Below are 57,671 nucleotides of genomic sequence, written 5' to 3'. Positions count from 1 at the left end.
TCAAATGTGTATTTTACTTTAGCATCATAATTACAAAATAAGCTTTCCTAATTAAATTAAAAAAATGGTTAAACCGCACAAAAAGGTAGGCCATGGCGAGAACGCAAGTTCAAACTCAAACCCAACGTAAAGTTATCAACTGTTATGGGGGACACCTGTGTGTCTCCCATTTACAGTAACAGTGAATCTAAAAATGGACTTACGTGCTTTTAGAAATATTGTTTACTTGAATTTACTACTGGGTTGTTGGCTAAACAGTAATTCTTTTGCAGGAGATATAGACTCATACAACCCAGTAGTTCCAAACGAGGTTAAATTTGCGAATGTTACCTTTCAGTTGAATGATGTTACGAAGTATCTCATTCTAAATGAAATGAAAGACATTCAGTCTAATCGGCAGGTGCTTTTAAATAAACTTGAAAAAGCAACTTTGTTCTTTCCCATCGTTGAGCCAATTCTAAGAGAGCAGGGTGTCCCTGATGATTTCAAGTTCTTAGTAAATTATGATAAGTATCAGTCATCAGTTGAGAAAAATGGAATACCTGAAGCAGGTGTGTTCTGGTGTTTAGATAGACAAAAGGCAGAAGAAGTTGATTTGTTAATGAACGAGCAGGTGGATGAACGCAAACATCTGATTGCAGCCACCAGAGGAGCCGCTCTTTGTTTAAGAAGAAATAATGTATTATATAGTAATTGGGGCGCAACCCTATATTCATTAATTGCTCACAAGAGAATCATTAACCAATTAGAGGTAAATCGTAAATGGGCAAATGTTTCAGATAACGAAAATCAGTATATCGCCTTAGATAGCCCGGCTTATATTTCTTTAGTACAGTTTCTTGCCTATAAGTTGGTAATCGAACAGGAATTTCCGGCTTTTAAGCCACAAGTTTCTAAAATCGTATATGAATACCCGTATAGCAAAGGTAAAAGCCTGAATCGCATTTCAGCTGAGCTAAAAGTTGACCTTGCTATACTAAATGAATATAACCCTTGGCTATTAGCCAAAAATGTACCTGATACGGATTGCCAGGTTTTAGTAATCATACCATCAAGCCGATTTAGTGAGATAAGGGTATTAACTGAATTATCAAAAAAATCTGGTTTGCCGACAAAGGATCTTGGTTTCCCTTTATTGAAAAAGGAGACAAAAAGTAAGGGCAAAGGAGGAGTTTTCTATCAGATTAATAATCTGGAAGGATTACAGGCTGAAATGTGTGACAATCCGGTTACAATGGCTTATAAAGCTGATATTCCGCTAAAGAGGTTTGTAGAATATAACGATATTAAAGAAAATGACCTGCTACAAATCGGGCAGGTATATTATCTTGAAGATAAGAGTGCCAAAGCGAGTGTCCCGTTTCATGTAGTCAGAGAAGGAGAAACATTATGGAGTATATCTCAGACTTATGGTGTAAAACTCGAAAATTTGTTAAAATATAACAGATTTGAGACGGTTCAACGTTTACAGAGAGGGAGGATAATCTGGTTGCAAACAACCAGACCCAAAAATAAACCTGTTGAGTATATTAATATGCCTGATGAACTGGAAGCAATAGACGCGATGGTCAGAGCCGAAAGCAATCAGGAAATGAACGAAGAAGTACTCAATAAAGAACCAATGAAGATTGATACTGTGGTATTAGTTGAAAAAGGCAAAGTAGAAGTAAAAGAAAATATAGGTATTAAAGGCAATACTAACGAGGTTAGCCTGGCAATAAAAGAAAAGGAATTAAATTCTTCACCTTTAACGCAAGAAATTAGGAAAGAAGAAACAATGAACTTAAATTTGCCGAAAACTGTTGATAAAACTAATATTACTCCACCCGTTCAGACTAGGAACGAAACGGAGAGTAAAGCCACACCTCCGATTGCGCCTCAAAGCACAAATACCTTAAAAGATAAAACCACAGAACAACAAGATAATTTTTTGTACCATAAGGTCAGGAAAGATGACACCTTGTTCAGAATTTCAGTAAACTATAATGTGACGTTGGACGATTTATGGAAATTAAATAAGCTGTCCAGTAATATTGTGAAGGTTGGGGTAGTGCTGAAAATTAGAAGTTTGTAAATAGTATAGATTCACTCAATAGCTCAGATTAGCCTCTGTCACTGACGGGGGCTAATTTTTTTTATTGAATATCCGTAACACATCTAAAACCCACGTGCATCAAGCTTGTTTCTGGTGTAGTAAATGATCTGCCTGAAACTCTATATCCATGACACCACGATGGCTCACATAGAAATGAACCTCCTCTCTGTACTTTTTCTTTCTTTTCACCGGATTTTCTTTCTATACCTGTTAATAAATCTGCATAGTTAGTTTTCCAGTCTTCGCACCATTCCCATACATTACCGCACATATCATAAATACCTAAAGGAGATTTATTGTAAGAGCTTACAGGAGCGGCAAAATGAAATCCATCAAGGGTTTTATCAAAATTCGGGAAAGTGCCATTCCATGTATTGGCCAGATACTTACCATTAGCTACTAACTCATTACCAAAGGGGTAGATTAACTTTGAGTTGATACCATTTTTTGCAGCGTGTTCCCATTCAATTTCGTAGGGAAGTCTTTTACCCGCCCATTTTGCATAGGCTTTGGCATCATTCCATGATACCTGAGTTACCGGAAAATTGTCAGGAGCTTTATTTGCTTTCTTCCCATAAGGATACTCCCAGTTGGCACCTTTTTCTAATACCCATTGCTTGGTTGCTTCATTTAATATGCCACCATCTCCAAATTTTTCTGCCTCTGTCTGATAGTTAGTTGCTAAAACAAATTTTCTGAAATCACCTATTGTTACCTCATGTGCATCTATCAGAAAGGGTTTTACCTGAGCCCAGAAAGTGGGTTTTTCCCAATCTACGCCGCCTTCTGCACCAATTTGGGTAAAACCTCCGGGCACATAAACCATATCGACAGGAAAAGCCTTTGGAGGATTATTAACAGCAGACTTGTCTTCTGGTTCTGATTGGTAAATAGTAATATTCTCAGAAAATTGATAAGAATCAACACTTTTATTGCATGAAAAGAGCAACAACGAGAATAATACAATAAGATACTTCATAGCAGCTAGGGTAAAGTAGGGGTCAGGGTTTTATAATTCAGGTTGCTAAAGTAGCTTTTGGTCTCTCAACCAAAGGAACCTGCTTATAATTTAAGGCAAAACGGGCCACAAAAATAATGGCAGTCCAGCGCTGGTAATCATAAGGCATCCCCATTGTAAAATTCTGTATCACCGTTGCCAGAAATACATAAGCTGTAAAAAGCGTAAAATTGGTGGTGGGATTGAGTATTTCTTTGAAAACCCAGATCAGCAATATGATATGAAGTGTTGTAAAGACAAAGAAGCCTATTATTCCTAAATCATTAAGTGTCTGAAAAATAGGAGAGTCAAGATATTTATGATGATAGCCATTACCGAAAATTACAGTCAGCCAGTCACCATCATCTATTCTTTCATCAATGCTCTTAAATAGATTCGTAATATTGGTTACACGTGTAGACGCTGAATCATCACCGGCTAATTTGACCGAAGAAGCAGTTTTGGTATCCGTCAAAGAGGTTACAATACGCTCAATCCTTTCTGTAATGATATTTGAGACGTTTATAAAATACTCATCAAATCTTGTATGCTCCCATAGATAATAAATACCACCACAAGCTATAAAGAACAATAGAATACCTTGCCAACCAAAAGTCCATTTCAATACTTTATAGATATTATGGGCGTTGATACTGGTGATATAATAAAAGAAGAAGAATATACCAGTCACAAGAATGATAGCCATAGCCTGACAAAGCGCTAATACTAATAATAGTATTACCACACTACCAATATACCCCAGACGCCAGAAAAGTCGTTTTTCATTACGTAGCAAAAGAATTCCGGCTACCACACCACAATAAGCGCTTTTTGCATAGATATGTGGATTTCCCATGGAAGAGACCTCATCATCTCCACTAAAGCTGATTGAAGCACGCATACCAATGACATATAATGGATTCCTGAAAACGTAGTACAATAGACTTAACCCACCAACTACACAAATCACGAGGGAAAAGAAGAGAAATGTATCTTTGAGTGAATTAATAGAAGTACCTGCAAAGATAAACATCGATAATAATATCAATGCCTGATATACAGCCTCGACAGATGTATTGGTAAACCAGCCCCTGTTTGGTGCGTAAACTGCCAGATAAAATATAGCAATAATAGAGTATGCAATACAAAGAAGATAGCCTAAGGTATTGGTTTGATATACCTTTTTTATGGTAAACGGAAATGCTAATAATATACTCCCAAAAGTTAATGCAGCCGTAAACGCAGTACTATTAGGAGCTAATTTAAGCCCATCTCTCAGGAAATAAATGATTGGTGCTCCGAAAAAGAAAAAGCTTAAACCCAGACTCTGCCGATATTTTAATAATTTATTGAGTAATAAGTCTATGTAGATTATCATCTTTATTTTTTTTACAAATATACTTTACCTAAGGCTAATTGTCATTTATTATCGGTTAATTTTCTATTTTAAGGACGAAAATTTCGTAATTTTGAGCCTTTGTTATTTAAAGATAAAAACGGCAGCGAATGCGGATACTTATCATTCATCAGTACCTTTGGTCTCATTATAAAGGCAAAATTTATTCAGAACTCCAGAAAATAGTTAACGCTCATAAAAACGATGAATTATTAGTTCTTCAAACCTCACTGAACGAAATAACGCGTGCTAATTTAGGCCCTGTCGACAGAAGTATTCATCAATATAATTATCAGGTATTGGTTGATGATTATTATGAGAACATTCCTAATACGATAAGAGCTAAGAAAATGTTGTATTGGGTCCGTAAATTCAAACCTGATGTGGTGAACGTGTCAGGATATTATGAACCTGCTATGAATACAGTAATTTTTTACTGTCGTCTGGTGGGTATCAAAGTTATCATTTCTGTCGATTCTACAGAAGAGGACAAACCAAACATCTGGTGGAAAGAAGCCATTAAACGTTTTGTTGTAAATAGAGCCCAAGGATTTTTCTGTTATGGATCAAAAGCTGCCGAATATATGCTTAAATTCGGAGCTAAACCTAATCAGATTCTTCTGGAGAATAATGCGGTTGATAATCAGACGATTGCTTCTATTTATCAGGAAACTTATCCTAATAGAGAGGTAGAAAAGAAAAAAAATAATTTGAGGCCCTACAATTTTATATATACCGGGCGATTAATGGCTATTAAAAATGTTGAAAATTTATTGATTGCCTTTTCAAAATTAAAAGCAAAAGATTGGGGATTAGTGATATTAGGCGATGGAGCAGAAGGGGAAAAATTAACAAAATACGTGGCTGATAATAATCTTGAAGGGGTGAGATTCATTGAAGGGCAAGCCTGGTATAATGTACCCAAATTTATGGCTTTAGGAGATGTTTTTGTATTGCCGAGTTATTCCGAACCCTGGGGATTAGTAGTAAATGAAGCCATGGTATGTGGAATGCCAGTGATAGTATCTAATAAATGTGGGTCATCGCACGATTTAGTGAAAAATGGAGAAAATGGTTATACCTTTAACCCCTATGATACTGATGAATTGGCTGATATTATGCGGAAATTTGTTGACGAATCAGATCTAATTAAAGATTTTGGAAAAGCATCTAAAGAAATAATTAAAAAATACTCTCCTGAGCAGGTTGCTCAAGAGATGTATAATGGTTTTAAAAAAGTATTATAATGAACATCAATAGAACTAATAATTTTGATTTGATACGTTTAATGGCTGCTTTTCAGGTTTTAATCTGGCATGGAGCTGTTCATTTCAAAATTTTCGATGGTATGTACGATTTCCTTGCCGTACTTTTTCATTTTCCGGGAGTACCTATTTTCTTTACTATTAGCGGGTTTTTAATAAGCTATTCTTTAGAGAGAAATAAGTTTGATTTAAAGAAGTATTTCAGAAACCGGGCCTTAAGGATTTATCCAGCCTTATGGGTATGTACTGTTCTTACAGCTTTGTTGTTAATTTATTTTATCCGGCCAATTATTATTAAGGATTTATTGATATGGTTCGTAGCACAGATTTCTTTTTTGCAATTCTATGTTACGCCTTCTCTAAAAGCCTGGGGAGCGGGACATCCAAATGGAAGTTTATGGAGTGTAGCCGTTGAATTACAGTTCTATCTTATCCTCCCCATACTTTTATATATTATCAACTTGCCTAAAAGGCTTCTTTATACCAATATTGTAATAGCAATACTATTTGTATTGTCGATTTTTACAAAGTATCTGATTAATACGAATACCTGGATTTTAAGTCATGAATTAATCGCCAAATTTTTAGGAAATACAGTCTTCTATTACCTCAATTTCTTTTTAACAGGTATTGCTATCTATAAAAACTTTGATTGGCTGGAGAAATATTTAAGAGGAAAAGTATTTATCTGGTTAGGTATATACACAGTCTTTATATTAACATTTCATACCTGGCTTAAATTCTATATTGACCCTTATGACCTTTCTATCTGGGGAATTGTTGCTAATACTCTGCTATCATTATCGAGCCTTTCATTTGCATTTTCTTTTGTTCATTTAAGCAAGAATCTTCTACACGAGAATGACATTTCTTATGGTATTTATATTTACCATTTGCCAGTTATCAATACAATGTTAAGCTATGGTTTTTTTGGAAGTATCTGGGATTTAATAGTCATGGCAATGATAGTGGTTCTTATCGCTTATGCATCATGGAAACTGATTGAACAAAGAGCATTGAAAGCAAAGTTTTGATCCTTTTAAGGGATTATATTTTCTTGTTTTAAAGTCTTGTATAAATAGTTTCCAGCTAATGCATGGCCTTTCTGATTCCAGTGAAAATCAACTGGTAGATAATAAGTTTCTATTGGATTCTTTACTTTCATTATTTCATTTCTAAACGAGAAGAACTTAATGTGATTTTGTTCACAATAGTTATTTAATGCATTTTCAACACCAATGGCACCCGATTTCTGAAATTCTTCCAATGAATTATGAGATGGAATATAAAAAACCAGGAAATTAACTCCTTGCTCCTTTGTCTCTTTCGCCAATGCTGAAAGATATTTATAAGTATGATAAAGTGGCTCTTGCGATGAAATTTGACTAGAAGCCTTGTGTGGAGTTAATACAGGTTGTTCTTTGGTTTTTAATGCCTTCCCTGTATCTTTTTGAGGTGTCTCTTTAGATTGGGTTGTAGTGGTTGTCGTAGCTTCGCTGGCTTTATTAGCATCACTTACCTTCTTATTCCACATCAAGCCAATATTGTAGCGAATCAAGCCAAATAGCTGAGAATTAGAAGATAACCAATTATAAAGTTTATTTTCTACTAATCTATTCTTTTTAAGCGCGTTGACTGTTGCATAAGAATTTTGCTCATTTACAATAATTGAGTCATTCTCAATATGAAAATAGGCATTGGCTTTATTATCATTAATGTCGTTATCAAAGTAAAAGTAAATAACTGTATTAGGGGCTAATTCTTGCCCTCTTACCTGAAGAAACTTCAGAGCATAATCAGTACCTACGCCAGAAACCCCTGCATTCAGTACAGCAATTGTATCTTTATTTATCTTTTTTTCTAAAATCTTTGCAAAAGTTTCATTGTCATTTACTCCCCAACCATAAGTAAACGAATCGCCTAGACAAAGAATTTTATTGGGATATTTCTTATAATCAGCTACATGACGAGTATCGCGCATGCCAATGTCATTATTCTTATATTCGTAATAATAGACTTTCGGGTGTTCTTTGAAACCTTTTTGGTTAGGTACAGGAACCATGCCTCCTAATTTTTCATCATAAAAGAATTGAACAGGAGAGGTAACTTGTGGAAAAAATATTCTGATGACGAATTCTCCAATAAGCAAGCCTATCGAGAGACTAATAATAAATGTAATGAGTAATGGAAAAACTTTTTTAATCAACTTCGACATTGAAATAATTTTTGCAATTTTGTGTACTTTTCGCAAAGATAAAAATTTTGCTGAGGTGAAACTAATGAAATAGCATTATAAAGTATGAATTGGATAAAACCTCTGACAATTGTTGAATACGTTTTTATAGGCATATTTTTATTAGTATATATCGTATATTTTATACGTACCTACATAATAGCTAAACGTTTAGGAACTACATCACGCTCGGTAGTTATAAAGTTTTTTATCAGAATAGCCTATCTGGGGCTATGTATCATAGGTTTATTGGGGCCAAGTTTTGGTGTAAGTGAAATAGAGGCTCAAGCAAGTGGGAAAGACGTATATTTTGCCTTTGATGTGTCAAAATCAATGGATGCAGTAGACATTGAACCAACAAGGTTAGAAAAAGTAAAGTTTGAGCTAATCAAAAACCTAAATACTTTAAAGTCTGATAGGATAGGTATTGTGGTTTTTTCTTCAAATGCTTACGTACACATACCACTGACTTATGACAAAGATGCTTTAAATCTATTTATTCAGAAATTAGGTAGCGATTTATTTATAGAGTCAGGTACAGACATAAATACTGCACTTAAACTTATACAAACCAAATATAATTCATCTAGTGCCTCAAACCGTAGAGCAAAGGTGATAATTATGGCAAGCGATGGTGAAGATTTTGGACAGTTGGAGTCAGAGGTTATTCAGGATTTACGGAAAAATCGGGTGAACTTTTTAGTTCTGGGCGTTGGTACGTCGCAGGGTGGAAAAATAAAAGAAGGGGCAAATTTTAAGAAGGATAAAAACGGCGTTGAAATCATTTCGAAATTAGATGCAGATTATCTGAAGCAATTAGCCAAAGTCTTGGGAGGTAAATATTTTCAGTTATCTAATCAGGTAAATGATGTGCAGGCAGTTTTAAAAGAAGTAGGACAATTGGAAAACAACTGGGTGGATACACGAAAAATGACAGTAGCTAATAATAAATACTTTTATTTTGTATTTCTGGCACTTGCATTAATGATAATTGATATTTTGATTACTATACGTACAATTAAACTTTAATTCAGACTATTTTATTAATGAATACCTGGTTCTTTTATATTGTCTTGTTATTTCTGAATATTCGTTCCTTAACGAATGTTTCAGAGAGAAACAGGCTGAAAATAGAAGCCGGAACGGCTTTTATGAAAAAGAACTATATACTGGCAAGAGATAAATATCAAAATTTAGCTAATATTTCTTTCAATTTAGAGCCTGATGCGCGCTTAAATATGGCTCATTCCTATTTCCATACGCACGACACTGCCAGAGCACTTTTAGAATATAAAAGACTATTGAGGGTGAGTGATGAAAAGATTTTTACAGTAGCACTTATCCAGATAGGGGTAATTAATGTTATGCAAAAAGATAGCTTGACAGCCATGCAATTATTCAAAGAAGCACTGCAAAAAAATCCCGAAAATCTTACAGCGAGATATAACTATGAACTGCTGAGAAAAAGAATACCGGATAACAAGCCTCCGCCTCCATCTCCGCAAAATCAGGAAGATAATCATGATAGTTCTGAAACCAGGCAATCGGATGAGAAAAAAGATGATTTGCAGTCTACCAATCCTGAAAAGATGAGTAGAGAAAAGGCATTGCAAATTCTTGAATCCATGAAGAACAATGAATTGCAATTTGCACCTAAAAGGGAAGGGGTTAACAAGAAAAATAGCAAGAATGAAAAGGACTGGTAAGGTCTCTTAAAATTTAAATAATTATTTCAATACATATGACAAAAATTTCTGTAGTAAAAGAAACGCATTTTAATTTTAAAGGTCAAACGGGATTTTATCGTGGAAAGGTGCGTGATGTATATGATTTTGATGATAAAGTGGTAATGATAGCTTCTGATAGAATCTCAGCTTTCGATGTAATTTTACCAAGACCAATTCCGGCAAAAGGACAGGTATTGAATCAAATTGCTTCAAAATTTCTTAACGCCACTAAAGATATCGTACCTAACTGGTTGGTAGCCACTCCTGATCCGAATGTTTCAATAGGTGTTAAATGTGAGACTTTTCCTGTTGAAATGGTTGTGAGAGGATATTTGGTAGGACATGGATGGCGTACTTATAAAAGTGGTTTAAGAACATTATGTGGAGTAGCGCTACCCGATGGTATGGTAGAGAACCAGAAGTTTCCTACACCGATTATTACCCCAACTACAAAAGCACACGAAGGGCATGATGAAGATATTTCTCGTGAAGAGATCATCAGCAGAGGATTAGTGTCAGAAGAAAAATATGTACAGCTGGAAAAATATGCGCTGTCACTTTTTGCAAAAGGTACAGAAATGGCCGCAGAGAAAGGGTTGATCTTAGCTGATACTAAGTATGAATTTGGCGAAAAAGATGGCGTGATTTACCTGATTGATGAAATTCATACACCTGATTCTTCTAGATATTTCTATGCTGATGGTTATGAAGAAAACCTCGCGCAAGGCTTACCTCAAAAACAATTGTCTAAAGAGTTTGTAAGAGAGTGGTTGATAGCTAATAATTTCCAGGGCAAAGATGGACAAGTAGTACCGGAAATGACAGACGAAAAAGTAGAAGAAATTTCAAAACGCTATATTGAACTTTACGAAAAAGTAACAGGAGAAACATTTGAACCTTCTACAAGTGAAGATATTATTCAAAGAATTGAAGATAATATTAAAAGCTACCTGAGCAAATGATTTCTGGTATTCCTTTAAACAAATTGAGCCGCTCCCATAGGTGCGGCTCAATCTATTAAGAAGATAAAATCAAATACCAATATAAGCCGGAGAAATCATAGATACAGATTTGGCCTCTAATAATGACTCTCCCATCAAATATTCGTCTACTATTCTGGCACACTCACGGCCTTCTGAAATCGCCCACACTACCAGAGACTGCCCACGGCGCATATCGCCGGCTGCAAATATCTTAGATTTATTAGTCTGATATTCTAATGCTTTCACATTTTTTCTCTCATCAACTTCAATTTCCAATTGTTGCAATAATTCTTGCTGAGGATTCAAAAAGCCTGCAGCAATCAAAGCCAAATCACAAGGAATCTCTCTTTCATTCATTTCTACACGGTTGCCATTAAACATAGCTGCTTCAGAAATGATGATACCTTTCAGATTACCATCAGCATCACCAACATATTCTTTTACATTGATGCTGAATAAACGCTCACAACCTTCTTCATGTGAAGTAGAAGTACGTTTGGTCAATGGCCAGTTAGGCCAAGGCGTAGTTTCTGCTCTGAATTTATAATAAGGTTGTTTTTTATCGTCAATGCTAGGCTCAGGCATTACTTCTACCTGCGTAATACTCTTTGCCCCATGGCGGTTCGATGTTCCCACACAATCAGAACCGGTATCACCACCACCAATTACAACCACATTTTTTCCGGTAGCCAATAACTCACCATTAGCATAAGCATCGCCTTTATGGTCGGTGATACGGTCAAGATTAGAGACGCGTTTATTTTGTTGGCTTAAGAATTCCATAGCAGGATACACACCCTTCAATTCTTTGCCTTTAATTTCAATCATTCTTGGGATGGTAGAACCACCAGCCAATACTATCGCATCAAAATCACGTACTAAATCGCTGGCTTTTACATTCACACCCACATTAGCATTGGTTTTGAAAACAATGCCTTCTTCTTCCATCACAGCTACTCTGCGTTTTACTACCGATTTATCCAATTTGAAATCAGGTATACCATATCTTAACAAGCCACCTACCTCGTCAGCTCTTTCAAAAACAGTTACCCAATGGCCTGCTTTATTTAATTGAGCCGCAGCAGCTAAACCGGCAGGGCCAGAGCCTATCACAGCCACTTTTTTGCCCGTTCTTTTACTTGGAATACTAGGTTTTACCCAACCGTTTTCATACGCTTTCTCGATAATTGATTTCTCAATATATTCAATAGCTACCGGTGGTTTGTTAATACCTAATACGCAAGAGGCTTCACAAGGCGCAGGGCAGATTCTACCAGTAAATTCAGGGAAGTTATTAGTTGAACTTAATATCTGATAAGCATATTCCCAGTTTTGCTCCCATACTGCATCATTAAATTCAGGAATAATATTACCAAGAGGACAACCATTATGACAGAACGGAACTCCGCAGTCCATACAACGGGCAGCTTGTTCACGAGTTTGTTGTGAGTCATAATTGGTTTCAACCTCGTTATAATCTTTTTTTCTTTCGAGTACATCACGTTTTAAAGACGCCTGACGTTCAAACTCTAAAAAACCGGTTGGTTTTCCCATTTCTTTATTATGATTTTGTGTATATCTTAGGATGTTTAAGTTTCAGAGAAGATAAAAAGCCAGAGTTTTATCTTCTCTGATAGATAGCTTTATGCTAAAACCTTTTCAAGCTCTGCTTTCTTTTTTCTTTCAAGCAATACACGCTTGTAATCAGTCGGCATTACTTTCACAAATTTCGAAACCTCTACATCAAAATTAGCTAAGATAGTTTTAGCTACGCTACTGTTGGTAACACTCTGATGCTTTTCAATAAAAGCTTTAAGCATTTCAGCATCTTCCTGGTCAGGTTTTTCTAAACCAACCATTTCTTTATTGCATTTCGATTCAAAATCTCCATCTGTATCGTAAACGAAGGCCATACCACCACTCATCCCCGCAGCAAAGTTTCTTCCGGTTTTGCCTAAGATTATGGCAAGACCACCAGTCATATATTCACAACCATGGTCACCAACACCTTCGACCACTACTTTAGCACCTGAATTTCTTACACAGAAACGCTCTCCTGCCATACCTCTTATATACGCTTCTCCTGAAGTAGCACCATAGAAAGCCACGTTACCAATAACCATGTTTTCTTCAGCCTTAAACTTGGCTTTTCTATCAGGGTATACAATCAGTTCAGCACCGCAAAGACCTTTTCCGAAGTAGTCATTTGAGTCGCCCTCTAGTTCCAGTTTCAATCCTTTGGTAGAGAACGCACCGAATGATTGGCCTGATGTACCGCGATATTTGAAGTGAATGGTACCATAGGGCAAACCCTCTCCTTTATGTACTTTCGAAATCTCGTTCGAAGTCATTGTTCCAATACTACGGTTCAGGTTGTTAACTGTGTATTCTGCTGTTACTTCCTGTTTATCGTTAATAGCCGGCTGCGCATCTTTTATCATTTGCCAGTCAAGCACGCTATTAATACCATGATCTTGTTCTTCTTGTTTATATTGAGCTACATCAAGCGTAGTAGGTTCTTTATAAAGAATGCCGCTTAAATCAATTTTTTTATATTTCCAGTGAGATAAATCATCACGTTTTTCAAGGAATTGTACTTGGCCGATCATTTCATTGACCGTACGGAAGCCCAGCTCAGCCATGATTTCACGCATTTCTCTTGCCAGATAAGTAAACATAGCTACTACATGCTCAGGTTTACCACTAAACATTGCTCTTAATTCCTTGTTTTGTGTAGCAACTCCCACTGGGCAAGTGTTTAAGTGACATTTGCGCATCATGATACAACCGACTGATACTAAGGCGGCTGTAGCGACCCCAAATTCTTCTGCACCTAATAAGGCAGCTATTACTAGGTCTTTCCCTGTACGGATTTGGCCATCAGCTTGCACTACTACTCTGCCACGCAATTTATTTTTAACCAGAGTCTGATGAGTTTCTGCTAAACCAAGCTCCCAGGGTAAACCTGCATGTCGAATTGAAGATAGTGGAGAAGCACCAGTACCACCATCATGACCTGCTATTAGAATTACGTCTGAATGGGCTTTGGCCACACCTGTAGCAATCGTTCCAACACCAGCTTCAGATACTAATTTTACCGAAATACGCGCATCGCGGTTAGAGTTTTTCAAATCATAAATTAACTGCGCCAAATCCTCAATAGAATAGATATCATGGTGAGGAGGAGGGGAGATTAGACCCACACCTGGAGTACTATGACGCACGCGTCCAATCCAATCATCTACTTTATGGCCTGGTAGCTGTCCACCTTCGCCAGGTTTAGCGCCTTGTGCCATCTTGATTTGAAGTTCTTTGGCATTAGTTAGATAATGGCTAGTTACTCCAAATCGACCTGAAGCTACCTGCTTAATGCTTGAACTTAAATTATCTCCATTCTTATCTAGTTCATAACGGATTTCATCTTCACCACCTTCGCCTGAGTTTGAACGTCCACCGATACGGTTCATAGCAATTGCAAGGGTTGTATGCGCTTCCCATGAAATTGAGCCGAATGACATAGCTCCTGTCGCAAAGCGTTTGAATATGCTTTCTACTGGTTCAACTTCTTCTAAAGGAATCGGATTGCCTTTCTTGAAGCGAAGCAAACCTCTGATAGTTAAAGCATCAAGACTTTGGTCGTTAATCAGTTTAGAGTATTTTTTGAAAATCGAATAACCTTTCTCTAAATCGTGTTCACCAACTCTGCCTGATTGTTGTAGTAAGTGAATACTTTCAGGATTAAACATATGGCGTTCACCACGTTGTTTCCACTGATAAACTCCACCTACCTCTAACCTTTGCGTAGATACATGTGGTACATCAGGGTAGGCAACTTTATGACGTACAATTGCTTCTTTAGCAATTTCGGCAATACCCATACCGCCTATACGAGAGATTGTCCCGGTAAAATATTTATCGATTACTTGTTTATTTAAACCAATACATTCAAAAATTTGAGCACCTTGATACGATTGCAAGGTTGAAATCCCCATTTTTGAGAATATTTTCAATAGCTCTTTGTTAACGGCCTTAACGTAGTTTTTGTAAAGTGTATAATCCTCAAATGTACCTTCAATCATACTTTTCTTGTTCATCAATGAGATAGTCTCAAATGCCATATAAGGGCAAATGGCGGAGCAACCATAACCGATTAAGGTAGCAAAATGGTGTGTTTCCCAGATATCTCCTGCTTCAACAACGATACCTGCTTTTCCTCTGATACCTTTTTTGATCAGGTGATGATGAATTGCCGAGGTAGCTAGCAGAGATGGGATAGGTGCATGGTCTGAATCAATGGCTCTATCTGATAGAATCAGAATCTCAAAACCGTCTTCAATGGCATCTTCAGCATAACGGCAGATTCTATCAAGAGCAAATTCTAATGCCTTACCTATATCAGTTGCTTTCGCATTAAAATAGGTATTGATAGTTTTAGCCTGGAAGCCTTTATGATCTACAAAGCGAAGTTTGTCGAATTCTTCAACAGTTAAAACAGGTTGTTCTAACTCAACCAAGCGACAATGCAAAGGCGATTCTGTCAGAATGTTTTCGTTTGAACCTACAAAAGAAATCAACGACATAATAGCACGCTCTCTGATTGAATCGATAGGAGGATTGGTTACCTGTGCAAACAATTGCTTGAAGTAATAAGAAAGATGCTGGCTTTGATCTGAAAGAATAGCTAAAGGTGTATCAACGCCCATAGAACCTATAGCTTCCTGACCTGTTTGCGCCATTGGTGCCAGAATCATTCTCAAATCTTCTGAAGTAAAACCAAAAGTTACTTGTCTTTTCAGTAGTGTCTCTTCACTATAATTTTGATAAGGGCGAATAGATTTTGGTAATACAGAAGTCTTTATTTTATATTCATCTAACCATTCCTGATAAGGTTGACGAGAACAAATATCTGATTTCACTTCTTCGTCCGGAATAATTCTTCCTTGCTCCATGTCTACAATAAACATTTTGCCCGGTTGAAGACGCCCTTTTGATACTACTTTCGCCTGGTCAATATCTAATACTCCGGCTTCTGAGGCCATCACAACGGTATCATCATCTAATACCCAGTAGCGAGACGGGCGTAAACCATTTCTATCAAGAGTGGCACCTACCATTTTACCATCAGTAAACGAGATAGAAGCAGGACCATCCCATGGCTCCATGATAGCGGCATGGTATTCATAAAAAGCTTTACGAACAGGGTCCATATGGTCGTTACCATCCCATGCTTCAGGAACAAGCATCATCATTACATGTGGCAATGAGCGACCAGATAAATAAAGCAATTCTATGACATTATCTAATTGGGCAGAGTCAGAATTACCTGCATCACAGATTGGAAGAACCATATCCATTTCTTCCTTTGTGAAAAATTCTGATACAAAAGATTTTTCTCCGGCTCTTATCCAGTTCACATTGCCTTTTACCGTGTTGATTTCACCGTTGTGAGCAATGAAACGGAAAGGTTGTGCCAGTTTCCATGATGGGAAAGTATTAGTAGAGAAACGAGAGTGTATAACCGCGAAGGCAGATGTCACCGATTCATTCCACAAATCAGGAAAATAATACTTTAATTGCTCAGTCGTTAATTGCCCTTTATAGGAAATAGTACGACAAGAAAGTGAAGAAAAGTAAAAATGCTCTTTTGCTCCGGCAACTGACTCACGGATAATGCGTGAAGCATATTGGCGAAGAATGTATAATTTTCTTTCGAAGTCAATTTCTTCTGTAATATCTGATGGGCGTTTAATAAATACCTGCTCAACTTGCGGTTCAACAGAGCCTGAGCCCTCACCTAAGCTATCTCCTTTAGTAGGTACAACCCTATAACCCAATAAACCTAGTCCCAGCTTTTCAATCTTTCGGTTAAGTATCTCTCTACATTCTTCTCTTTCCGTTTCGTTCATCGGGAAGAAAATCATTCCTACACCATACTCACCACTTGAAGGCAATTGGAAATTCAACTTATTGCATTCATCTAAGAAAAATTCATGGGGTATCTGCAATAAAATACCTGCACCATCACCCGTATTCGGGTCACAACCACATGCACCACGGTGGTCCATGCGTTCAAGCATTTTTATAGCATCGGCAACAATTCCATGAGATCTTCTACCTTTTAGATGGGCTCTAAAGCCAATACCACAGGCGTCATGCTCGAATTCCGAACGATATAGACCTTGTTCCATTAATTGTCCTGCATCAGTCATCGTGCGATAAAATTTATAGGGTTTTAAATTGTACTCTGATTAGATAATTTGTAATTTAAACGTGAAGTTTATTGCCTAATAATCTTCTGAATTGTTATATATATTAAGTATATACAGCAATTGAAATGCAATATAATACCAAATTTATTTGGCATAACAACTTTGAAACCAAATTTTATTTATTCGTCTAAAAATACTTGTTTTTGCAATAATTGTTATGAGAATAATACAAAAAAAGTAAAGTTAATGAATTCTCTCCATAAAATCAGTAAGCGAATATAGCGAATTTTCGCTTAAAAAACAGCGTTTTGAGCGGTTTTTAAGCCATTTGACTTAGCTTAACAAAAACATAATCTAACGTCATCGATTCTTACAGCATTCAATCATAAAAATAGTTTAATGAGGAAAAATTGTACAAATCTCTCGCAAGAAAATACAGGAATTAAATAGTATCTGTTTTTCTATGACAAGAATTTCTAATTAGGCTTCTGTATGTTGAAAAAACGAAAATTGTAAAATATTTTAAATTTTTTTTACCAAGGAATTATTTAATATTATTTATTAGACGGAGTTATTTTTATTGTATTTTTTGAAGAATTGTAGTACTTTTCCTAGAAGTATGCTTGTAATATTCTAATAAAATTTCAATGTCTGAAAACAATAGATATAGTAAAAAGTTACCCAAAATGTGGCTATTTTCGCCTGCCGTTTAATAAAGAAATTAATAAATGCTTGATAATCAGCATTTTAATTTTTACCTTTGTGCTCCACATATCGAAATAATACATGATACAACTGCAACGCATGTTACTGATCGGATTTCTGGTCAGCTTTATGTCTGTTACTTCTCAAGCAGCATCCTTTGACAAGTACTTCACAAAACTCATCAAATTTGAAGGCAAAGGATTCGGAATTAATCAGGAAATATGGGGCAAAAAAAACTTCACAAAAGCCGAGGCATTTAAAATCCATAGAAAGTTCTATTGGAATAAATACCATGGCAATTTGTTCAAAAGCCAGGAAGTGGCTGAAGCCCTTATTGACCATATTATTAACGCTGGAGAGGGCAGAAACAGTGTAAACATTCGGGCTTTTGAGGCAATCATTGGTGTTTCACAAGATGGTAAGCTTTCAAAAGAAGATGTGCAAGTCGCTAATTCATTCGTGAAATGTGAGTATGTTGTTAATCCGTATGTTAACTATCGCTTACATTTTTATGGGTCAAGAAAGAATGCTAAAAAGTACCCAGGCTGGATGATTAGAGCTAGAGCCTTTGGCATATTTGATGAAGAGAACAATATGCTGGCAGATTTCCTGGTTTTACCGGATATTTTAATTGGCAGATCACCGGACGAGGATCTGGAAGAACCAACGGAAGAACTTGCTTCAAAGGTCGATTAACATCTTAAGTAATTATTTATTCACTTTTTAAATGAGTCCCCTCAAAATTAGTATGATTTTTGAGGGGATTTTTATTGAAGGATATTTTGCTCAAATTACAATTTTGCTGAGTCATTCCCGTTTTTAACTTGTCAGGTTAGAAATAATTGAAGTTTACATATCAAAATATCTTACTATTGCTAAACACTCTACCCCTCTAGGATCTTTTTCTGATTAAACGGTATAATTTTTGCATAAAGCTTTATAATAGCTATTTAGTTGAATTAATTTAAACATTCCCATGAATCCCAAAAAAGTAATCTTTACTTTACTGACAATTACTTGTCTGTCTTTTGTCTGCGTGATTTTTATTAACAATGGTGCTTCTTTTAATAAGTACGCGCCAAAGTTGCTCCGTTTTGAAGGTGAGGGTTATGGTATCCATAAGCCTATCTGGGGCGATAAAATGTTTACTAAAGAGGAAGCCTTGTATATTCACCGTCATTACTATTGGAACCGATATTTTGGTAATCAATTTAAAGACCAGGATGTTGCTGAAGTTTTTATTGATCATTTAATAAATGCCGGAGAGGGCGAGAAGAAGAGAAATATCAAAGCCTTTGAGAGAATTATTGGCGCAGAAGAAAATGGAATCTTATCCTTAGCTGACGTAGAATTAGCTAACTCTTTTAATCGCCCGGAAGATATCGTTAATCCATATGTCGACTATCGCTTAAGATATTATAGAACTCGCAAGGACGCTAAGAAAAATAAAGGATGGTTTAAAAGAGCAAAATCATTCTATATTGAGAAAGAACCTGGGGAGCAGTTGGTAGAAGAAGAAAACGTGATAGAAGATTATATTGTATTGCCTAAAGGTAAGTAACTTTTATCTGTGTAAGAAACTTTTAATGATTACTCTCTGCTTTACAAATTGAGTAGAGAGTAATTTTAATGCTGATAGGATGCAACCATCTGCTCTATTTGCTTCTTTCCAATAGGTTTTATCAGAAAATCAGAAACGGTTTTATATTTTTTAGCTTTATTGTGGTCTTGAATATCTATTGAAGAGCTTACGATATAAAGAGTGATTTTCTTGTCAAGGTGGATTTTTTCAAATTCGTCTAAAAATTGCCATCCATCCATCACCGGCATATTTATATCTAAAATAATAAGATCGGGCAGAGAGTCTGGATCTTTTTTTACTACAGATAAATGGTTGATTGCTTCTTTGCCATTCTGAAAGATTTCTATTTTGTCAAAAGAATCAACTGATCCCATTATTCTCTGCAACACATACGTAAGTATTTTATCGTCGTCGATAATCCAAGCATTATTTATTTTTCTCATCGCGTAAGCCCTCTAACCAAAAGTTTATGGGTTAATAATCGTTTATTTAGCCTGATTGCTTTTAGTATTCAGATGTTTGATGAAAATTTTTGAAGTGAGTCAGCGTTATTGATTTTTGATATATACCTTAAAGGTAGTTCCTTTATCAACTTCACTTTCTACTTCAATTTTCCCTCCCATTGCATCAACTTGATTTTTAATGATAAAAAGGCCTAACCCTCTGGCATCTTTATTAGTATGGAAAGTCTTATACATTCCAAAGAGTTTTTGCCCATGTAAATTTAAATCAATTCCTATGCCATTATCCTCGATTTCAAGAATAATATATTTTTCCACCTTATGAGTTCGGATATGAATGACAGGTTTTCTACCAGGATGACGATATTTTATAGCGTTTGTAAGTAGATTTAGTAATATACTTTCAATATATTCTGGGCTATAATCAATTATCAGGTTTTGCGGCACCTCAACATGAATTGTCGCTAATGCCTCTTCAATAGAACCTTTAATATTCGTTAAGGCCTTTTCAATCTCATTAAACAGATGTATCTTTTTTACCTGCTGATTTAAGTTGGTTTGTATTTGCAAGACTTCGTTTAGGTAATGAATAGTTTCTTGCAAGTCGTTGGCTATTGTTAGAAGAAATTCAGTCAGCTCTCTTTTCTTAGATTCTTCTGTTTCTTCTAATAGTAGAGTAAGCAACATCTGAAAATTACCTGTGTGCGACCTTAAATTATGAGAGGTAATATGAGTGAAGTTAATTAAACGCTTATTTTGCTCACTTACCAAATCTAAGGTATTTTTTAATTCCTGCTCGCTATTTTTTCTTTCTGTAACATCAGCATGGGTGCCTAACATCAGAATTGGTTTATTATCAAACGACCAATCTATTACCTTCCCTTTATCATGTACCCATATCCAGTCACCAGTTTTATGTCTCATCCGGTATTCACACTCATAGAAATCTGTTTCATGAGACATACATTTTTCTAAAGCTATTTCAGAAATTTCAACATCATCCGGGTGAACTAAATCATTCCATGTATTTTTACTGATAGGGCTCAACTCCTCAAGTGTATACCCAATAATACCGGCCCAACGCTCATTATAAACAATAAAATTTTCCTTGATGTGCCATTCCCAGGTACCGATATTGGTTCCCTCAATCGTCTGAAAGAGTCTTTGTCGCTCTCTTTGCAATTCTTCTGACGCTTTCTTCTGTTCAGTAATATCATTGATCTGAGAGATAAAATATAATGGCAAGCCCTCATTATTTCGCACTAAAGAAACTGTCAGATGTACCCAAACAACATGTCCCTTTTTGTGGAAGTATCGTTTTTCCATCTCATAATTATCAATCTCCTTGTTAAGCATTTGCCCGACTAAAGCAAGGTCTTTATCTAAATCTTCAGGGTGAGTTAAATCCTGAAAAGTAAGTGACATTAACTCTTCTTCAATATACCCTGTTATTTTGCAGATTTGTTTATTTACCTTAATCCATTGTCCCTCTGGTGAAACAAGAGCCATTCCTATAGGAGCGAATTCAAAGGCCTTTTGAAATTTTTCTTCATTTAGATGAAGGGTATCTAATAGGTTTTTCTGAGCAGTGATGTCTTGAAAAGTTCCATGAAGCAATACACATTCACCATTTTCAAACTCTGCTTCAGCACTACTTTCAACCCATTTGGCATTTCCTTTACTTGTTATGATTTGAAACTGTTCTATAAAAGATTCGCCTGTAGCAACTAACTGCTGAGTTAATAACATTATTCGTTCACGATGATCTGGCCCCGCATAAAAATTAATTGCTGATTCAACGTTGGGAAAATAATGTTCAGAAACTTCGTAAATCGTTTTAGTGACAAAATCCCAGTCTAGAATCCCGGTTTTAAGATTCAGCTCCCAAGTCCCGATATTGGGTAATAAATTTGCCCTCTTATATTTCATTAGTCAGTAAACAAAAATATAGAATGAATCACTCAGATAAGTAATAGGATAAATCAACAATCAGTAAAAAGAGTAAATTATTTATTAATTTTTGGGACAACACATTAACGTTTTCTTAAACAATTAATATGTCGGGTGAGAACAACATTTATTATCATACTATATACGATAATAATTCTATTTTGATTACGTAGCTTTGTTGCGCGATCAAAGATATTAATTTTTATTTTACAAATACTAAATATAGATAATTAGTTAGAAAATTATTAGAAATGCAAAATCAGACTATTTTAATTCCGTTTGACTACAAACTTATTTATTATTGGCACTTTGATTGATTAAAAATAATATACCTTTTGCTTTTATCCACTCCTTTAATAACGTTCCGGGTGTAGTACCAATCGGGTGATTTCCTAAGACAATATCTTCGTCACCATCACCATCAATATCTCCTGTATCCATTACTAACCATCGGCCAAAATTTTTGATATTCAGTACTTTAGGTATAAATCCTTGTTGAGTATTTTCAAAGAAAACGAAGTCTTTAGGTGTTTTCTCAAAGTAATCAACAAAGAAAGCAATAGAAGCTATATCAAGATCTCCATCTAAATCAAAGTCTCTTGCTACAGCCTTATAAGCCCCATTCATTTGGTAAAAATAAGTTTGCTTAAAAGTATTTTTACCCTGATTACTAAAAATATAGACTCCGTGATAAGGTTTTAACTCGACTGTATAATCTGAATTATCACCAGCAGTATACACTATATCCAATAAGCTATCTTTATTCATATCTACTAAATCAAAACTCGACGAGCCATATACGGGAGGGAAACGAAGTAAGGTTGTAGAAGTAAATTGCAGATTGCCATTATTCTTGTACCAGACTATTCGCTCATCACCTTGCCCAAAGAGTGTTATTAAGTCTAATTTCCCATTTTTATCAAAATCAATAGGGATTGTTTTAATCGCACCCGGACTATTTTCAATAATGTGTTTTTCAAATGTCCCATTTATTTTTTTCCAAACGGCTAAAGAACCTTTTAATCCACCAAACTCATTGATAACTAATTCTTCGTCAGAATTTTCATCTAAATTAATAGATAGAGTTTGCGTAGGTCTGTAGAGATTTGTTAATAATATTTCATTTTTATCCGAAGAAATGGTTTTTATGTATCCATGATGCCTTAGTGAAGGGTCTATTGAATTGCCCATGTAAGTAAAAAGAACATGGTTATTTCTTAATACCTGAATATCACTTATCGCTACATGGTTGGGAATCTGCCTGACAACATTACTTCCTTTATCTAATACCCAAATTTCCTGATTGATTTCGTCAGACGCATAAACCATATGTTTTTCCGTATCAATTTTTATTGAAGTGATGTTGGGCATTTTTTGAGAATAAGGCATACGGCTAATACCTTTGAATAATTTACCCTCTCCAGTGGTAATACTACTCAGCGGAAAATGTAAGCTATAGGGAGATTTGTCAATATAATACTTTTTAATACGCTTCCAGTCTTCCTCTGAAACCATTGGTTTGGTAGGAATACTATTCTGCTCAATCGGATCAATTTTAGAGTGCTTTTTTATCTCACTGTTTATACCCATAAATAGCCCCATTTTAGGAAGCACTTTTTCCCAATTATTTTTATCCAATAAATCGGGAGTAGGGAAGAGGTGGCAGCTTCCGCAGTGTTTTTGTGCTAAGGCTAGGTCTGCCAGTTCTTCTTCTTTGTTATTACAGGCATTTAATGCGATAATAAGAAAAGCAAGGGGAATAAGGTATTTGTAAGTCATAAGTTGAATTATTTGCATGCCACAATTAAAAGAAAAATTTTCATAAAAAAAAGACAGCAAAATTTGCTGTCCGTTTTTACCGAACCCTAAACTAATTCAAAGTCTCAAGTTTGGTTGATGAATATTATTGTAATTGCAATGAGCAAGCTAAAAACTGTTCTTACTCAACAAACCCAACTCCCACAGTGCTATTTGACATTTCGTCAATCAAAATAAATGCACCATTGGTAGGATTTTCGTTGTATTTATCTGCATAAATCGGACTGGCAGTTTTGATAGAAATCCAGCCAATTTCGTTTAATTTTATTCCTCCTTCGTGTGAAAGCTCACTATCCAAGGTCATATTCTTGATATCAATCATCGAATTGATACTGATAACTTTGGCTTTTACACGATTGATACCATGTTGTAACAAATATGTTTTTCCTACTTTTAAAGGATGACTATCCAACCAGCAGACTTTAGCCTCTAATTCCCTTTTCGCTTCCGGTTGTTGACCAACCTTTACAATCATATTTCCTCTACTTACATCAATATCATTTTCAAGAGTAATTACGACTGATTCGCGAGCGTGGGCAATTTCAAGATTTTTACCGAACTTTTCAATAGTTTGAATCTTACTTATTTGCCCACTTGGCAATGCCTCAATCAAATCACCAACAACAAAGCTACCACTGGCAATTTTACCGGCATAACCACGATAATCATGGAATTCCTCTGTTTTAGGTCTCACAACCACCTGAACCGGGAAACGAGCTGGTAAATGTGAAATAGGGTTCACCTGATTATCAAGGTCTTCTAATGTTTCCAGTAGAGAATTGCCTTCATACCACGGCGTTTCTTCTGATTTTTTAACAAGGTTCTCTCCATATAAAGAAGAAATAGGGATAAACTCAACTGTTTGTCCTTGAAAACTTACTTGCTCTGCTAATTTAGAGAAATCATTTTTAATTTCTTCAAAACGTTCCTGACTATAGTTTACCAAATCCATCTTATTAACAGCCACAATAATATTCTTCACGCGAAGCATAGAAGAGATATAGAAGTGACGTTTGGTTTGCTCAACAACCCCATTACGAGCATCAATCAAAATAATAGAAACAGAAGTGTTTGAAGCCCCCGTAACCATGTTTCGTGTGTACTCAAAATGCCCGGGCGTGTCTGCGATGATGTACTTGCGCTTTGGAGTACTGAAATAAATGTGAGCCACATCTATCGTAATTCCTTGTTCACGTTCGGCAATCAAGCCATCTGTTAAAAGTGATAAATCTAAAAAATTGAGACCTTTACGTTTAGAAGCGGCTTCAAGTGCTTCAATTTTATCGCCAGTAATAGAATTCGTTTCGTAAAGTAAGCGTCCTATAAGGGTACTTTTACCATCATCTACCGAGCCTGCTGTTGCTATTCTAAGTATATCCATTGTAATATTTTCAAAAACTATTCACTAATTCACAATTAATCCCTCATTCACTAATTAGAAGTATCCTGCTTGTTTGCGTTTTTCCATCGCAGCTTCCGAGCGTTTATCATCAATTCTCGCACCTCTTTCAGATATTTTAGCTGAAAGAATTTCCGAAATTACATCATCCAGATTATCTGCTTCTGATGCTACCGCTGCTGTACAAGTCATATCCCCAACCGTACGGAAACGAACTTTGGTAGAATAAGGAACTTCGTCTTCTGATTTATTAATAAATTCTGAATCAGCCCAGATTAATCCGTCGCGGTCAAAAACCATACGGTCGTGAGTGAAATAGATACTTGGTATACGTAGCTTTTCTTCTTTTATATAATTCCAAACGTCTAATTCTGTCCAGTTTGAAATAGGGAAGACTCTTACGTTTTCACCGATTTCAATCTTTCCGTTCAGCATATCAAACAATTCCGGTCTTTGTTTTTTTGCATCCCATTGACCGAAATCATCTCTTACAGAGAAAATTCTTTCTTTGGCACGTGCTTTTTCTTCATCACGTCTGGCGCCACCAATGCATGCATCGAATTTAAATTCCTCAATAGCATCGAGCAAAGTGACCGTTTGAGCCGCATTGCGGCTGGCATATTTACCAGTTTCTTCTTTTACTTTACCTTGTTTGATTGAATCTTCTACATAACGCACGTGAAGCTCTAAACCTAATTTGTTTACGAGCCAGTCGCGGTATTCTATAGTTTCAGGGAAATTATGACCTGTATCTACATGAAGCAATTTGAAAGGAATTTTGCCCGGATAGAAAGCTTTTTCGGCCAATCTCACCACAGTAATCGAATCTTTACCACCTGAAAAAAGGATAGCAGGTTTCTCAAATTGTGAGGCAACTTCACGTAAGATATAAATCGCTTCGTCTTCCAGTTCACGCGGAAAAATCCCGTTAACATCGGAAGATGAATTAACGATTTCAGAATTGTTTAAAAAATTACTCATATTTATTATATTTACTAACGAGGCGCAATTTACGAAACTTGGTGTAAACCACATTCTTTTTTTGATTCTTCCCACCACCAACGGCCAGCTCTTGGGTGTTCACCTGGTTCGATAGCCCGTGTACATGGTAAACAGCCGATGCTGATAAAACCTTTTCTATGTAATGGGTTGTCTGGTACTCTATTGACAGCAATGTATTCAAGTACTTGTTCGTAACTCCAATGAATCAAGGGATTATATTTCCAGACATTGTTTCCGCCATCCCACTCTAATATTTTCATGTCATTACGGTTGTCCGATTGCTCTGCTCTTAAGCCTGTTATCCAAACTTCTGCACCTGCCAACGCTCTTTTTAAAGGCTCAATTTTTCTGATAGCACAGCATTCTTTTCTATTTTCAACAGACTCGTAAAAGCTATTAAAACCTTTCTCCGTTACCAGATTCTGTACTCTTTCTGTATTCGGGAAATAGGTTTCAATAGGTCTTCTATAACGAGCCCTTGTTCTATCCATCAACTCATAAGTATCCTGAAAAAGTCTTCCGGTATCTAAAGTAAATACTTTGATATTTAAAGGCTCATGAGCAACACTGTTTTTGAAAATGGCGTGAGTAATAACCTGATCTTCTTGTCCGAAAGAGGTAGAGAAAACCACTTTACCCGGGAATTGATTAGCTATAAAGTTGAGACCCTCGTCTAATGAAAGTTTTTCTAATGTATCTATATCGACCATTGTACTAAGAATTAAAACCAAACCTTAATGATATTGTAAATACTCAAACCCACAACCAAAGTTCCTACAATAAGCATAATTGTTTTTGGAGGGAACAATTTTACTAAGAATGCGCCAAGTGGTGCAGCCAGAACTCCCCCTAAAATCAGACCTGCGATAGGTTGCCATGCTTGAATGTCAATAAAAAGCATGAAAATACCTGTGCTAAAGAAAGCTACAAAAAACTCAGCTGTATTAACTGTACCTATAGCCTCTTTTGGTGCATTGCCTTTATTAATCAGATTTGAGGTTACCAATGGGCCCCAACCTCCACCACCTATGGCATCAAAAAAACCACCAATTAGGCCAAGAATACCTAAATTTTTGTTAGTAGGTGTTGTTGGTCTCTTTTTGAATGCTTTATAAATGATAACCAAACCCAACCCAACTAAATATAATGAAATATAAGGACGGATAACTTTACCATCAATTACTTCAGAAATTAAATAAGCGCCAATCATCGAACCAACCACACCTGTAATAACGATTCTGAAGAAAAGTTTTTTGTCAATATTTCCAAAATACAAGTGCGAAAGCCCGGAGACACCTGTAGTAAACACCTCGGCAGTATGCACACTTGCAGTTGCATAAGCGGGAGGAACACCTACACCCAGAAGCATAGACGTGCAAGTTGCCCCATATGCCATCCCTAAGGCGCCATCTACTAATTGGGCCAGAAACCCAACACCGACATAATAGATAAAGAGATCATCAACTCCCCATTGAAATGAATGAATACTGGCGAAAATCCGATAGGCCAGTACACCAATTAATAAAACTTTTAAGACAAGTATTGCAATAGCAATGTATCTTACACCAATACGGTCGCTTAGCGCATTTGCGATTCTTTCCATTTACTTTTTATTCTTGTCTTAGTTTGTTTTATTTTTTCCGGAGTATTGCTGACCAATATAGCAAAGGTGTTGAATGCTGTTTTGTTTCACTACCTCACCAATCATAATGATTGCCGGATTACTTAATGAATGATTTTCTGCAATTGTTTCCAGGTCTTTTACCTGACCTATGCCAATCTTTTGTTCCGCTGTAGAAGCTTGTTGAATAATCGCCGAAGGCGTATCTCCAAAACCTTCTTCTCTGAAAATCTCTGCAATCCGGGCTAACTTTTTCATACCCATCAGAATTACAACTGTTGCATTTGAATGTGCCGCAAGTCTCACATCTTTTGATAATGACTGGTCTGATTTAGTACCTGTAATTACCCAGAAACCATCAGCCACACCACGGGCTGTCAAAGGAATTTCATAAAATCCGCCTGACATGATGCTCGATACACCCGGTATATAAGCAGTTTCGATTCCTCTTTCTTTCGCATAAGCTATTTCTTCATTCCCACGGCCAAAAATAAATGGATCACCACCTTTCAGACGCACCACATGCCCTTTCTCAAAAGCTTTCTCTGCAATCAGAAAATTGATACTATCCTGACTTACACTTTTTTGATATCCTCGTTTACCTACATAAATACGTTCGCATTCAGGATGGCAATATTCCAATAATTCCTCCTCAATCAATGCATCGTATAATACCACATCAGCCTGACGCAAAGCGTTAATAGCTTTCAGGGTAATTAACTCAGGATCGCCCATACCTGCACCTACCACCGTAAGTTTAGGGATTGGATTAAGTGAGTCAGATTTTATATCGAATTGATTTGTCATGCTTCAACTATAACAGTTTTGTTAGCTTCCCTCCAAGTCATTGCTTCTTTCAGGAAGTTTTCAGATTCAGAAATATAATCAATCGCAAAAACCTGACTTGGTTCGTTTTGATTGATTTGTAAAACCTGCTCTTTAAAATTGATACCAAATTCTTCATTGAAATTTTTGTCAAACTCAGAAATTACACCGTGTTGCGTACTGCTATTAATGTTTTTCTCCAATAAAAGAGCTTTAGCTGTATTTACTTGTGATTGATAAGCATAGTAAATAGCATCAGCCCAGCGATTTTCGTTAAAAGCATCTTTTGCCCAGGCGATTTTCTCTTCTGATTCGTAGAAAAGTGTGGCTACTAAATCAATAATAACACTAGCACACTCACCTATACCGATTTCAGTCTGGAATATTTCATCACGACCCCAATCAACAAAGTCTGTATCAATCAGAGTAGTTAAATCGGTCAATGGTTTTAAAAGAGCGTAGAAATATTTTTCACCCTGGCGATCATAATAATCGTTGAAGTATTCGCCATCAAAACCATTAGTTTCGTAATCGTTTAAAACAATTCTTAGAACCTGCGGGCCTCTTTTGCTTGGTACTTTAATAACTTTATCTGAGATTCTGCCTTCACCGTTTCCTTTTACTCCACCACCTAACAATACTTGCAAGGCAGGTAATACCTTACCAGCTGATTTCAATGAACTACCATGAAAGCCAATTTGAGCCATGCTATGTTGGCCGCATGCATTCATACAGCCGGATATTTTTATTTGAATATTGTTTTCCTCGATTAATTCAGGGAAATCTTCGCGCAAAACTTTTTCAAATTCCAGGCTGATTTTAGTACTATCAGAGATAGCTAAATTACAAGTATCAGTACCAGGACAAGCCGTAATATTAGCGATACTGTTTGCACCAGGTGCAGCTAAATTATATTCACTTAATACACTGAAGATATAAGGTAAGTCTTTGGCTTGTACGAATCTGAATAGTAAACCCTGGTTTACAGTTACTCTTACATCATCGGCAATATAAGGTCTTAATTTTTCAATCAGGCTTCTTGATACTACACTCGAAATATCGCCTAATGGAATTCTTACAAATATTCCATAATAACCCTCTTGTTTCTGCGCAAAAACATTAGTTTTATACCAGTTTTTGTAAGCTTCACTAGTAATTTCTGGAACTTCCTGAGCCTCAGGCGTTGGATAATTATATTGGAATTGAGGCTTTTCAGTATCTACTTTAAAGGTTTTCACTTTCAAAGCAGTTTTTTCAACCTCAACCAGTTTCATAAATTCTTCAAAACCAAGTTTGGCTATCAGGAATTTCATACGTGCTTTATGACGAGAAGTTCTTTCGCCATAACGGTCAAAAACTCTGATTACTGCCTCAATGAATGGAATTACCTGGTCTTCTTCCAAAAATTCATAAGCTAAATAGGCTAATTGAGGTTGTGCACCTAAACCACCGCCTAAAACCACTTTAAAACCTCTTTGTCCATTCTGGATTTTAGGAATGAAACCTAAATCATGAATGAAAGTAAAAGCTGTATCATCATCTGTGTTAGAAAAAGCAATCTTAAATTTACGACCCATCTCCTGACAAACAGGATTTCTCAGGAAATATTCAAACGCTGCATGAGTATATGGAGTAATATCGAAAAGCTCTTTAGGGTCGATACCCGCTGTAGCAGAGCCTGTAATGTTTCTTACAGTATTACCGCAGGCTTCACGAATGGTTATTTTATCTTGTTCTAATTTCGACCACAATTCAGGAGTTCTATCCAGGCTTACAAAGTGAATTTGTATATCCTGACGGGTAGTGAGATGAAGATTACCTGTTGCGTATTCATCAGAAATATGAGTGATGCGTTGCCATTGATCAAGCGTCATCTTGCCGTATGGTAATTTGATTCTGACCATTTGCACGCCTTGTTGACGTTGACCATAAACCCCTCTTGCTAAACGTAAACTGCGGAATTTTTCCTCATGAATTTTACCTTCGCGAAAGAGTCTGATTTTACGCTCTAAATCAATAATGTCTTTTTGAACTATTGGATTCTCTAATTCTGTACGAAAACTTTGCATAATCTTCTGATTTTAACGTCGCAAATATACACAAACCCTATAATAATTATAGACTATATGGGTAAATTTTTTATGACTTTTTTGTAATATATTGATAATGAATAGCTTATGATTTTTTTGAGAGACTTGCTATCGAAATCTAAGCTTGTTTATTAAACTTATCCCTATAAAAATTAGTTTCATCATCCTACATTAAAATATTATGTAGAGGTTGAATAGGAGGGGGAAGGTTTTTTTCATCAAGCATTTCTCTCAGATCAATTTCGATAGTCCGGCTCATAGAAGTAATCGGAACATCGTTTGCACCCCCTTCAAATGGATTTTCTGTACTTTCACCAACTTTTTCCATAGTCATAAAAACCCAGGAAACTACAATACCAAATGGGATAGTAAGCCATACTAAATGTTCGCCTAATTTTTCAAATTCCTTAAGCATCCCGAATGGAACAAGAATCTTAAACAGACGCACAAAAAATAAGTTAATAGAAGCGAACTGTCTTGGATATGGGAAATTCTTAATTCGTTCGCATTTACCTTGTTGCTCATAAAAATTGATTAACAGGTTTTCCAGTTCAATATAGTTCAATGGTTCAATTAAGCCATTTTCTTTTAGTTTTCTTAAATGTGCTGATTGCAGGCTGATAATATGCGTTGCCCTGTTCTTTTTGCTCAAAACATAAGCCTTTTCATCTTTCGATAAAAACTGACCCAATTCGTCTTCGATCTTGCCAACTTTTTCAGGAATCACAAAATATTTCGCATATTCTTTATTGTAGCTTTTATTAGTATTTTCCCAATTCCGACTTTCTCTTAACTGATAACGTAATGCTGTTAACCAGGCCACATGTCTATAAATCAATTCCTGGTGAGTATTCTCATCAATATCTGATTTTACGAAATCCTTTACCAATATGCCCCAAGCGCGACTGCTATTTACAATTGCACCCCATATCTGTCTTGCTTCCCATAGTCTATTATAGGTTTGGGTATTCTTAAAACCAACAATGAAAGCAGCAGCAGTACCAACTAACGCAATTGGAACCCATGGTATTGCTAACCATTTCAACTCAAAGTATTGATATAAAACTGTAGGTATAATTGTGATAACCGCAATCATATAAATCTCTCTTCGGGTCCAATAAAGAAATTCTTTTAGAGGGTAAATTCTTCCAACATTCATAATTTTGAGTAGTTGTTAATATATGTTTTCATTTTATCAAGGCTCAATTAGCGCAGCATACATTTGCCTGTTACCATAAACGGAAGGTCTCGAATTCAGTTTTGTGATATTTTTATAACCTGATTTGGAAAATAATTCTTTCAGCGATTGAAAATTTATTGGATAGGGTACCCATGTATTGGAAGCATCAGAATCATATTCAGTTATTAAAAAACAAGCATCCTTAGTGAGGTGAGATTTAAGATTTTTCAGAAACCCCTCTTTATCTTTTACATAGTTAAGAGAATTTGCCATCAAAACACCATTTATTTGATGAATTGGCAAATCAGTACTTATAAAATCTATGACAAGTTTTTCAATATTAACTTTTTTGTAAGTAAAAGGAATTTGTTTCAAAGCGGAACCATTTAGATCAAAGGCATAAATAGTACTTTCTTCCTCTAAAATGCTCGCTAAAGCTAAAGTAAAGGTGCCAGTCCCACAGCCTAAATCTATCCAGACTTTTTTACTTTGTGTTGAAAATTCAGGATGGGTAATAAGTTGTATGGCGTCTTTGATGTCCATAGAGTTTTTGTAAAGGTAGTGCAAGAGATAAACAAGCCCTGCAAGATAGATAAATTCCGAAAAATATTTGTTATCCTATTAACTTTGAAGGAAATTAAAACTATGCCTATTTTTGAAGAAAATTAACACTATTATATGTTTGAAAAAATTAACGAGAAGGAGCTACCTAAAGTTACCGAATCTAAAGCCATTATTCGTTTTCAAGATTGTGACCCTTTGCAACACCTTAATAACTCCAAGTATTTTGATTATTATTTCAATGCACGTGAAGACCAGGTAGCTAAACTTTATGGCTTTAAGTTTTCTGAAATATTTAAAAATTATAAAACAAGCTGGGTAGTATATCAACATCAGATTGCTTATATCCGTCCGGCAGTGGTAAGTGAATGGGTAAAGATTTTTTCAAGAGCTATTTATTTCGATGCAGATACTTTAGTAACGGAGTATTTTATGACTGATGAAAATATGAATGAATTAAAGAATTTTATGTGGACAATAAGCAAATATGTAAGTGTAGAAACGGGTCGGAGGGTTCCGCATCAAAAAGATGTTATGCAATACCTGGCTGCAACTTGTGAGAAAGATGTGAATTTTAAAGAAACAAGTTTTAATGAACGTATCAAATTAGTAAAACAAGAGCTACTGCTTAAGCAAGCTTCACTGTAATCCTAATTTTACAATTTAAAAGTCAAACCCTCTTGAGCTAATAATGTATTTTCAAACACAGCCTTAGCCTCTGATAAGTGGTTTTCTAAAGTTTTATAACGTGAAGAATAATGCCCGATAATCAACTGTTGGGCATTTGATTTTAATGCAATAGTAGCGGCCTGACTAGCAGTTGAATGATTGGTTTGTATGGCTCGTTTTAATTCAGATTCAAGAAATGTTGCCTCATGAAAAACTGTGTTAACGTTCTGGAGCTGAGGTATAATAGCCTCATTATAAGCGGTATCAGAACAATAGGCAAAGGATTTTGAAGCTGTTCCGGCTGTTGTATAATCTTCGTTTTTATATTCTTTTCCAGTCAACGGGTCTTCTACATCAAAACCTTCTTTCAACTTTTTAATATATGGTATCGGGAAATTCTCTGGCAATTTGTCAGCTAAGATCTTTCTTTTGGCTTCTTTAGTTCTGAACAAAAATCCACAACAATCTATTCGATGAATGAGTGGGATAGTTTCAACTGTAAGAGAAGAAGTATCCAGAATGATATTAGCTGCTGTTGTATCAGTTGCTATAAAATGAATCTTAAAATGAAGAAAAGTATGTGAATATTTGAACTGTGCAGTCAGAATTTCAGCCAAATCCTTAGGGCCATAAATAGTCAAGTCATCTTTCCGTTGGTTGAGATTCCAACTTGAAAGAAGTCCGATTAAACCAAAATAGTGGTCGCCATGGAGATGGCTGATAAATATGTGACGAATACGGGAAGTACGGACTTTATGTTCCAGTAAACGAAACTGCGTACCTTCTCCGCAGTCAATCAAAAAATGTTCATTTTCACACGTAAACAAATAGGCTGATGGATTGTGTTCAAGTACAGGTGTCGCTGAGCCAGTACCAAGTATTAAGAGTTCAAAATTCATAACCCCCTTGCCCCTAAAGGGGTATTTTAACAATAATAGATTTGGCTTGTTTTCTAAACTTTAAGAGAAGAAACTCAGATAATTAAGGATTTAATATTTTTCTTCCTGGAAACCATTCTCTTCTCCTAAATCAAACTCATCGTCTTTTTCTTCACGGAAATCATTTTCGAGGTCGTTCATAAACACAGCATCAATTCCCTCATCAACCGTAGGAAGAATTACTAGTTCAGGAATTTTCGCTGAATCTATTTCATCAATTACATCATCTTCTTTCGTACAAATCACAAAAAGCCCTTGTTCTGCTCTGCAAACGCGTGTCGCTTTTCTGATTAGAGAAAGTCCATCATTATCAATATCGGTAACTTTAGTAAAGTCTACTACCATGTTAGTATAGCCTTCGCGATAAAGTTGCACAACTAATTTTTCGAATGGAGGAGCAATCTCAGCACCAAAATTTGTTTCATCTAGCAAAATGAGTGCGTATTGCTCTGTCTTATCAATCTTGTAATTCATAAAATAAAACTAATGTATTTTGCAAAGTTAAGTGAAAATTTTACTTTCAATAAAAATATTCAAATCAGGTCTATTAATTTGTCGATAAAACTATTGATTTTTCTAATATTAGAAGCCATTTGCTTGCCAAATTTTTTGTCTTCAGGGTCAGGTAACCCATATAATGGAATTTTCTTATTAATCGGATATTTCTTTAGTGCCTTTTTATAATCATGCCAATATTTCATTCCTTTAAAATTAATTGAGACCAGCGGCTGGGAGTTAACTGTGTTTTTGTTTACTTCAATTACTCTTTCCGGCAAATTCCATGCTCCTATATTCAGACCCTCATGCTTTTCAATTAGTACATTCTGGTAAAGGTTAGGTACATGTTCCAGCCAGAGTTGGTCGGCATTCATGCCTTTGCATAAATCTACTTTTCCCTTATTAGCTGTATTATTACCCCACCAATTAAGAAAATTACTTGCCTCTTCAGAACGTTTCCAGGCCATAAAACCTGAATGAAAGATTCCGGTATTTAAAATCTGTTTTTCATCCGGATGAACTCCTGCATGAAGCAGTTGAGGTACAATAATAATAGTATAATTGTCCAGACTTTTCTCGATAAATCTAACCGGATTATAGAGCAAAGTAGTACAATCGAAATACACTACCATGTCTGATTTTTGTAAGAAGTACTTAGCAAAAAATGGCTTAACGTCAGCTAACAATTCGCTCCAGGTATATTTTTTTGCCATTTCTTCCAGACCACCGATATTGAGTTCGCTCAAATCTATTACGGGATAACTGGCTTTGAAGTTGCCGGGTATTCTATCTTTTTTATCAACCAATCCAATAAAAAACTGTGCGTCAGGATGATGAGATTTTATGGAATCACCTAAAACATGTGCTTCTGGTAGCTGATTGATATGACAAAGAGTAAAAAATAGCATATAAAAACTGTTAAGACTTACTTAAAACTCTTAAGCTTAATGTTAAATAAATGAAATCAATTTGCGCTGTTGAATCACCTTGATCAGGTCTTGCACAGGTATTTCTGAACTGGGGCCTTCGGTATTGCGCAAAATCAATGCGTTTTCGCCGGATTTATATTTACCTGAATAAGGAATATGACTTGTGAAATTTTCTAATTTCCCAATCATGATTACCCCATAGGTGCCAACAGCATTTGCCAGGTGAGCAGGACCACTATCTATGCCAATAAATAGCAGTGCTCGTCTGATTACCTCTCCTGTCTCCAAAAGATTGAGTTTACCACAGAGGTTAATATATCTTTTATTCTGAATATTTAAATCACTGGAGAGCCCAATCTCAACTATATAATAATCAGTTTTCTCAATCAGGTAATTAATTAATTCTTCCCATTTAGAACTATCCCAGTTTCGACTATTCTGTGCTGATTGGCAGTGTACTACAAGATACTTATTGGGAAGATTCAAACTATCTACCTTGTCCCTATGTGCATCAGTGATAAATATATTGGGGGCTAAATCTTCTGTCGCTACTCCGGCAATTTTTTGTTGTATGGTTAGCAAATTTCCTTGAAAATAGTAATTATGAATAGTTATATCTTTGGCATCAGCTACCGGATTTTCTACATAAACATTGCAAACAGAGCAATAGCTATTGTTTTGGAATTGAAGATTATACAGGACATCAAAAACGCCGGAATCAATTATTAACTTCCTTTGATTCGCACAAAACTCCTCAATAATATCATTCAGATTAGGATTATTTTCTAATAACTCTCTGAAAACAGGTTTCACGACCCAAATGATATAATCATCGGGGTGCTTTCCCCTTATTTGCCTCGTGATCGGTTCGCCTGCTACAATATCTCCGAATTGTTGGGTAAGTATAATGCCGACAATTTTCCGTTTACTCAAAAATCTGATTTTTAAGAATAAGATTTTAAAATAGACCTTTAAAAAATGCAGATGAACTTTAAAAAGATGGGTATATTTTCGATAACGATGTTGCCAGAGCGCAATAAATTTTTGCATACACATTAAGACTCAACCAACTGAGCTAATTTTTCTAAGGGCATTTTCAGATACTTTCTTACTCGCAAATATCGTTTTATTTTAGGAGGTTTAATATAATCGCACCGAAAATGTTTCCAATATAATTCGTTGTTTTGTAGGAGCCTATTTTTGTATAATTCAAATAATGGAGCTATATCAGGTCTTTCTTCAAAATTAATGCGATTCTGATACTTAGATACCTCGTCAGGCTTGGCAATCAGGTAACCACTATAGTGAAAAAATTGTAAAGGGGAAGTTTGATTAATAAACCATTTGCCATCTATTTGCGAACAAAATCTTTCGTGTAAATTCCAATAGGCAACATTATAACCCAGGTGCTTATTTATTAGTACCTTATCAAAGTAGACTGGAAAGAAATCGGCCCAATGCTGATCTACAAAAAGACCGTTGCAAAGGTCTATCAGGCATTCTTTTTCAAGCTTCTTACACCACCAATCTACCATCTTTTGGGTTGTTTCTGAGCGATGCATAGCCACGAAGCCAAAATTGAAAATTCCGGTATTAACTACATCTTCTTCGTTTTGCCACTTATTATCATTATAAGGCGTGATAATATGTGGAGTAACAATAATATTGTACTTCTCCAAGTTTTCTTCCAGATGGTTGAGCTCATCAAAAACAATAATATCAGGATCAAAATAAATGATATTATGTGCTTCGGGATGATTTTTCAGGAAATAATCTATATAATAAGGCTTTACTGCAGTGTTCAATTCTGTAATATCATAACGCTCGCACATACCTGCCAAATCAGCGATATTTATCTTATCTAGTTCTAAGAGAGGATATTCTGGTAATTTACCTGAATCAATTTCTTTTGTTTCAAGCTTATCAACCAAACCAATAATAAACCTGATATGAGGATTATGTTGCTTGAGCGAATCGCCCAAGGTATGTGCCTGGGCAAGGTAATTGACTGAACAAAGTGTAAAAGCGAGTGTCATGCGAGATAGAATCTTTTAGGACAGATTGTCTAATAATTTTTCGATTTTCAGAATCGAATTTTCAAAACTATATTGAGTAAGTACCTTTTCTTTAGCCCTTTGTCCCCACTCTTTATTCGGGCTCTTTATATGGTTAATAATAGCCAGTGCCATTGCATGAATATCAAGATAGGGGAATAGCTGGCCTGCATCCTGCCCAATAAACTCTGAACAACCACCTGTTTTCTCAAAACCGAATATAATTCTTTGCGAAAGTGCCGCTTCCAGCATTACCAAAGGAAAAGGATCCTCTCTGGATACTACTGTAAAAATATCAAAACAATTGATTAATTCGATAGCTTCCGGAGTTGGTTCAATAAATGTGATTTTCTCTTTAATGCCCATTTTGCTAGCATCAAAAAGAACCTGTTCATAGTATTCACCTGCTTTTCTTACGCCAACCCAGGCAAAATGAATATCTTCATTTGAAATTCTTAGTATAGTCTTAGCAAGTAATGAAAATATATCTAATCCTTTTCTCCATTCAGCGTTGCCGCAACCACCAATTAAAAATGCCTTTTCAGGAATGCCATATTTTTCTCTAATAGCAAGCTGATTGATTTTAGCAGAACGTTTCAGTACATCTTCATTATTAACAAAAGAATGAATTACCTCAACTTTTTCATGGGGTAAACCATGATTTTCAATGAGATTATCTGCAACTGCCTGGGAGCAGGCAATCAGTTTGCTCGTATTTTTAAATAGAAAATCTTTGTTTTCCGCAGAAGAATATAGCTGAATAGAAAACTCTAATTCGTGAATATGGGTAATAAGAGGGACTTTCAGATAAGAAAGTAATTCAGGCATTATCCAGGCTGTTGCAATGGTATTCGTATAAATACAATCAAAATTTTCGCTAAGTAATTTTGCCTTTAATTCTTCTTTGGCCTTTTGAGTAGGAGTGTTATCTTTTAACCCAAATTTCTTTAATACTTTATCCTGAAAATTTAAAGATATGTTTGCAGGCTCGTTTGGGTATTTTGAAACCGTACAAATTTGCTCAAAATCCTTTTCTAATACACCGTCACTGAGTAATAATAAGTGCATAGGGACCTGCTTTTTTTGAAAATATTGCATAATATTTAACAAAAAAATCTGTGCTCCTGCACGGTTAGCATCATGACTTATGAAAAGAATTTTCATTTGAGAATTGAGTGATTTAGTGAATGAGTGAATTAGTGATTGAGTGAATATATAATATTGTCCAAATTATATATTCACTCAATCACTAATTCACTCATTCACCGAGCGTCGGTCGCTCAATTATTAATTACAAGCTTCTCAATTAAAAGCATGAGAATATGAATAACTTTAATATGGATTTCCTGAATGCGGTCGGCATAACCAAAATGTGGTACTATGATTTCTACATCAGCTAAGCCTTTTAATTTCCCACCGTCTTTCCCTGAGAAAATCACTACTTTCATGCCTTTTTCTCTGGCAGCTTGTACGGCATTGATAATATTTTTTGAATTTCCACTTGTGCTTAGACCTAAAAGTACATCACCTTCGTTTCCTAGTCCCTCTATGAATCTTGAAAAAATAAAGTCAAAGCCATAATCGTTCCCAACACAAGAAATATGACTTGCGTCCGAAATGGCTATAGCTGCTAATGATCTACGGTTTTCTCTATAACGACCTGATAATTCTTCGGCAAAATGCATAGCATCACAATGTGAGCCACCATTGCCGCATGAAATAATTTTTTTACCCTCCTTTAGGGCACCGGCCATTAAAATTGCCGCAGCCTCTATATTTTTTATATTTTGTTCTGATGAAATAAAGTTATCAAGCACCTTTTGTGCTTCTTTCAGTTCACCTAAGATATCTTTCAGATTATCCATTTTATGCGCTTGTATTAATTTTCATTGAAAAATTTCACCCACTTTTCAATCTGATTCTTTATATCAAAATTCAAAGCCCGGTTTTTCAAAACTTCTTTGTTTATGGAAGTTTTTTTATTCTGAATTTTAGTCATTTCCTCAGCCAGATCTTTAGGGTTAAAACTATCTACCACACTTCCCATACCTTCTTGCAAAAATTCAGAAATACCGCCGGAATTAAATCCGACAATAGGTTTTTGCATAAAAGCAGCTTCAATCATAACCAAAGGGAAAGGGTCTTCTCTTGCCAGCAAAACAAAACTATCAGCTAAATTCAGATAATCGTAGTATTCACCCGATTTTTCACCAACTTGAATGAAATTTAGTTTTTCAAGCTTGGTTCTTTGTTCCAAATAATGTAAAACTCCAGTTTTCTTAATATTGCCTAACCAAAGTAAGTAAGTATTCTCTGGTAGATTTTCCAATAAATCTAATGCTAAATCATATCCTTTCCGCAAATTCATAGAGCCAGACATCACCCAGATGTAAGCGTTATTTGGAATATTTAACTTTTGTCTCAGTTCAGTTGGATTTTGTTGAATCTGAACTTTTTCTGTATCAATAAATTCGTGGAGTAAGACTGTATTCTTATATCCCATCTGTTGAATCCGTTTTTCTACAATAGCAGAGCAACAAATTATCTTTTCTGCATTATCAAACTGAAATCTGAAATCATCATATACTATTTCGTCATAGACACTTACCAATTCATGTACGTGCACATAGTATGGAATATTCAGACTTTTCGCCAGTCTCGCAAAACGAGGCATCGTTAAGGTATTCAAATACCACTTATCTGCCTTAACCTGTTTCTGTATTTTTAAGATTCTTGATTCTTCTGGCGTCCTCTTAAATAATTGATAATAAACACCCTCGTATATTTTATAAACAAACCCTTGCCTGGTGGTATTAATAAAAGTTAGGTCTGCGGTAGAATGATTTGCAAAAAGTTCGCCATTCTGGCAGCTATAAATCACTGACTTTATTTTGCCTGTCAGATGTTTAAGCAGATACCAAAGCATCATTTCAGAACCTGTCCGCCCACCGGTTGGGGTTATAAAAAGAATGGTTTTCTGCATCATTTAATTTTATAGAAAGTCGGTTTTTTAAATAAGATTCTCCAAAAATATTGAGAAAAAGTTGAAATAGTACTGGCGAATCTTTTCTGATTGTATAAATCATTCAATGGATTCTTTAATTTCAGTATATTAAAAGAGATTTTCATCAGAAAAAAGACTGGAACCCAGAGCCAATAGTGCAGCATTAAAAGAAAATAATGTAAAGCTCCAAATTGTTTACGTATCCATACAAGGTTAGAAAGTTGAATCTGCTCGTCAAATCTATTAAAATAGGTGTATTTCTGAGCTTCTTCGTAACGTTCAGGCTTGCTCCCCCATTCTTCATGGATAATCCCGCAATCTTTGAATACTAGTTGTTTGCCTAATTTACCTAATCTATAACCCCATTCTGTATCTTCACCATATAAGAAAAATTCCTCATCAAATCCCCCGGTTTTCTCAAATCCCTCTCGTCTGACCATTAGAAACGCAGCTGCAATATAATCTACTTGCTCGGGGTCGTTATAATGAGTATAAGGAATAAGTTTATTCAGATATTTTCTAAACGGTGGGGGAGTAATCCAGAAGTCTCTTCTGAATGTAAAGGTATGGTAAAACGCTCTTGGAGTTAGATCCGGATAATATTGGTAAGCACCACCGGCTATGGCATCTGTTCGATTATCTAAATGGGCAACACATTTATCTATAACAGGTTCAAATAATTTAGTATCAGAATTAAGTAATAGTAAATATCTGCCCTGCGCGTTTTTCATTCCCAGATTATTCGCTCTGCCAAATCCGGAGTTATAGCCCATCGGAATCCATCTCACCTCAGGGAAAAAACTTTTCACATAGCTTTCATCATCACCTTTTGATTGATTATCAACTATTATAATTTCATAGCTTACGCGCGTTGTGTACTGTTTGATTGTCTTGATACAATCAACAATTAACTCTGGTGTACGATAATTCACTATAATAACAGATACATCAATCACTGATGAGGCAGATTTGATTTAAAATAGATAAATTGACTTAATCAAAGCGTTGCGTTAACAATGCTGGAAATTCGCTCAACGTCTTTCAAATCTAAGTCATAATATAAAGGTAATGATAATGCTGCTACCGACATTTTTTCAGAAACCGGGCAGGGATTATAAAAATCCAGATAAGGAAGTTGATTTAATGATGGATAAAAATAGCGTCGTGGTACAATATCATCTTTTTTCAAAGCTTCTGTCACTTCTATCAGCTTTTGCTCTGATGGAAGCATAATTGGATAATAAGCGTAGTTATATACAAACCCTTTAATATCCTGCTTAGGTTGCTTCAGCTTACTCCAATCTAATAATTCATCATATTTTTCAGAAATAATCTTTCTTTTCTCTATAATATCAGCTACTCTTGGCAAGTTGCATAAACCCATTGCCGCGTGAAACTCTGAGTTTTTGGCGTTGATGCCTATCATATAATAGTCATCATTTTTATGTCCAAAACTTCTGTAATGCGCCAAAGTTTTTACCAGGTCATCATCTTTGCAAATCACACAACCACCTTCTATGGTGTGAAAAACTTTAGTCGCATGGAAACTACAGGTAGCTACATCGCCAAAAGAAAGTACTGATTTGTCAAAATAAGTGGCACCAAAGCAGTGGGCACCATCATAAATAACTTTCAGATTATATTTTCTTGCAATCTTTTCAATTTTTTCTACGTCGCAAGGTCTACCGTACACATGAGTTGCCAGAATTGCCGAAGTATTGTCGGTTATAGCTTGCTCAATCAGATTGGCATCAATATTATAAGTATCTGCTTCAATATCAACAAAAACCGGCTTTACATTCTCCCACAAGATTGAAGTAGTAGTAGCGCAATAAGAGAAGGGAGTAGTGATAATTTCACCCTTTAGATTAAGGGCTTTGATGGCAATTTGCAACGCAATAGTGCCATTGGTAACATATAAGAGGTTTTTTACCCCTAAATAGTGTTTCAATTTATCTTCTAATTCACGAACTAACGGTCCGTTGTTAGTCAACCATGTATTTTCCCAAATACCTTTTATCTTATCCTGGTATTCCTCAAAAGGTGGTAAAAAAGATTTAGTTACGTTTATCACTATGTTGAAACAAATGTTTTAGACCGATGAAGACAATGAACCTAATCAAATCTTATTTAAGACCTAAAATCTTTTTGGGTTAAATGAGAGTTTTAGAGCAGGTTCTAAAAAATGTGATTTGCAAATGTAGTTAATATCTGAAAATAATGAAGATGATTTTCAGAATCCTTTAGCATGATTTATATCATTTTAATGCTAAACGTCATTTCCTAAACCAAACCATCAACTTTCCATGTTTTTACCGGAATATGAACTGGACGAATAGCACCTGGCCATTTACCATACCAACTAGTTCCTTCTCTGAAATCTGCAACATCAAAACTGATGGCATCTTCCATAAAGAAAACTGGGTCAGAAGTATCTTTTACTATCATTACCGAAATGTAATACGAACCATCGTTCAGGAAGTTACCAGGAATTTCCAGCAAACCTTTAATCAGACCTTTTGAGAATTTTTTGGCTTGGCTACCCACATTGAAGACGCACTCACCCGTCATATTATATAAAAATACACTTAGATTAAGCTCAGCTGATTCGAGCATATTCCAGAATTCAAAACTTATTTTCAGTGGCGTTCGTACATCAATGTTTTTACTGCCGTTTATCAGTTCTGGTAATACCTCAATATGTTTTACTCTTACGAAGTCATTACCTGGTGCACCATCCGGGTTTTCCCAGTTCTGGCTTAACTGGAACTTTGAAATACTGGTCATGTAATCATGCAATACTTCTCCAACTTCTCCATATTTTACCAGATTCCCTTTTTGAAGAAAGGCAGCTTTATTACAAAGACCCTGAATGGCTGTAGCATTATGACTTACAAAAAGTACAGTTCTACCACCATTTGAGACATCTTTCATTTTGCCCAGACACTTTTTCTGAAATTCAGAATCACCTACTGCTAATACCTCATCGACGATTAATATTTCAGGCTCCAGATGCGCAGCGATGGCAAAACCCAAACGAACATACATGCCTGATGAATAACGTTTTACCGGAGTATCCAAGAATTTTTCAATTCCTGCAAAATCAACTATCTCATCAAATTGCCTTCTTATTTCATCCTGGCGCATCCCAAGAATTGCCCCATTCAAAAATATATTCTCTCTTCCGGTCAATTCCGGATGAAAACCAGTTCCAACTTCCAGCAAACTGGCCATTCTGCCTCTTACCTTTACTTCTCCATGAGTAGGCTCGGTAATTCTACTTAATATCTTTAACAAGGTAGATTTCCCGGCACCATTTGAGCCCACGATTCCAACTCTATCACCTTGCTCAATATCAAAGCTTACGCTCTTGAGTGCCCAGAAAACTTCTTTGGTTTCTTGTTCATCTTTGCTGGTAAAAAATTCCTGTACAAAGCCAGTCAGGGTTTCTTTAAAATTCTGATACTTTTTCTTCTTATGACTAAGTATATATTTTTTGGAAATATTTTTTATAGAAATTGCTTTCATGCGAAATGCCACTCAGGGGTACAAATTAGATATAATCGACAAAGGAGTTTTCGTTTTTACGGAAAAACCAGATTGCAAAGATGACTGAAATAGTTACAAATACAAGAGTTGGTATTAAACTTTGCCAATTAAAAGGGGAGTAGTCTCCTAATAAAGACCAGCGCAGGCCATCAATAGTACCAACTACGGGATTAAGATTATAATAGGGATACCACCAGGCATCTTTTCTTAGTTCACTGGTGTAGCCAACCGGAGAGATAAAAAAACCAAATTGTACAATAAAAGGGATAATCTGGGCAATATCACGATATTTTACATTCAGGACTGAGGCAATCAGACCAAAGCCAAATGCGCCTAGATAGGCTAAAAGCATAAATAAAGGAGCAAAAACTATATGCCAGCTAGGTACAAAATGATAGTAAAGACAAAAGACAAAAAACATAGCAAAAGCAATAACTGCATCTAAAAGTCCCACTAAAAGTGAGCTGAAGGGAATGATTATACGGGGAAAGTATACTTTTGATACAAGATTGCTATTACCTACAATACTATTACTTATCTGAGATAAACATTGAGAAAAGAATAACCAGATAATCACACCCGGAATTACTATTAACATATAGGGGAGCGTAGCATCTACTTCCATTTTGGCAATTTTCCCAAAGGCAAAGGTCATCACCAGAGTTGTCAATAATGGGCGAAAAACTGCCCATGCTATACCTAAGACAGTTTGTTTATAGCGTACCATTACGTCACGCTTGCCTAATATCCAGAATAACTCTCTTTGTCGCCAGACCTCTCTCCAATAATGTAGTGCTGATTTCCCTGCTTTGATTACTATTTCGTTCTCCGATTTTTTCATTCACAAATCTAATTCATTCAGACAAAAATAAAACTTTTAATTTAGCTCACCAGTTCCTGATACGTTTTACGAACAATGATGAATACCAGACATACAAAGAAGCCTAAGAAAGCTCCAAGCTTCGTGCTTCCACCGATAGTATAATCTTTGCGCAATAATGGCAGACGAACCGGTTGAAGCAAAGTAAATAAAGGAGTCTGATGTATCAAAAGCATTCGGAGGTTTTCTACTGTTGCCATTTGCGTGTAAAACTGGTTAGAAATGAATGTATTATTTCTGTTCAATTGTTGTTGTCGCATAGGTGCAGTAGGATCAACAGCATTCATATTCTGAAATGTTGTAATGGCTAACTGGCGGTCTGTTGAATTAAGTTTACCTTGCAATTCGTTTAACCGGGCTACCTGAATATCGTAAATCTCTTTTGTTTTTTTAGTACGAACATCAATATAAAACTCTTCAAGCGTTTTTAACAATGTTTCAAGCCATACTTTGGTCAGCATTTCATTATTAGTTGTTGCCGATAAAATCATGATTGATCCATTTTTATCCAGAGGTTTTAGCTCAGTTTGTTTCAATAACTTTTCATAGATAGTAGCTACTAACTCATTTTCGATTTTGGTGAATTGTTCAGGGCTTTTCGGAACAAATCTGAAATTAATAGCTGCTTTATTAGGTTCATGAAACATATCACCCCCCCATTCTTTACGCTTAATATCGCTGCTATCTTTATAATAGTTAATAAACAGATTTTTTCTGCCGCCAATAACTACTTCTTTCATCAAAGCTTTTTCATATAAAGTCTTTGAGGCAATAACTAAACCGAAGTTTCCACCGCTGAATAGGTCGTTTGATTGAGCACCACCCATTCCACCAGGTACACCAAAGGCAGAAGCAAGACCAGCAAAGCCACCCATTCCGCCTTGATTAGGATTGCCTGATTCAAGGTTAAACTGAATTTCGCCGTAAAACTGAGACTCTTTAAAATTGTTTAAGTCCATTAAGATACTTACTAAAGTACCAACAGCAATACCAATCAACAAGAGCTTCCACTCACTGCCAATTAGTTTAAATACGTTTATTATTTTCTGAAATAAATCCTTTGTACTGATTTGTTCTTCTTGTATGATCTGTGTTTCAGCCATCTTTTTAATTAAATAGTGTTGTGTTACAACTAAATTACTTGCTGATTTGTAAGATACCAATGATACCGATAAGGGTGGTCATAGTTGCCGCGATAGTACCAAACAAATTCTGAACCTGTGCTAGCTGTTGTACTGCTGTTGTTGTTTTTTGAGGAATGATGATTTCTGAACCAGGAGCCACTTTTGGATAGATATTCACAAATAAGAATCTTCTTGTTCTATCTACAGAACCATTAGCGTATAACACATACGACTTACTCTTCAGCGATTTTTTTGTAAATCCACCAGCTTTAGAAATGTAGTTCATAAAATTGTCTCGGTCGAAGTATTTAACAGTGGTTGGATATAATACTTCTCCTTGCACACGTACAGTCTCGAGACGTTTCGGGATACGGATAATGTCACCGTCCTGTAAAATCATATCCTCAACTGAACCCGGATTTTCAAGAATTTTTCTTAAATCAATACCAATAGAAGATTTCTTTGTAGCATCTACGTCTTCCACTTCAATAGTCTGGTTGCCTTTTACACTATTGGCAATTTCAGTAATTGCTTTTCTGCGTTGCTCAATTTCAATATCGCTTAATTGAATTTCTCTAATTAAAGTAGCGCCTTCCAGATAAGAATAGGGAGTAAGTCCTCCGGCACGTTTAACAATGTCTGAAACCTTTTCATCTTTACTCTTGATACCGTATTTATCTGGGAAAATTACTTCACCTTCTACCTCAACAAAAGCCTGCTTTACGTAGTTTGGTGATTTTCTGATAAAGATTTCATCAAATGGAAGCAATACAAAGTTAGTTCCTGGTTGTTCTACACTTAAATCAGGGCGGATATTGAACTCGTATGTATCAGAAATCTGTGCACTTGCAGAAGTAGGGTCAACGTTGCGTTTTCTACGCACTACTTCAACTCTTGATAATGATGCTGATTCTGATAAACCACCAACTTTCACTAATACATCTTCAACTGTCAGATTTCTCACAAAAGGTAATTCAATACCTACTTCTCCTTCAGGGTTATTAATGGCTCCTTGAATACGTACGTAAGCTGGCTCAGTCAAATCAAATATCGACGGGATTGTTATTTGGTCTTCGCGCTTCAAAGGAACATCTGTCGCTTTACCTTTCATAATATCATCAAGATTTACCGAGATATTTTCGATAATCATATCATCACGTGTTCTCACAATTGCAATTCTACCTGTCAAAGCCTCACCTCTTAACCCCTCGGCAGATTTAATTAATTCAAGCAGGGTAGGGTTGCTATCCAATGAATACTGACCCGGACGGAAAATAGCGCCATCAATAGTTACCATGTTCTCGTAACGCTCCAATAATCTTTCAGTGACGATAGAATCACCTGATAGAACATTGAATGTAGGGAAATCGGCCTCTCTCACATCTATAATTTTGCGTTCTCTGCTTGTATTTCTATGTACTTTCAAACGGTGTTTATAAGCGTACTGGTTAAATCCACCTGCATAAGCTATAGCATCCTGTAGTTTTTCATTTTCAGTTAACTCAAATAAACCATTCCGTTTGGTATTTCCCTGAACCGCCACGCGGTTAACATAAGGCGTAACCTGAACGATGTCCTGGTCTTGTAAAATAATGTTATTTTTGGCAAAGCCTTTAAGTAATACCTCATATAAATCAAGCGTTGAAACCACTCTATTATTACGTACCACCTGAATTTTACGATAAGTACCCAATTCATTAGGTCCTCCACATACATAAAGCGCATTAAGAACCGTAGAAAGCGAAGACAAGGTATAAGTGCCAGGAGCAATAACTTCACCCGTGATAGTTACTTTGATACTTCTGATATTGCCTAATGATACAACCAGATAGGTATTAGCAGGATTGCCGGCATAAGGGAGTAAACCAATATATACTTTGGCCAGTTTATTCAGAATCTTTTCACGTGCTTGCTCCATTGTTGAACCTGCCAGATAAACAAGACCTACTCTATCAAGAGTAATATAACCGTCAGGAGAAATCGTTGATTTGTAAGTAGCTTGTGAATACCCATAGATATCAATAATCAATTGGTCATTTGGACCTAATATATAATTACTCGGCGTTGCAATATTGATAGCCGGAGTAGGATCAAACTTAATAGTATTGAAAAGATTATATCCGAAAATTCTTCTTCTTAAAGTTACTTTAGCCACATCCTGTTCTTCTTCCTCTTCCCGTATAGCTCTCAATGAATCTTCTCTTGTCATTGCCAATTGGTCTGCAGGATTGACTGTCAGATTCCTGATTGCATTAGGATCGTTAGGATTTGTTACCCGGTTACGATTCGGCAAAGGTGCATTAGGCGCTTGTTGGGTTCTTCCTGCCGGGGCATTTGGATTGGCTGGAGTTGTGGCTGGATTTACAGGAGTAACCGGTGCATTAGTGGGTGCATTTCCTGGAGCATTACCTGTATTTTGTGCAAAAGAATTGCTGATAATTAGTGTAAAAAGCGTAAATTTGAGGAAACTTTGTAAGAAATTATTTTTGTTAAATTTCATATCTATAACGTTATTTGCCAAATTGCTGTTTAAGTATTTAATGAACAATCGATGAAAACATTGCAAAGTAAGTGAAGTTTTTTTATTTTTTTGCTGTTTCATATTAAGTATGTGTTAAAAAGAACTTTGAAATACAAAGTAAAAATATAAAATCCATAAAAACAAAATTATTTTTCAAAATGGCCGAAAATAAGGAAGTAACTTATAATGAAGATAGTATACGTTCGCTCGATTGGAAAGAACACATAAGATTGCGTCCTGGTATGTACATTGGAAAATTAGGAGACGGGTCAGCTGCTGATGACGGAATCTACGTTTTATTAAAAGAGGTATTAGACAACTGTATTGATGAGTATGCCATGGGTTATGGAAAATCTATTGAAATAAAATTAGAGGATGGGGTTGCTGAAGTAAGAGATTATGGCCGTGGGATTCCGTTAGGGAAATTGGTTGATGTTGTATCAAAAATAAATACAGGAGCCAAATATGATAGTAAGGCCTTTCAGAAAGCTGTAGGATTGAATGGCGTGGGTACAAAGGCTGTTAATGCACTTTCATCTTATTTTCGTGTACAGGCTTTCAGAGATGGAAAAACTAAATGGGCTGAATTTAACAAAGGTGAGTTGCTGAAGGAATCACAAATTATTGATTCAGAACAAAAGAATGGGACTTTGGTTACCTTCACTCCGGATGATACTATTTTTAAGCACTATCATTATATCCCTCAATTTGTGGAGGCGATGATCTGGAACTATTGCTATCTGAATGCAGGAATGACTATCGTCTTCAATAAACAAAAGTATATTTCTCAAAATGGTTTATTGGATTTGCTACGCAGAAAGACCGATGAAGAGTCATTACGTTATCCGATTATCCATCTGAAGGGAGAAGATATCGAGGTTGCACTTTCTCATAGTAATCAATATGGTGAAGAATATTATTCATTTGTAAACGGGCAGAATACTACTCAAGGGGGTACACACTTATCCGGGTTTCGTGAAGCGATTGTGCGTACAGTCAGAGAACACTTTGGTAAAGACTATGCTCCGGAAGATATTCGTCAGTCAATCATTGGAGCTATCTCTATAAGAGTGCAAGAGCCTGTTTTTGAATCTCAGACTAAAACCAAACTAGGTTCATTAGCCATGTCGCCTGAACCTAACTCACCTACTGTGAGAGTTTTTATTGGTGATTTTCTGAAGGAGAAGCTAGATAACTTCCTTCACATGAATCCTGCTATTAAAGAAGCATTGAAGAAGAGAATTGAACAGTCGGAGAGAGAAAGAAAGGAACTAGCAGGAATCAAGAAGCTTGCTAACGAACGTGCGAAAAAAGCTAATTTGCACAATCGGAAATTGAGAGACTGCCGTTTCCATTTAGATGATGAAAAGAATGAGAAACGTTTTGAAACGGTAATGTTTATTACTGAGGGAGATTCGGCGAGTGGGTCGATTACCAAAGCACGTAATCCAGAACTCCAGGCAGTTTTTAGTTTGAGGGGTAAGCCACTGAATAGCTTCGGGTTAACGAAAAAGATTGTATACGAAAACGAAGAGTTTAATCTCCTGCAGCATGCGCTTAATATCGAAGATGGCCTAGACGGGCTTCGTTACAACAAAATCATTGTAGCAACAGATGCGGACGTTGACGGTATGCATATCCGACTGCTTCTATTGACATTCTTTTTACAATTCTTCCCTGATTTAGTAAGAGAGGGGCACCTGTATATTCTTGAAACGCCACTATTCAGAGTACGCAATAAAAAGGAAACGATTTATTGTTACTCAGATGAAGAAAGAGAGAAAGCCATTAAAAAATTGTCTCCAAAACCAGAGATTACCCGTTTTAAAGGCTTAGGTGAAATTTCTCCTGATGAATTTGAAGGATTTATTGGCGAGGATATAAAATTGGAGCCTGTTATTTTAGAAAAGGAATCTTCAATAGCCAAAATCCTTAGCTATTATATGGGTAAAAACACCCCTGAGCGTCAAAGATTCATTATTGATAATCTGAGAATTGAGAAAGATGAAATTGACGAGGTGCTGGAGAAAATTATTGACGTAAAAGAAGTTGCTTGATATTAGGTAGCCTTGATGGAGTTCGAGGCTACTCTGCATAAACAAACCCCTTACATTTTTAGAAATTTAAACACCTACCCAGACAGTGACACTTGAGGAAGTAAGAAAAGACATTGATGCCATTGACGACCAGTTATTAGTATTGCTTAACAAACGTATGCAACTGGTGCATAAAGTTGGTGAAATTAAGCGTTCTACAAAAGCGCTCATTTACAGGCCTGAACGAGAAAAACAGATTTTAGACAGAATGAATGCACAGAATGATGGCCCTTTAAACAAAGAAGCCATTGAAGCAATTTATCTGGAAATTTTTGCTGCTGCCCGTAATATTGAACTCCCTGAGAGAGTAGCCTTTTTAGGGCCAGAAGGCAGTTTTACCCATCAGGCAGCTGAGAGTCGCTTTGGTGCGATGAGCGAATATATGACATTACCAACTATTAAATCGGTGTTTGAAGCTGTAGATACTGGTAGAGCCAAATTTGGGGTGATTCCAATTGAAAATAATCAAGAGGGGATAGTTTATGAGACGGTTGATTTGCTTAACGAAATGAATGTAAATGTAGCGGCTGAGTTAAAAATTCCGGTACATTTTGCATTGGCTACTGAAGCAGAAAACCCATCAAAAATCAAAAGAATTTACTCAAAAGATATTGCTTTTAGACAATGTAGAGGTTTCCTAAATAAATATTTTGAGCAAACTCATCCGGAAGAGATTCAGGTAGAATCTACTTCTAAAGCTGCTAAAATGGCAGCAAGCGATCCTGAAAGCGCCGCTATCTGTTCAGAGATTGCAGCCAAGCTTTTCAGTCTGCCCATTCTGTTTAATAATATCGAAGATAATGGACAGAATCGTACTCGTTTTTATATCCTCGCCAAGGGCTTTGAGAATCAGAAAAGTGGCAATGATAAAACGACTATTATCGCTCGTTTGCCTGATACCGACAAGCCGGGTATTCTTGCCAATTTCCTTCAGGATTTCAAAAAGGCAGGCATTAACTTGACTAAAATTGAAAGCCGCCCATATAAAGGTAGTGAAGATTTTAACTTCTGGTTTTTTATTGAACTAGAGGGATTCCATAAAGACGATAATCTCGAGAAAGTCTTTAAGAAACATAGAAATGCCATCAAGAAGCTTGGTAGCTATGTGAAGAATGTATGATATTATTTTTTACGGAAGATGGCACTGGCTGCAATTAGCACCCAAATAATATTAACAGCCATTGATGGATATGCCTGGTGGAAATATGTATTAATGATAAAACATATTCCACCGATGGCATTTGCCCAAATGTAGCGTGTATCTTTGGCATCTAACTTACCTTGAATATTCAGGAAATAAGAACCTGTTACTAATACTGCTCCAATCCAGCCAAGAATTTCAATAAGATCTACTTTCATAAAATTTGGATAGCTCTTTCCTGATCTTTCAGAATCTGATTTTTTAATTCTTCAATCCCATTAAATTTTTGTTCAGGCCTGATATAATCAATCAACTCAACGGTAATATTCTCTCCATAAATATCATCACTAAAATTCAGGATGTGTACCTCTTGCGTTCGACCAATTCCATCTACAGTCGGACGATTACCTATATTCATGATGCCATTCAGCCATTGGCCTCTCACCAAAGTCCTAACCGCATAAACTCCATTCGTCGGAATCAATTTATAAGATTCTGAAACTTGTACGTTGGCAGTTGGGAAGCCAATAGTTCTACCTAATTGGCGACCTTTCACAACTATGCCAGAAAAACTATAATTTCTCCCTAATAAATCATTAGCAGACTTCACATTTCCCTCTAATAAAGATTGGCGTATTTTGGTAGAACTTATAACTAAATTTTCGATTTCTTGTCGAGAAATTTCTTCGATTCCAATTCCAAACCTATCTGAATTGTTTTCTAAATATTGAAAATTCCCTTCACGATTTCTTCCAAAATGGTGGTCGTAGCCAATTACCAGTTTTTTAGTACCTATTGTTTCAAGCAATATCCTCTGCACATATTCTTCCGAACTCAATTCTGAAAACTCTCGTGTAAAAGGTACAATTAGCAGATGATTAACGTCTTGCTTTTCAAGTAATTCAATTTTCTCGTCGACGGTAGATAATAATTTCAGACTTTGGCTGTCTTGTGAAACAACCATTCTAGGGTGTGGCCAAAAAGTAAGCACCACCGATTCACCTCCTGAAACTTCAGTCTTTTCACGTAATATCTGTAAGATTTTCTGATGACCTAAATGAACTCCATCAAATGTACCACTTGTTACGATGGCATTTTCTAATCGTTTAAAATCTGATAGATTATAATATACTTTCAATGTGTAAGGTATTTTGTAAGGCACGCCTGTATTGTCAATCCAAAACAATGTTTATGATTGATTGGGTGCAAAATTACGAATATTCTCCAAAAACCGGTCGAGTGTCTGCGCATTTTCAATTCTGAAGTCACCGATTCTGGTTCTACGGAGTGAGCTCATATAAGCTCCTGATTGAAGTAATTTGCCAAAATCTCTCACAAGGCTTCGAATATATGTTCCTTTGGAACAAACAATCCTGAATGAGAGTTCAGGGAAATTTGTAGGATCTATATCAAACTCTTTTATTTCAACTTGGCGAGATTTTATAACAACCTCTTCCCCCTTTCTTGCGGCTTCATAAGCTCTTTTTCCATCAACCTTAATAGCAGAGTGCGCAGGGGGGATCTGGTCTATAGTCCCAGTCAATTGTGCCTTAACCTGATTGATAGCTTCAACTGTAATATGATCGACGGGATATTCTGCATCAAAGTCAGTTTCTAAATCGACAGAAGGGGTGGTTTTTCCTAAAACCAACGTTCCGGTGTATTCCTTTTCCTGTGCCTGATAGATGTCAATTTCTTTGGTTTTCTTGTTAGTGCAGAGAATTAATAGACCAGTAGCCAGTGGGTCTAATGTACCTGCATGACCTACTTTTTTGTATTTACCTGCATACCGAACTTTATTTACTACATCGAAAGAAGTCCATTTAAGAGGTTTGTCAATCAATAGCACCTCATTTCTTTCATCAGCGACTGTTTGCATAAATGGAATATTAATTTCGATTCTTAAACAATTTTCAAATCATAACCGGCAGCTATCAAACCAAGTATAATTAAGCCAACAATAATTCTATAATAACCAAAAACTTTGAAACCGTATTTTTGTAAATAGCTAATGAAGAATTTAATAGCAATCATAGCTACAATAAATGCCACTATATTTCCAACTGCTAAAAGCTGTAATTCATCAGACGAAAAGGTAAGCGTACCTGCTTTATAGCTTTTTAAAAGTTTATAAGCCGATGCTGCAAACATAGTTGGCACTGCCAAGAAGAATGAAAACTCAGCCGAATCTTTGCGTGATAATCCTTGAAACATACCACCAATGATACTTGCCGCTGAACGGGACACGCCCGGAATCATAGCAATACATTGAAATAAACCAATTTTTACCGCATCAGGATAGCTGATATTAGCTTTGGTGGCTTTGTTTTCAAAGTATTTATCAATGAAAATCAAAATAAACCCACCCAAAACCATTGATACTGCCACTACTACTACACTTTCCAATAAACTATCAATAAAGTCGTTCAGTAAGAAACCAATAATAGCTGCCGGAATAAAAGCGGCTAATAATTTGGCATAAAATTCAAAAGACTGTAAGAATTTCTTCCAATAAAGAACTAGAACTGATAGGATAGCACCAAACTGAATATTTACCTCAAATACTTTCGTAAAATCTAATTCACTTATACCCATCAAAGATGAGCCGATAATCATGTGTCCGGTTGAGCTAATAGGCAAGTATTCTGTGATCCCTTCAATAATGGCAAGGATAATAGCGTGAATAAGATTCATGGAGTATAATTAGTAAACATTTAGGAAATGCAAATATAGAAAAAGACGGACTGCTAATCCGTCATATTTATAAAATATTAGTATCGTTCTATTATCGAGAACAATTATTTCTTTTTGAAAATAGCGTAAAATTCAAACAAAAAGCCGATAAAAGTAATGGCGGGGCCAAGTGTTATTCCTAAGAAACCAAAACCAAATTCTTCTTTATCTAATGTCATGATGAAGAATCCAAGAAGAATTAGACCAACTCCCACAAGCATTAATAGATAATTTTGACGGGTAAATGGTAATGCACTTTTGTTACCATTATTATCGGCACTTTTTACTTCCGTTGTTTTAGGTGTGATACTTTTCATAATCGTTAATTTCCTTATCCCAAGGATAAAATTTTATAGTGTATTCATGCAAAAGGGATAGACTTTACATGAGTTGATATAGTTTAAATATATGAATTTGATACAAGATTTAATCTTTTCTAATCACTCCTCAATACAAATCCTCTAACGGTGTTCTTAAATATCGATGCATTGATTGAAAAGTGCTTAGAACACTAATGAGTATACCTAATAGTATTACGCCTCCGCATAGGAAAGCAATCTTTATATAATCTTGCAATACGACCAAATCTTCAATTTTATTAACTGCTATTTGCTGCACGCCAAAAAATAATCCGATCGCAACTATGCCTGATAATAAACCTTGCCAGATTCCTCTACCAATAAATGGTTTCTGGATAAACCAATCGGTAGCACCAACCAATTGCATACTTCTGATAATGAGTCTTTGAGAGTAAAGCGCTAGTCGGATGGTATTATTAATTAACAAGAAAATAGCCACCAACAGTACCACAATCACCGATGCAATAATCAGAAAAGCTTTGTAAGCATTTTTGTTGATACTGTCTACAAAGTCTTTGGCGTAGTCAGCTTCAAAAACACCTGATATTTGTTCTAAATCAGTTTTAATATTCTCTAAATTCAACTCGCTTAAATAACTTTCCCGAATCCTAAGACTAAACGCATCTCTATATGGGTTTTCTCCCAGAACAGAACTATAATCTTCATTAATATCTTTCAATACTCGTTTAGCGGTACTTTCTTTCGAGATAAATTTTATTTGGGGTACATTATCAGCATAAGCCACATAGGTCTTTTTTGCAATAATATTCCTTACTGAATCTTGCTGAATCTGTGTAAGTGATTTATCTAAATAGACCTGTACCTCAATGTTCTGTTTTACGTAGCTTACTAATTGTTTAGAAGTTAGAGCTATCCAACCTGTAAAGGCAATCAGAAATAAAGCAGTTGATAAGCTTATGATAATCAAGAGGCTCGGGAAACTACCTAATTTGCGTTTTGGCATTGTGAATCTTTTTAAAACAAATCTTTACGGTGCGTAATTTTGGGCAAAGATAGAAAATGTCGTAGAAATATGGGCGAATTTAATGATTTTTAACAGAATCAGAAGTTTCTCCTCTCCAACGGGCAATTCTTTCGGGCATGTCCTGCTCAATGATATTCTTAATGACTTCAGTAATTTCTTCAACTGTAGCTTCCGGTGCAAAATGGATAGGATCTTTGAATTTTACGCGTAACTCGGTATTCCGCTTTTTATAAGCTAATCCGGTTTTATTAAAGGCTCTTCGGAATCCATCTATTACCACTGGAACAACAATAGGATTAGCATCTTTGATGATATGTGCCGTTCCCTTACGAATAGGAGCGTAAGGGCTTGTAGTACCTTGTGGAAAACTAACAACCCAACCAAATTTTAATCCTTTTGCAACATTTGAGCCTGCTGATGTATCTAATTCTCGCTTCACATTTTGACCTTGTGCTCTCCACGAACGCTCCACTAAAATAGCACCTGCCAGACTAAAAATCCGTGGAATAATTCCCTCTTTCATAGTCTCGCTGGCTGCCACATAAAATATTCTGGCTCTTGGTGCAAATAATGAGATAGGAATAACTCTATTACCGAACCCCCATTTTACCGAACAAAAAATATGGTAAAAGGTAATTACATCGGCAAAATAGGTTTGATGATTAGATATAAAATAAACATTCTGATTTGGTAAACGGGCAATCTTCTCAGCTCCCTCAACTTTTAATTGGTTAGCTACAGCAATACGCCAGTAAGTAGGAAAACCCGCAAACAAAATAATCAGGCGTTTTAAAATTAACCAGTTGCCAAATGGGTCTCTCTCAAAGATTCCAAAAATATCAACATAAGAAATGTACCTAAAAAAAGGATTAGGGTCATTGTTGGGTATGGGCAAAAAGTTACGAAGTACTCGAAGCATTAGTTAATATTATATTGTTTAGTTAGGGCTTATGAATGTTCTAAGATAGAAATAAAATCTAAACATAGCAATAAGCTCATCTATCCGGCGACATTAATTTTTTGGAATGGCCAAAATATCAAAATGTTTCCAATCAGTCATATTTTCGCGCTTAATAAGCTGTTTTTTTGTATTTGTATCAAATGCCTCCACATAAAATAGTTCATAACCTAAATCAGCTACTAAATCATAAAGAAAATATCTTTCAGATTTATTTAACTTAGGGAAGCACTCAAAAATAAGACTAGGCTTAGTTTTTTTTATAAAAGGTAAAATAGATTTCAATATCTCAGTATCATAGCCTTCTGTATCTATTTTTATCAAGGTTAATTTTGAAATTTGCGAGGGATAGTTTTCATTCAGAAATTTTTCTAAATTAACGCCTTTTACTTTTTCATTCAAACCATATTTACCATGCCTGTTTTGTTGCGTTTCAGCTATGCCACCATTATTATAAGTAGCTTCGGAAGAACTGTAAAAGAACTCGCCCTCCTGAGTCGTAATTGCAAATGGCAGAGGAATAATATTAGTTAAGTTCTTATTGAGAGAAGCGTTTTTTTCTAAAATCTTATATACATAAGGGTTGGGGTCAAAGCCTAAAACAGTTCCCTCTTTGCCCACTGCCAGCGCCATTGGAATTGTAGAATCTCCGATATGCGTACCTATATCAATAATAAAATCCCCTTTTTTTATGATTTTCTTATAAAAATCTACTTGACCTTGTGTAATGTGTTTTTCGGCTTCTAAAGGGTTTTCCCATTTGGCAAAGCTTACTTTTCCGAATTCTGGCAAATTATATTCTTCTACCTTATGGCCATACTCTTTAAAAGTTCTTTTAATTTTATACTTTTCAAATTTCTTTTTTAGATAAGAAAACATAAATAATAAGGATTTATAGTGATTTAAAAATTAATTATTTGAAAAGGAAGACCGTGCATTAAGCGCAAAGATATTGGATATTTTGAATGCCATCCCATAAAATTTTGAGATTTTGCTGTACAGGGTAACTATTTAACTTAAGTTGCTACTTGTCATAGATAAAAAAGAGAGTCCAAGTAATTTTGAGGTGCGAACAAAAAACTAACAAGGACTCATGCTAAAAGATAGCACGATTGCAATTTATGTAATTTTAGA

Annotated in this window: 49 protein-coding genes; 11 read left to right on the top strand and 38 right to left on the bottom strand. The window is 35.8% G+C overall.

Annotated elements, in window-relative coordinates:
- Nucleotides 1-226 precede the first annotated feature (226 nt).
- The gene (locus D0T08_RS25675) at nt 227-2,074 is read left to right on the top strand and encodes a LysM peptidoglycan-binding domain-containing protein (protein WP_158561351.1); all 1,848 of its coding nucleotides are present in this window, start codon (nt 227-229) and stop codon (nt 2,072-2,074) included.
- A gap of 61 nt (nt 2,075-2,135) precedes the next feature.
- Here D0T08_RS25675 and D0T08_RS25670 read toward each other — a convergent pair whose 3' ends face one another.
- Nucleotides 2,136-3,074 (bottom strand): SUMF1/EgtB/PvdO family nonheme iron enzyme, encoded by a 939-nt coding sequence (locus D0T08_RS25670; protein WP_116985618.1) that lies wholly within the window; start codon nt 3,072-3,074, stop codon nt 2,136-2,138.
- Nucleotides 3,075-3,111: 37 nt separating this feature from the next.
- Complete coding sequence (locus D0T08_RS25665) at nt 3,112-4,470, bottom strand: hypothetical protein (protein ID WP_116985617.1); 1,359 nt, start codon at nt 4,468-4,470, stop codon at nt 3,112-3,114.
- 128 nt (nt 4,471-4,598) lie between these two features.
- On the opposite strand from D0T08_RS25665, the gene D0T08_RS25660 reads away from it, so the two are divergent.
- Both D0T08_RS25660 and D0T08_RS25655 read left to right on the top strand, forming a co-directional pair.
- Complete coding sequence (locus D0T08_RS25660; protein ID WP_116985616.1) at nt 4,599-5,735, top strand: glycosyltransferase family 4 protein; 1,137 nt, start codon at nt 4,599-4,601, stop codon at nt 5,733-5,735.
- A complete protein-coding gene (locus D0T08_RS25655; RefSeq protein ID WP_116985615.1) occupies nt 5,735-6,787 on the top strand; it encodes an acyltransferase in 1,053 nt (350 codons plus the stop codon). The genes D0T08_RS25660 and D0T08_RS25655 overlap by 1 nt, the downstream gene beginning before the upstream one ends.
- Nucleotides 6,788-6,792: 5 nt before the next feature.
- Here the strand turns inward: D0T08_RS25655 and D0T08_RS25650 are convergent, their stop codons facing one another.
- Nucleotides 6,793-7,968, bottom strand: coding sequence for an SGNH/GDSL hydrolase family protein (locus tag D0T08_RS25650; RefSeq protein WP_116985614.1), 1,176 nt, complete (start codon nt 7,966-7,968; stop codon nt 6,793-6,795).
- Nucleotides 7,969-8,052: 84 nt separating this feature from the next.
- Between D0T08_RS25650 and D0T08_RS25645 the strand changes: the two genes are divergently transcribed.
- Genes D0T08_RS25645 through D0T08_RS25635 form a run of 3 tightly spaced genes read left to right on the top strand, consistent with a single transcriptional unit; the run spans nt 8,053 to nt 10,675 of the window.
- Nucleotides 8,053-9,015, top strand: coding sequence for a VWA domain-containing protein (locus D0T08_RS25645; RefSeq protein WP_116985613.1), 963 nt, complete (start codon nt 8,053-8,055; stop codon nt 9,013-9,015).
- A gap of 17 nt (nt 9,016-9,032) precedes the next feature.
- Nucleotides 9,033-9,692: a hypothetical protein gene (locus D0T08_RS25640; RefSeq protein WP_116985612.1), complete on the top strand. Its 660-nt coding sequence runs from the start codon at nt 9,033-9,035 to the stop codon at nt 9,690-9,692.
- A 35-nt stretch (nt 9,693-9,727) separates the two neighbouring features.
- Entirely contained in the window at nt 9,728-10,675 is a 948-nt protein-coding gene (locus D0T08_RS25635) for a phosphoribosylaminoimidazolesuccinocarboxamide synthase (RefSeq protein WP_409012964.1), read from the top strand.
- Between the two features lie 69 nt (nt 10,676-10,744).
- Here D0T08_RS25635 and D0T08_RS25630 read toward each other — a convergent pair whose 3' ends face one another.
- On the bottom strand, nt 10,745-12,250 hold the full coding sequence (locus tag D0T08_RS25630; RefSeq protein ID WP_116985611.1) for a glutamate synthase subunit beta: 1,506 nt from the start codon (nt 12,248-12,250) through the stop codon (nt 10,745-10,747).
- 89 nt (nt 12,251-12,339) lie between these two features.
- On the bottom strand, nt 12,340-16,905 hold the full coding sequence (gltB, locus tag D0T08_RS25625; RefSeq protein ID WP_116985610.1) for a glutamate synthase large subunit: 4,566 nt from the start codon (nt 16,903-16,905) through the stop codon (nt 12,340-12,342).
- An 804-nt stretch (nt 16,906-17,709) separates the two neighbouring features.
- On the opposite strand from gltB, the gene D0T08_RS25620 reads away from it, so the two are divergent.
- Nucleotides 17,710-18,306, top strand: a complete 597-nt coding sequence (locus D0T08_RS25620) for a glycosyl hydrolase 108 family protein (protein ID WP_229239056.1) — start codon at nt 17,710-17,712, stop codon at nt 18,304-18,306.
- Nucleotides 18,307-18,586: 280 nt separating this feature from the next.
- Complete coding sequence (locus tag D0T08_RS25615) at nt 18,587-19,171, top strand: hypothetical protein (RefSeq protein ID WP_116985608.1); 585 nt, start codon at nt 18,587-18,589, stop codon at nt 19,169-19,171.
- A 65-nt stretch (nt 19,172-19,236) separates the two neighbouring features.
- Here the strand turns inward: D0T08_RS25615 and D0T08_RS25610 are convergent, their stop codons facing one another.
- The 11 genes from D0T08_RS25610 to D0T08_RS25560 form a co-directional block, all read right to left on the bottom strand.
- The gene (locus D0T08_RS25610; protein WP_116985607.1) at nt 19,237-19,635 is read right to left on the bottom strand and encodes a response regulator; all 399 of its coding nucleotides are present in this window, start codon (nt 19,633-19,635) and stop codon (nt 19,237-19,239) included.
- A gap of 105 nt (nt 19,636-19,740) precedes the next feature.
- Nucleotides 19,741-21,582 carry a PAS domain-containing sensor histidine kinase gene (locus tag D0T08_RS25605; protein ID WP_116985606.1) on the bottom strand — a complete coding sequence of 614 codons (1,842 nt, stop codon included), beginning with the start codon at nt 21,580-21,582 and terminating at the stop codon, nt 19,741-19,743.
- Between the two features lie 312 nt (nt 21,583-21,894).
- Entirely contained in the window at nt 21,895-23,382 is a 1,488-nt protein-coding gene (locus D0T08_RS25600; protein ID WP_158561350.1) for a VCBS repeat-containing protein, read from the bottom strand.
- Between the two features lie 160 nt (nt 23,383-23,542).
- Nucleotides 23,543-24,802, bottom strand: a complete 1,260-nt coding sequence (locus tag D0T08_RS25595; RefSeq protein WP_116985604.1) for a sulfate adenylyltransferase subunit 1 — start codon at nt 24,800-24,802, stop codon at nt 23,543-23,545.
- Between the two features lie 54 nt (nt 24,803-24,856).
- Nucleotides 24,857-25,801 (bottom strand): sulfate adenylyltransferase subunit CysD, encoded by a 945-nt coding sequence (gene cysD, locus D0T08_RS25590; RefSeq protein ID WP_199538223.1) that lies wholly within the window; start codon nt 25,799-25,801, stop codon nt 24,857-24,859.
- Nucleotides 25,802-25,830: 29 nt separating this feature from the next.
- Entirely contained in the window at nt 25,831-26,532 is a 702-nt protein-coding gene (locus tag D0T08_RS25585) for a phosphoadenylyl-sulfate reductase (RefSeq protein WP_116985603.1), read from the bottom strand.
- Between the two features lie 11 nt (nt 26,533-26,543).
- Nucleotides 26,544-27,425 carry a sulfite exporter TauE/SafE family protein gene (locus tag D0T08_RS25580; RefSeq protein WP_116985602.1) on the bottom strand — a complete coding sequence of 294 codons (882 nt, stop codon included), beginning with the start codon at nt 27,423-27,425 and terminating at the stop codon, nt 26,544-26,546.
- 18 nt (nt 27,426-27,443) lie between these two features.
- Nucleotides 27,444-28,250, bottom strand: a complete 807-nt coding sequence (gene cobA, locus D0T08_RS25575) for a uroporphyrinogen-III C-methyltransferase (RefSeq protein WP_116985601.1) — start codon at nt 28,248-28,250, stop codon at nt 27,444-27,446.
- Nucleotides 28,247-30,337, bottom strand: coding sequence for a HEPN domain-containing protein (locus tag D0T08_RS25570; RefSeq protein ID WP_116985600.1), 2,091 nt, complete (start codon nt 30,335-30,337; stop codon nt 28,247-28,249). Before D0T08_RS25570 ends, cobA begins: the two co-directional genes overlap by 4 nt.
- A gap of 187 nt (nt 30,338-30,524) precedes the next feature.
- Entirely contained in the window at nt 30,525-31,517 is a 993-nt protein-coding gene (locus tag D0T08_RS25565; RefSeq protein ID WP_116985599.1) for a bestrophin family protein, read from the bottom strand.
- Nucleotides 31,518-31,553: 36 nt separating this feature from the next.
- Nucleotides 31,554-32,081 (bottom strand): class I SAM-dependent methyltransferase, encoded by a 528-nt coding sequence (locus D0T08_RS25560; RefSeq protein ID WP_116985598.1) that lies wholly within the window; start codon nt 32,079-32,081, stop codon nt 31,554-31,556.
- 135 nt (nt 32,082-32,216) lie between these two features.
- On the opposite strand from D0T08_RS25560, the gene D0T08_RS25555 reads away from it, so the two are divergent.
- A complete protein-coding gene (locus D0T08_RS25555; protein ID WP_116985597.1) occupies nt 32,217-32,747 on the top strand; it encodes a thioesterase family protein in 531 nt (176 codons plus the stop codon).
- A gap of 8 nt (nt 32,748-32,755) precedes the next feature.
- Here the strand turns inward: D0T08_RS25555 and D0T08_RS25550 are convergent, their stop codons facing one another.
- From D0T08_RS25550 to D0T08_RS25485, 14 genes are all read right to left on the bottom strand, one after another.
- Nucleotides 32,756-33,667, bottom strand: a complete 912-nt coding sequence (locus D0T08_RS25550; RefSeq protein WP_116985596.1) for a ribonuclease Z — start codon at nt 33,665-33,667, stop codon at nt 32,756-32,758.
- A 90-nt stretch (nt 33,668-33,757) separates the two neighbouring features.
- Entirely contained in the window at nt 33,758-34,180 is a 423-nt protein-coding gene (locus D0T08_RS25545) for an STAS domain-containing protein (RefSeq protein ID WP_116985595.1), read from the bottom strand.
- Between the two features lie 59 nt (nt 34,181-34,239).
- Nucleotides 34,240-35,112: a hypothetical protein gene (locus D0T08_RS25540; protein WP_116985594.1), complete on the bottom strand. Its 873-nt coding sequence runs from the start codon at nt 35,110-35,112 to the stop codon at nt 34,240-34,242.
- A 42-nt stretch (nt 35,113-35,154) separates the two neighbouring features.
- Complete coding sequence (locus tag D0T08_RS25535; protein WP_158561349.1) at nt 35,155-36,066, bottom strand: glycosyltransferase family 9 protein; 912 nt, start codon at nt 36,064-36,066, stop codon at nt 35,155-35,157.
- 122 nt (nt 36,067-36,188) lie between these two features.
- Nucleotides 36,189-37,169 carry a glycosyltransferase gene (locus tag D0T08_RS25530; RefSeq protein WP_116985592.1) on the bottom strand — a complete coding sequence of 327 codons (981 nt, stop codon included), beginning with the start codon at nt 37,167-37,169 and terminating at the stop codon, nt 36,189-36,191.
- Nucleotides 37,170-37,184: 15 nt separating this feature from the next.
- Nucleotides 37,185-38,351, bottom strand: a complete 1,167-nt coding sequence (locus D0T08_RS25525; protein ID WP_116985591.1) for a glycosyltransferase family 4 protein — start codon at nt 38,349-38,351, stop codon at nt 37,185-37,187.
- Between the two features lie 116 nt (nt 38,352-38,467).
- Nucleotides 38,468-39,052: a D-sedoheptulose 7-phosphate isomerase gene (gene lpcA, locus D0T08_RS25520; RefSeq protein WP_116985590.1), complete on the bottom strand. Its 585-nt coding sequence runs from the start codon at nt 39,050-39,052 to the stop codon at nt 38,468-38,470.
- Nucleotides 39,053-39,066: 14 nt separating this feature from the next.
- Nucleotides 39,067-40,173 (bottom strand): glycosyltransferase family 4 protein, encoded by a 1,107-nt coding sequence (locus D0T08_RS25515; RefSeq protein ID WP_116985589.1) that lies wholly within the window; start codon nt 40,171-40,173, stop codon nt 39,067-39,069.
- A complete protein-coding gene (locus D0T08_RS25510; protein WP_229239055.1) occupies nt 40,170-41,147 on the bottom strand; it encodes a glycosyltransferase family 2 protein in 978 nt (325 codons plus the stop codon). Before D0T08_RS25510 ends, D0T08_RS25515 begins: the two co-directional genes overlap by 4 nt.
- 41 nt (nt 41,148-41,188) lie before the next feature.
- Complete coding sequence (locus tag D0T08_RS25505) at nt 41,189-42,265, bottom strand: DegT/DnrJ/EryC1/StrS aminotransferase family protein (protein ID WP_199538222.1); 1,077 nt, start codon at nt 42,263-42,265, stop codon at nt 41,189-41,191.
- Between the two features lie 209 nt (nt 42,266-42,474).
- A complete protein-coding gene (locus D0T08_RS25500) occupies nt 42,475-43,719 on the bottom strand; it encodes an ABC transporter ATP-binding protein (protein ID WP_116985587.1) in 1,245 nt (414 codons plus the stop codon).
- Between the two features lie 25 nt (nt 43,720-43,744).
- Nucleotides 43,745-44,581 (bottom strand): ABC transporter permease, encoded by an 837-nt coding sequence (locus tag D0T08_RS25495; protein WP_116985586.1) that lies wholly within the window; start codon nt 44,579-44,581, stop codon nt 43,745-43,747.
- 41 nt (nt 44,582-44,622) lie between these two features.
- Entirely contained in the window at nt 44,623-45,723 is a 1,101-nt protein-coding gene (locus D0T08_RS25490) for a hypothetical protein (RefSeq protein ID WP_116985585.1), read from the bottom strand.
- Between the two features lie 34 nt (nt 45,724-45,757).
- Nucleotides 45,758-48,244, bottom strand: a complete 2,487-nt coding sequence (locus D0T08_RS25485; protein ID WP_158561348.1) for an SLBB domain-containing protein — start codon at nt 48,242-48,244, stop codon at nt 45,758-45,760.
- 179 nt (nt 48,245-48,423) lie between these two features.
- On the opposite strand from D0T08_RS25485, the gene D0T08_RS25480 reads away from it, so the two are divergent.
- Nucleotides 48,424-50,322: a DNA topoisomerase IV subunit B gene (locus tag D0T08_RS25480; protein ID WP_116985583.1), complete on the top strand. Its 1,899-nt coding sequence runs from the start codon at nt 48,424-48,426 to the stop codon at nt 50,320-50,322.
- An 85-nt stretch (nt 50,323-50,407) separates the two neighbouring features.
- The gene (gene pheA, locus D0T08_RS25475; protein WP_116985582.1) at nt 50,408-51,481 is read left to right on the top strand and encodes a chorismate mutase; all 1,074 of its coding nucleotides are present in this window, start codon (nt 50,408-50,410) and stop codon (nt 51,479-51,481) included.
- A 2-nt stretch (nt 51,482-51,483) separates the two neighbouring features.
- On the opposite strand, the gene D0T08_RS25470 is transcribed toward pheA, so the two are convergent.
- From D0T08_RS25470 to D0T08_RS25435, 8 genes are all read right to left on the bottom strand, one after another.
- Complete coding sequence (locus D0T08_RS25470) at nt 51,484-51,720, bottom strand: CBU_0592 family membrane protein (RefSeq protein ID WP_116985581.1); 237 nt, start codon at nt 51,718-51,720, stop codon at nt 51,484-51,486.
- Nucleotides 51,717-52,640 carry a bifunctional riboflavin kinase/FAD synthetase gene (locus tag D0T08_RS25465; protein WP_116985629.1) on the bottom strand — a complete coding sequence of 308 codons (924 nt, stop codon included), beginning with the start codon at nt 52,638-52,640 and terminating at the stop codon, nt 51,717-51,719. Before D0T08_RS25465 ends, D0T08_RS25470 begins: the two co-directional genes overlap by 4 nt.
- 51 nt (nt 52,641-52,691) lie before the next feature.
- Nucleotides 52,692-53,381 carry a tRNA pseudouridine(55) synthase TruB gene (gene truB / locus D0T08_RS25460; protein ID WP_116985580.1) on the bottom strand — a complete coding sequence of 230 codons (690 nt, stop codon included), beginning with the start codon at nt 53,379-53,381 and terminating at the stop codon, nt 52,692-52,694.
- A gap of 23 nt (nt 53,382-53,404) precedes the next feature.
- Nucleotides 53,405-54,196, bottom strand: a complete 792-nt coding sequence (locus D0T08_RS25455; RefSeq protein WP_116985579.1) for an undecaprenyl-diphosphate phosphatase — start codon at nt 54,194-54,196, stop codon at nt 53,405-53,407.
- A 104-nt stretch (nt 54,197-54,300) separates the two neighbouring features.
- Nucleotides 54,301-54,552: a DUF3098 domain-containing protein gene (locus D0T08_RS25450; protein ID WP_116985578.1), complete on the bottom strand. Its 252-nt coding sequence runs from the start codon at nt 54,550-54,552 to the stop codon at nt 54,301-54,303.
- A 130-nt stretch (nt 54,553-54,682) separates the two neighbouring features.
- Nucleotides 54,683-55,558, bottom strand: coding sequence for an ABC transporter permease (locus D0T08_RS25445; protein WP_116985577.1), 876 nt, complete (start codon nt 55,556-55,558; stop codon nt 54,683-54,685).
- Between the two features lie 79 nt (nt 55,559-55,637).
- The gene (locus tag D0T08_RS25440) at nt 55,638-56,498 is read right to left on the bottom strand and encodes a 1-acyl-sn-glycerol-3-phosphate acyltransferase (protein WP_116985576.1); all 861 of its coding nucleotides are present in this window, start codon (nt 56,496-56,498) and stop codon (nt 55,638-55,640) included.
- A gap of 93 nt (nt 56,499-56,591) precedes the next feature.
- The gene (locus D0T08_RS25435) at nt 56,592-57,416 is read right to left on the bottom strand and encodes an FkbM family methyltransferase (RefSeq protein ID WP_116985575.1); all 825 of its coding nucleotides are present in this window, start codon (nt 57,414-57,416) and stop codon (nt 56,592-56,594) included.
- Nucleotides 57,417-57,671: the final 255 nt, after the last annotated feature.

The organism is Emticicia sp. C21, assembly GCF_003418935.1.
Lineage (GTDB): Bacteria > Bacteroidota > Bacteroidia > Cytophagales > Spirosomataceae > Emticicia.
Note: the sequence above shows the minus strand (reverse complement) of the source record. Positions and strands in the feature narration are given on the sequence as shown.

What these genes read in the sequence shown, in the direction of transcription:
- D0T08_RS25670 (WP_116985618.1), bottom strand. Translation starts at nt 3,074, where the DNA reads ATGAAGTATCTTATTGTATTATTCTCGTTGTTGCTCTTTTCATGCAAT.
- D0T08_RS25665 (WP_116985617.1), bottom strand. Translation starts at nt 4,470, where the DNA reads ATGATAATCTACATAGACTTATTACTCAATAAATTATTAAAATATCGG.
- D0T08_RS25660 (WP_116985616.1), top strand. Translation starts at nt 4,599, where the DNA reads ATGCGGATACTTATCATTCATCAGTACCTTTGGTCTCATTATAAAGGC.
- D0T08_RS25655 (WP_116985615.1), top strand. Translation starts at nt 5,735, where the DNA reads ATGAACATCAATAGAACTAATAATTTTGATTTGATACGTTTAATGGCT.
- D0T08_RS25650 (WP_116985614.1), bottom strand. Translation starts at nt 7,968, where the DNA reads ATGTCGAAGTTGATTAAAAAAGTTTTTCCATTACTCATTACATTTATT.
- D0T08_RS25645 (WP_116985613.1), top strand. Translation starts at nt 8,053, where the DNA reads ATGAATTGGATAAAACCTCTGACAATTGTTGAATACGTTTTTATAGGC.
- D0T08_RS25640 (WP_116985612.1), top strand. Translation starts at nt 9,033, where the DNA reads ATGAATACCTGGTTCTTTTATATTGTCTTGTTATTTCTGAATATTCGT.
- D0T08_RS25635 (WP_409012964.1), top strand. Translation starts at nt 9,728, where the DNA reads ATGACAAAAATTTCTGTAGTAAAAGAAACGCATTTTAATTTTAAAGGT.
- D0T08_RS25630 (WP_116985611.1), bottom strand. Translation starts at nt 12,250, where the DNA reads ATGGGAAAACCAACCGGTTTTTTAGAGTTTGAACGTCAGGCGTCTTTA.
- gltB (WP_116985610.1), bottom strand. Translation starts at nt 16,905, where the DNA reads ATGACTGATGCAGGACAATTAATGGAACAAGGTCTATATCGTTCGGAA.
- D0T08_RS25620 (WP_229239056.1), top strand. Translation starts at nt 17,710, where the DNA reads ATGTTACTGATCGGATTTCTGGTCAGCTTTATGTCTGTTACTTCTCAA.
- D0T08_RS25615 (WP_116985608.1), top strand. Translation starts at nt 18,587, where the DNA reads ATGAATCCCAAAAAAGTAATCTTTACTTTACTGACAATTACTTGTCTG.
- D0T08_RS25610 (WP_116985607.1), bottom strand. Translation starts at nt 19,635, where the DNA reads ATGAGAAAAATAAATAATGCTTGGATTATCGACGACGATAAAATACTT.
- D0T08_RS25605 (WP_116985606.1), bottom strand. Translation starts at nt 21,582, where the DNA reads ATGAAATATAAGAGGGCAAATTTATTACCCAATATCGGGACTTGGGAG.
- D0T08_RS25600 (WP_158561350.1), bottom strand. Translation starts at nt 23,382, where the DNA reads ATGACTTACAAATACCTTATTCCCCTTGCTTTTCTTATTATCGCATTA.
- D0T08_RS25595 (WP_116985604.1), bottom strand. Translation starts at nt 24,802, where the DNA reads ATGGATATACTTAGAATAGCAACAGCAGGCTCGGTAGATGATGGTAAA.
- cysD (WP_199538223.1), bottom strand. Translation starts at nt 25,801, where the DNA reads ATGAGTAATTTTTTAAACAATTCTGAAATCGTTAATTCATCTTCCGAT.
- D0T08_RS25585 (WP_116985603.1), bottom strand. Translation starts at nt 26,532, where the DNA reads ATGGTCGATATAGATACATTAGAAAAACTTTCATTAGACGAGGGTCTC.
- D0T08_RS25580 (WP_116985602.1), bottom strand. Translation starts at nt 27,425, where the DNA reads ATGGAAAGAATCGCAAATGCGCTAAGCGACCGTATTGGTGTAAGATAC.
- cobA (WP_116985601.1), bottom strand. Translation starts at nt 28,250, where the DNA reads ATGACAAATCAATTCGATATAAAATCTGACTCACTTAATCCAATCCCT.
- D0T08_RS25570 (WP_116985600.1), bottom strand. Translation starts at nt 30,337, where the DNA reads ATGCAAAGTTTTCGTACAGAATTAGAGAATCCAATAGTTCAAAAAGAC.
- D0T08_RS25565 (WP_116985599.1), bottom strand. Translation starts at nt 31,517, where the DNA reads ATGAATGTTGGAAGAATTTACCCTCTAAAAGAATTTCTTTATTGGACC.
- D0T08_RS25560 (WP_116985598.1), bottom strand. Translation starts at nt 32,081, where the DNA reads ATGGACATCAAAGACGCCATACAACTTATTACCCATCCTGAATTTTCA.
- D0T08_RS25555 (WP_116985597.1), top strand. Translation starts at nt 32,217, where the DNA reads ATGTTTGAAAAAATTAACGAGAAGGAGCTACCTAAAGTTACCGAATCT.
- D0T08_RS25550 (WP_116985596.1), bottom strand. Translation starts at nt 33,667, where the DNA reads ATGAATTTTGAACTCTTAATACTTGGTACTGGCTCAGCGACACCTGTA.
- D0T08_RS25545 (WP_116985595.1), bottom strand. Translation starts at nt 34,180, where the DNA reads ATGAATTACAAGATTGATAAGACAGAGCAATACGCACTCATTTTGCTA.
- D0T08_RS25540 (WP_116985594.1), bottom strand. Translation starts at nt 35,112, where the DNA reads ATGCTATTTTTTACTCTTTGTCATATCAATCAGCTACCAGAAGCACAT.
- D0T08_RS25530 (WP_116985592.1), bottom strand. Translation starts at nt 37,169, where the DNA reads ATGACACTCGCTTTTACACTTTGTTCAGTCAATTACCTTGCCCAGGCA.
- D0T08_RS25525 (WP_116985591.1), bottom strand. Translation starts at nt 38,351, where the DNA reads ATGAAAATTCTTTTCATAAGTCATGATGCTAACCGTGCAGGAGCACAG.
- lpcA (WP_116985590.1), bottom strand. Translation starts at nt 39,052, where the DNA reads ATGGATAATCTGAAAGATATCTTAGGTGAACTGAAAGAAGCACAAAAG.
- D0T08_RS25515 (WP_116985589.1), bottom strand. Translation starts at nt 40,173, where the DNA reads ATGATGCAGAAAACCATTCTTTTTATAACCCCAACCGGTGGGCGGACA.
- D0T08_RS25500 (WP_116985587.1), bottom strand. Translation starts at nt 43,719, where the DNA reads ATGAAAGCAATTTCTATAAAAAATATTTCCAAAAAATATATACTTAGT.
- D0T08_RS25495 (WP_116985586.1), bottom strand. Translation starts at nt 44,581, where the DNA reads ATGAAAAAATCGGAGAACGAAATAGTAATCAAAGCAGGGAAATCAGCA.
- D0T08_RS25490 (WP_116985585.1), bottom strand. Translation starts at nt 45,723, where the DNA reads ATGGCTGAAACACAGATCATACAAGAAGAACAAATCAGTACAAAGGAT.
- D0T08_RS25485 (WP_158561348.1), bottom strand. Translation starts at nt 48,244, where the DNA reads ATGAAATTTAACAAAAATAATTTCTTACAAAGTTTCCTCAAATTTACG.
- D0T08_RS25480 (WP_116985583.1), top strand. Translation starts at nt 48,424, where the DNA reads ATGGCCGAAAATAAGGAAGTAACTTATAATGAAGATAGTATACGTTCG.
- D0T08_RS25470 (WP_116985581.1), bottom strand. Translation starts at nt 51,720, where the DNA reads ATGAAAGTAGATCTTATTGAAATTCTTGGCTGGATTGGAGCAGTATTA.
- truB (WP_116985580.1), bottom strand. Translation starts at nt 53,381, where the DNA reads ATGCAAACAGTCGCTGATGAAAGAAATGAGGTGCTATTGATTGACAAA.
- D0T08_RS25455 (WP_116985579.1), bottom strand. Translation starts at nt 54,196, where the DNA reads ATGAATCTTATTCACGCTATTATCCTTGCCATTATTGAAGGGATCACA.
- D0T08_RS25450 (WP_116985578.1), bottom strand. Translation starts at nt 54,552, where the DNA reads ATGAAAAGTATCACACCTAAAACAACGGAAGTAAAAAGTGCCGATAAT.
- D0T08_RS25445 (WP_116985577.1), bottom strand. Translation starts at nt 55,558, where the DNA reads ATGCCAAAACGCAAATTAGGTAGTTTCCCGAGCCTCTTGATTATCATA.
- D0T08_RS25440 (WP_116985576.1), bottom strand. Translation starts at nt 56,498, where the DNA reads ATGCTTCGAGTACTTCGTAACTTTTTGCCCATACCCAACAATGACCCT.
- D0T08_RS25435 (WP_116985575.1), bottom strand. Translation starts at nt 57,416, where the DNA reads ATGTTTTCTTATCTAAAAAAGAAATTTGAAAAGTATAAAATTAAAAGA.